The 55,788-nt window shown below is 65.2% G+C and carries 52 protein-coding genes and 3 tRNA genes (1 of these 55 only partly in view); 31 read left to right on the top strand and 24 right to left on the bottom strand.

Annotated features, from left to right (window positions below):
- The 3 genes from LNV23_RS15545 to LNV23_RS15535 all read left to right on the top strand — a co-directional run.
- Positions 1–816, top strand: partial view of an EAL domain-containing protein gene (locus LNV23_RS15545; protein ID WP_263563806.1) — the 3' portion only. It extends 2,271 nt beyond the left edge of the window; only the last 816 of its 3,087 coding nucleotides appear in the window; the start codon falls outside the window, past its left edge; the stop codon is at positions 814–816.
- Between the two features lie 169 nt (positions 817–985).
- Complete coding sequence (locus LNV23_RS15540; protein ID WP_263517722.1) at positions 986–1,153, top strand: hypothetical protein; 168 nt, start codon at positions 986–988, stop codon at positions 1,151–1,153.
- Positions 1,154–1,301: 148 nt separating this feature from the next.
- On the top strand, positions 1,302–2,975 hold the full coding sequence (locus LNV23_RS15535) for an NAD(P)/FAD-dependent oxidoreductase (RefSeq protein WP_263517721.1): 1,674 nt from the start codon (positions 1,302–1,304) through the stop codon (positions 2,973–2,975).
- A 12-nt stretch (positions 2,976–2,987) separates the two neighbouring features.
- Here LNV23_RS15535 and LNV23_RS15530 read toward each other — a convergent pair whose 3' ends face one another.
- The 6 genes from LNV23_RS15530 to gcvA form a co-directional block, all read right to left on the bottom strand.
- Entirely contained in the window at positions 2,988–3,872 is an 885-nt protein-coding gene (locus LNV23_RS15530) for a hypothetical protein (protein WP_263563805.1), read from the bottom strand.
- Positions 3,869–4,282: a hypothetical protein gene (locus LNV23_RS15525; protein ID WP_263563804.1), complete on the bottom strand. Its 414-nt coding sequence runs from the start codon at positions 4,280–4,282 to the stop codon at positions 3,869–3,871. The genes LNV23_RS15530 and LNV23_RS15525 overlap by 4 nt, the downstream gene beginning before the upstream one ends.
- A 123-nt stretch (positions 4,283–4,405) precedes the next feature.
- Positions 4,406–5,281 carry a hypothetical protein gene (locus tag LNV23_RS15520; protein WP_263563803.1) on the bottom strand — a complete coding sequence of 292 codons (876 nt, stop codon included), beginning with the start codon at positions 5,279–5,281 and terminating at the stop codon, positions 4,406–4,408.
- An 80-nt stretch (positions 5,282–5,361) separates the two neighbouring features.
- Positions 5,362–6,228, bottom strand: coding sequence for a hypothetical protein (locus tag LNV23_RS15515; RefSeq protein WP_263563802.1), 867 nt, complete (start codon positions 6,226–6,228; stop codon positions 5,362–5,364).
- 156 nt (positions 6,229–6,384) lie between these two features.
- On the bottom strand, positions 6,385–6,627 hold the full coding sequence (locus tag LNV23_RS15510) for a hypothetical protein (RefSeq protein WP_263563801.1): 243 nt from the start codon (positions 6,625–6,627) through the stop codon (positions 6,385–6,387).
- Positions 6,624–7,577, bottom strand: coding sequence for a transcriptional regulator GcvA (gene gcvA, locus LNV23_RS15505; protein ID WP_263563800.1), 954 nt, complete (start codon positions 7,575–7,577; stop codon positions 6,624–6,626). Before gcvA ends, LNV23_RS15510 begins: the two co-directional genes overlap by 4 nt.
- 224 nt (positions 7,578–7,801) lie before the next feature.
- On the opposite strand from gcvA, the gene LNV23_RS15500 reads away from it, so the two are divergent.
- Positions 7,802–8,578 (top strand): SDR family NAD(P)-dependent oxidoreductase, encoded by a 777-nt coding sequence (locus LNV23_RS15500; protein WP_263563799.1) that lies wholly within the window; start codon positions 7,802–7,804, stop codon positions 8,576–8,578.
- Positions 8,579–8,645: 67 nt separating this feature from the next.
- Positions 8,646–8,924 (top strand): DUF427 domain-containing protein, encoded by a 279-nt coding sequence (locus tag LNV23_RS15495; protein ID WP_263517713.1) that lies wholly within the window; start codon positions 8,646–8,648, stop codon positions 8,922–8,924.
- A 132-nt stretch (positions 8,925–9,056) separates the two neighbouring features.
- Here the strand turns inward: LNV23_RS15495 and mltA are convergent, their stop codons facing one another.
- The 3 genes from mltA to apaG form a co-directional block, all read right to left on the bottom strand.
- Positions 9,057–10,298: a murein transglycosylase A gene (gene mltA / locus LNV23_RS15490; protein ID WP_263563798.1), complete on the bottom strand. Its 1,242-nt coding sequence runs from the start codon at positions 10,296–10,298 to the stop codon at positions 9,057–9,059.
- An 87-nt stretch (positions 10,299–10,385) separates the two neighbouring features.
- Complete coding sequence (tlpB, locus tag LNV23_RS15485; RefSeq protein WP_263563797.1) at positions 10,386–12,410, bottom strand: transporter-like protein TlpB; 2,025 nt, start codon at positions 12,408–12,410, stop codon at positions 10,386–10,388.
- Positions 12,410–12,784 carry a Co2+/Mg2+ efflux facilitator ApaG/CorD gene (apaG, locus tag LNV23_RS15480; RefSeq protein WP_263517710.1) on the bottom strand — a complete coding sequence of 125 codons (375 nt, stop codon included), beginning with the start codon at positions 12,782–12,784 and terminating at the stop codon, positions 12,410–12,412. Before apaG ends, tlpB begins: the two co-directional genes overlap by 1 nt.
- A gap of 96 nt (positions 12,785–12,880) precedes the next feature.
- On the opposite strand from apaG, the gene LNV23_RS15475 reads away from it, so the two are divergent.
- Positions 12,881–13,516, top strand: coding sequence for a DNA-3-methyladenine glycosylase I (locus LNV23_RS15475; protein ID WP_263563796.1), 636 nt, complete (start codon positions 12,881–12,883; stop codon positions 13,514–13,516).
- 228 nt (positions 13,517–13,744) lie between these two features.
- Here the strand turns inward: LNV23_RS15475 and LNV23_RS15470 are convergent, their stop codons facing one another.
- The 3 genes from LNV23_RS15470 to LNV23_RS15460 all read right to left on the bottom strand — a co-directional run bounded on the left by LNV23_RS15470 (position 13,745) and on the right by LNV23_RS15460 (position 16,445).
- A complete protein-coding gene (locus LNV23_RS15470) occupies positions 13,745–14,197 on the bottom strand; it encodes a fasciclin domain-containing protein (RefSeq protein ID WP_263563795.1) in 453 nt (150 codons plus the stop codon).
- A gap of 51 nt (positions 14,198–14,248) precedes the next feature.
- A complete protein-coding gene (locus LNV23_RS15465; RefSeq protein ID WP_263563794.1) occupies positions 14,249–15,202 on the bottom strand; it encodes a fasciclin domain-containing protein in 954 nt (317 codons plus the stop codon).
- Positions 15,203–15,383: 181 nt separating this feature from the next.
- The gene (locus LNV23_RS15460; protein ID WP_263563793.1) at positions 15,384–16,445 is read right to left on the bottom strand and encodes a fasciclin domain-containing protein; all 1,062 of its coding nucleotides are present in this window, start codon (positions 16,443–16,445) and stop codon (positions 15,384–15,386) included.
- A gap of 230 nt (positions 16,446–16,675) precedes the next feature.
- Between LNV23_RS15460 and LNV23_RS15455 the strand changes: the two genes are divergently transcribed.
- The 4 genes from LNV23_RS15455 to LNV23_RS15440 all read left to right on the top strand — a co-directional run bounded on the left by LNV23_RS15455 (position 16,676) and on the right by LNV23_RS15440 (position 19,191).
- Positions 16,676–17,326 (top strand): TetR/AcrR family transcriptional regulator, encoded by a 651-nt coding sequence (locus LNV23_RS15455; protein ID WP_263563792.1) that lies wholly within the window; start codon positions 16,676–16,678, stop codon positions 17,324–17,326.
- Between the two features lie 164 nt (positions 17,327–17,490).
- Positions 17,491–17,904 carry a VOC family protein gene (locus LNV23_RS15450; RefSeq protein WP_263563791.1) on the top strand — a complete coding sequence of 138 codons (414 nt, stop codon included), beginning with the start codon at positions 17,491–17,493 and terminating at the stop codon, positions 17,902–17,904.
- Positions 17,905–18,004: 100 nt separating this feature from the next.
- A complete protein-coding gene (gene rpe / locus LNV23_RS15445; RefSeq protein WP_263563790.1) occupies positions 18,005–18,691 on the top strand; it encodes a ribulose-phosphate 3-epimerase in 687 nt (228 codons plus the stop codon).
- Positions 18,692–18,696: 5 nt separating this feature from the next.
- Positions 18,697–19,191: a low molecular weight protein-tyrosine-phosphatase gene (locus LNV23_RS15440; protein ID WP_263563789.1), complete on the top strand. Its 495-nt coding sequence runs from the start codon at positions 18,697–18,699 to the stop codon at positions 19,189–19,191.
- Between the two features lie 34 nt (positions 19,192–19,225).
- Here the strand turns inward: LNV23_RS15440 and LNV23_RS15435 are convergent, their stop codons facing one another.
- From LNV23_RS15435 to LNV23_RS15400, 8 genes are all read right to left on the bottom strand, one after another.
- On the bottom strand, positions 19,226–19,660 hold the full coding sequence (locus LNV23_RS15435; RefSeq protein WP_263563788.1) for a response regulator: 435 nt from the start codon (positions 19,658–19,660) through the stop codon (positions 19,226–19,228).
- Positions 19,661–19,785: 125 nt separating this feature from the next.
- The gene (locus LNV23_RS15430; protein WP_263563787.1) at positions 19,786–20,841 is read right to left on the bottom strand and encodes an alkene reductase; all 1,056 of its coding nucleotides are present in this window, start codon (positions 20,839–20,841) and stop codon (positions 19,786–19,788) included.
- 111 nt (positions 20,842–20,952) lie between these two features.
- Entirely contained in the window at positions 20,953–24,075 is a 3,123-nt protein-coding gene (locus LNV23_RS15425) for an efflux RND transporter permease subunit (protein ID WP_263563786.1), read from the bottom strand.
- A 2-nt stretch (positions 24,076–24,077) separates the two neighbouring features.
- Positions 24,078–25,403 carry an efflux RND transporter periplasmic adaptor subunit gene (locus LNV23_RS15420; protein WP_263563785.1) on the bottom strand — a complete coding sequence of 442 codons (1,326 nt, stop codon included), beginning with the start codon at positions 25,401–25,403 and terminating at the stop codon, positions 24,078–24,080.
- A gap of 113 nt (positions 25,404–25,516) precedes the next feature.
- Complete coding sequence (locus LNV23_RS15415) at positions 25,517–26,458, bottom strand: pseudouridine-5'-phosphate glycosidase (RefSeq protein WP_263563784.1); 942 nt, start codon at positions 26,456–26,458, stop codon at positions 25,517–25,519.
- On the bottom strand, positions 26,455–27,585 hold the full coding sequence (locus tag LNV23_RS15410; protein WP_263563783.1) for a PfkB family carbohydrate kinase: 1,131 nt from the start codon (positions 27,583–27,585) through the stop codon (positions 26,455–26,457). Before LNV23_RS15410 ends, LNV23_RS15415 begins: the two co-directional genes overlap by 4 nt.
- A 90-nt stretch (positions 27,586–27,675) precedes the next feature.
- On the bottom strand, positions 27,676–27,987 hold the full coding sequence (locus tag LNV23_RS15405) for a hypothetical protein (protein ID WP_263563782.1): 312 nt from the start codon (positions 27,985–27,987) through the stop codon (positions 27,676–27,678).
- Positions 27,988–28,109: 122 nt separating this feature from the next.
- Positions 28,110–29,255: a PEP-CTERM sorting domain-containing protein gene (locus LNV23_RS15400; protein ID WP_263563781.1), complete on the bottom strand. Its 1,146-nt coding sequence runs from the start codon at positions 29,253–29,255 to the stop codon at positions 28,110–28,112.
- Positions 29,256–29,496: 241 nt separating this feature from the next.
- Here LNV23_RS15400 and LNV23_RS15395 point away from each other — a divergent pair, with 241 nt between their 5' ends.
- Entirely contained in the window at positions 29,497–30,519 is a 1,023-nt protein-coding gene (locus LNV23_RS15395; protein WP_263563780.1) for a DnaJ-like protein C-terminal domain-containing protein, read from the top strand.
- Positions 30,520–30,549: 30 nt separating this feature from the next.
- Here the strand turns inward: LNV23_RS15395 and LNV23_RS15390 are convergent, their stop codons facing one another.
- On the bottom strand, positions 30,550–31,209 hold the full coding sequence (locus LNV23_RS15390) for an aspartate/glutamate racemase family protein (protein ID WP_263563779.1): 660 nt from the start codon (positions 31,207–31,209) through the stop codon (positions 30,550–30,552).
- A gap of 96 nt (positions 31,210–31,305) precedes the next feature.
- On the opposite strand from LNV23_RS15390, the gene gph reads away from it, so the two are divergent.
- A complete protein-coding gene (gph, locus tag LNV23_RS15385) occupies positions 31,306–31,974 on the top strand; it encodes a phosphoglycolate phosphatase (RefSeq protein WP_263563778.1) in 669 nt (222 codons plus the stop codon).
- On the opposite strand, the gene LNV23_RS15380 is transcribed toward gph, so the two are convergent.
- Complete coding sequence (locus LNV23_RS15380) at positions 31,946–32,578, bottom strand: chalcone isomerase family protein (protein WP_263563777.1); 633 nt, start codon at positions 32,576–32,578, stop codon at positions 31,946–31,948. The genes gph and LNV23_RS15380 overlap by 29 nt on opposite strands.
- A 463-nt stretch (positions 32,579–33,041) precedes the next feature.
- Between LNV23_RS15380 and trpE the strand changes: the two genes are divergently transcribed.
- From trpE to LNV23_RS15310, 14 genes are all read left to right on the top strand, one after another.
- The gene (gene trpE / locus LNV23_RS15375) at positions 33,042–34,541 is read left to right on the top strand and encodes an anthranilate synthase component I (protein WP_263563776.1); all 1,500 of its coding nucleotides are present in this window, start codon (positions 33,042–33,044) and stop codon (positions 34,539–34,541) included.
- 3 nt (positions 34,542–34,544) lie between these two features.
- Positions 34,545–35,129: an anthranilate synthase component II gene (locus LNV23_RS15370; RefSeq protein ID WP_263563775.1), complete on the top strand. Its 585-nt coding sequence runs from the start codon at positions 34,545–34,547 to the stop codon at positions 35,127–35,129.
- 14 nt (positions 35,130–35,143) lie between these two features.
- The gene (gene ltaE, locus LNV23_RS15365; RefSeq protein WP_263563949.1) at positions 35,144–36,169 is read left to right on the top strand and encodes a low-specificity L-threonine aldolase; all 1,026 of its coding nucleotides are present in this window, start codon (positions 35,144–35,146) and stop codon (positions 36,167–36,169) included.
- Positions 36,170–36,181: 12 nt separating this feature from the next.
- Positions 36,182–37,222 carry an anthranilate phosphoribosyltransferase gene (gene trpD, locus LNV23_RS15360; protein WP_263563774.1) on the top strand — a complete coding sequence of 347 codons (1,041 nt, stop codon included), beginning with the start codon at positions 36,182–36,184 and terminating at the stop codon, positions 37,220–37,222.
- Between the two features lie 34 nt (positions 37,223–37,256).
- Positions 37,257–38,054, top strand: a complete 798-nt coding sequence (gene trpC, locus LNV23_RS15355) for an indole-3-glycerol phosphate synthase TrpC (RefSeq protein WP_263563773.1) — start codon at positions 37,257–37,259, stop codon at positions 38,052–38,054.
- A gap of 4 nt (positions 38,055–38,058) precedes the next feature.
- Positions 38,059–38,778 carry a uracil-DNA glycosylase gene (locus LNV23_RS15350; RefSeq protein WP_263563772.1) on the top strand — a complete coding sequence of 240 codons (720 nt, stop codon included), beginning with the start codon at positions 38,059–38,061 and terminating at the stop codon, positions 38,776–38,778.
- A gap of 315 nt (positions 38,779–39,093) precedes the next feature.
- On the top strand, positions 39,094–40,026 hold the full coding sequence (locus LNV23_RS15345) for a glucosamine kinase nucleotide-binding domain-containing protein (protein WP_263563771.1): 933 nt from the start codon (positions 39,094–39,096) through the stop codon (positions 40,024–40,026).
- 10 nt (positions 40,027–40,036) lie between these two features.
- The gene (locus tag LNV23_RS15340; protein WP_263517681.1) at positions 40,037–40,774 is read left to right on the top strand and encodes a GntR family transcriptional regulator; all 738 of its coding nucleotides are present in this window, start codon (positions 40,037–40,039) and stop codon (positions 40,772–40,774) included.
- Positions 40,775–40,781: 7 nt separating this feature from the next.
- Positions 40,782–41,912, top strand: a complete 1,131-nt coding sequence (nagA, locus tag LNV23_RS15335; RefSeq protein WP_263563770.1) for an N-acetylglucosamine-6-phosphate deacetylase — start codon at positions 40,782–40,784, stop codon at positions 41,910–41,912.
- 19 nt (positions 41,913–41,931) lie between these two features.
- On the top strand, positions 41,932–42,942 hold the full coding sequence (locus LNV23_RS15330; RefSeq protein ID WP_263563948.1) for an SIS domain-containing protein: 1,011 nt from the start codon (positions 41,932–41,934) through the stop codon (positions 42,940–42,942).
- A 220-nt stretch (positions 42,943–43,162) separates the two neighbouring features.
- Positions 43,163–44,641 (top strand): beta-N-acetylhexosaminidase, encoded by a 1,479-nt coding sequence (nagZ, locus tag LNV23_RS15325; RefSeq protein ID WP_263563769.1) that lies wholly within the window; start codon positions 43,163–43,165, stop codon positions 44,639–44,641.
- Positions 44,642–44,689: 48 nt separating this feature from the next.
- Positions 44,690–46,012 (top strand): MFS transporter, encoded by a 1,323-nt coding sequence (locus LNV23_RS15320; protein WP_263563768.1) that lies wholly within the window; start codon positions 44,690–44,692, stop codon positions 46,010–46,012.
- A gap of 4 nt (positions 46,013–46,016) precedes the next feature.
- Positions 46,017–46,937 (top strand): glycoside hydrolase family 16 protein, encoded by a 921-nt coding sequence (locus LNV23_RS15315; protein ID WP_263563767.1) that lies wholly within the window; start codon positions 46,017–46,019, stop codon positions 46,935–46,937.
- Positions 46,938–47,028: 91 nt separating this feature from the next.
- Positions 47,029–48,099 carry an acyltransferase family protein gene (locus LNV23_RS15310; RefSeq protein WP_263563766.1) on the top strand — a complete coding sequence of 357 codons (1,071 nt, stop codon included), beginning with the start codon at positions 47,029–47,031 and terminating at the stop codon, positions 48,097–48,099.
- On the opposite strand, the gene LNV23_RS15305 is transcribed toward LNV23_RS15310, so the two are convergent.
- A complete protein-coding gene (locus LNV23_RS15305; RefSeq protein WP_263563765.1) occupies positions 48,089–49,375 on the bottom strand; it encodes a formylglycine-generating enzyme family protein in 1,287 nt (428 codons plus the stop codon). The two genes, LNV23_RS15310 and LNV23_RS15305, sit on opposite strands and share 11 nt — an antisense overlap.
- A 278-nt stretch (positions 49,376–49,653) precedes the next feature.
- Between LNV23_RS15305 and LNV23_RS15300 the strand changes: the two genes are divergently transcribed.
- Together LNV23_RS15300 and LNV23_RS15295 are read left to right on the top strand one after the other, a co-directional pair.
- Positions 49,654–51,186, top strand: a complete 1,533-nt coding sequence (locus LNV23_RS15300) for a tryptophan halogenase family protein (protein WP_263563764.1) — start codon at positions 49,654–49,656, stop codon at positions 51,184–51,186.
- A 73-nt stretch (positions 51,187–51,259) separates the two neighbouring features.
- Positions 51,260–51,967, top strand: a complete 708-nt coding sequence (locus tag LNV23_RS15295; protein ID WP_263563763.1) for a DUF6445 family protein — start codon at positions 51,260–51,262, stop codon at positions 51,965–51,967.
- A gap of 66 nt (positions 51,968–52,033) precedes the next feature.
- Here the strand turns inward: LNV23_RS15295 and LNV23_RS15290 are convergent, their stop codons facing one another.
- The gene (locus LNV23_RS15290; RefSeq protein ID WP_263563762.1) at positions 52,034–54,685 is read right to left on the bottom strand and encodes a TonB-dependent receptor; all 2,652 of its coding nucleotides are present in this window, start codon (positions 54,683–54,685) and stop codon (positions 52,034–52,036) included.
- A gap of 594 nt (positions 54,686–55,279) precedes the next feature.
- Between LNV23_RS15290 and LNV23_RS15285 the strand changes: the two genes are divergently transcribed.
- The 3 genes from LNV23_RS15285 (at position 55,280) to LNV23_RS15275 (ending at position 55,678) form a co-directional block, all read left to right on the top strand.
- Positions 55,280–55,365: transfer RNA gene (locus tag LNV23_RS15285), tRNA-Tyr, on the top strand.
- Positions 55,366–55,440: 75 nt separating this feature from the next.
- Positions 55,441–55,514 (top strand) — tRNA-Gly (locus LNV23_RS15280).
- Between the two features lie 89 nt (positions 55,515–55,603).
- Positions 55,604–55,678 (top strand) — tRNA-Thr (locus LNV23_RS15275).
- Positions 55,679–55,788: the final 110 nt, after the last annotated feature.

The following is a 55,788-nucleotide window of genomic DNA, read 5'->3' as shown; positions in this document are numbered from 1 at the left end:
GAGCTGCAGTGGAACGAGCGCATCGCCCGGGCGCTCAGCGAAGGCCGCTTTGTCCTGCATGGTCAGCGCATCGAGGATCTGCCCCAGGCGAAGCCGCGTGTGCCCCTGCGGCCGGGGCACTGCCTGGCGCCCGGCCATGTGCGTGCCGAAGTGCTGCTGCGCATGGTCGGAGAGCCGGCGCCGGCGGGCGACCCGCTTTTGCTGCCCGGCGCCTTTTTGCCCGCGGCGGCGCGCTTCCAGCTGGCGGCGCAGATCGACCGCTGGGTGCTCGCAGAAGTGGTGCAGCGCTTGCAGGCCCTCTTGCCGCGCAGCGTTGGTGAGCTGAGCATCAATTTGTCGGAGCAGGCCATCGGCGACCGCGCCTTCCATCGCTGGGCGCTGGAGCTGCTGCAGGCGGCCGGGCCTGAGGTCTGCCGCCAGCTCTGCTTCGAGATCAGCGAGCACACCGCCGTGTCCGGTCTGGCCGACGCCGCCCTGTTTCTGGAGCAGGTGAGGGCCTTGGGGGCGAGCGCGGCGCTCGATGAGTTTGGCGCTGGGGCCTCCAGCTTTGGCTATCTGAAGGGCCTGCCGCTCGACTACCTGAAGATTGCCGGCCAGTTCAGCCGCGACCTGGCCGAAGACCCTCTGGACGAAGCGGCCGTGCGTGCCTTTGTCGACGTGGCCCAGATCATCGGCCTGCGCACCGTGGCCGGCGGTGTCGACAGCGCCGCCGCGCTCAGCCGACTGAGTGCGCTGGGGGTGGACTTCAGCCAGGGCTATTTGCTGCACCGGCCGGTCGCCCTGGAACTGCTGCTGCAGGCTCCTGGCAGGGCCTGAGGGGACAAAAAGCCCGGCGCGCGTGATAACACAGTAAAATCCCAGGTTCGATCCACGACCCACCCTGCCGCAGCCGCTCAAAGTCTGTGCGGGCGGCGGCAGTGGATTGGTGGGCAAGACCCCGGGTTTTGCAGTTTTTTCCGATTTCTTTTTCCGTACCGGAGCCATCATGGGCAACAAAATCATCACCGAAGCCGCAGCACGCGCCACTCCCCGTCCCGCCGCTCCCAAGGGCGTGACCTTCACTGCCCCGCACGGCCAGAAGTCCAGCCTGGAGCGCGGCGCGCACACCCGCAGCAAGAAGAACCCGGGCAAGCGCCCCAGCAGCGGCGGCTGAAGCCCCGTGGCCGAGGGAGCCAGGTCTTGCTTGCAATGACTGACGGCCCCTTCTGCGCTGACAACAGGCCCTTCCTCCCGGTGGGGCCTGTGTTTTTTTGAGCCGACCATTTTTGCCCTGCGCTCACCCTGAACCACCCCAAGACACCATGCTCCGCATCACCGAACTCCGCTTGCCGCTGGACCACGCCGAAGACGCTTTGCGCCCGGCTGTTTTGCAGCGCCTGGGGCTGCAAAGCGATGCGGCGCTGCTGGGCTTCACCGTTTTCAAGCGCAGCTATGACGCGCGCAAGAAGTCGGCCATCCAGCTGATCTACACCGTCGACTGCGAGCTCAGCGACGAAGCGGCTTTGCTGGCCCAGTTCGCCGGCGATCCGCACATCAAGCCCACGCCCGACACCGGCTACAAATTCGTCGGCCATGCGCCGGTGGACTTCTTCAACGGGGGCGAGCGCCCCCGGCCCGTGGTCATCGGCTTCGGCCCCTGCGGCATCTTTGCCGCCCTGATCCTGGCCCAGATGGGCTTGCGCCCCATCGTGCTGGAGCGCGGCAAGCAGGTGCGCGAACGCACCAAGGACACCTGGGGCCTGTGGCGCGAGCAGCGCCTCAACCCCGAGTCCAATGTGCAGTTCGGCGAGGGCGGGGCCGGCACCTTCTCCGACGGCAAGCTCTGGAGCCAGATCTCCGACCCGCGCCACCTGACCCGCAAAGTGCTGACCGAATTCGTCAAGGCCGGCGCGCCCGAAGAGATTTTGTTCGTCAGCAAGCCCCATATCGGCACCTTCCGCCTGGTCAGCATGGTGATCAAGATGCGTGCCGAGATCGAGGCCTTGGGCGGCGAGATCCGCTTCGAGCAAAAGGTCAGCGATGTGCGCATCGAAAAAGGTGCCGATGGCAGCGAGCACATCCGCGGTGTGACGCTGGAGTCGGGCGAACAGATCCGCTCCGACCATGTGGTGCTGGCTCTGGGCCACAGCGCCCGCGACACCTTCACCATGTTGCATCAGCGCGGTGTGTTCATGGAGGCCAAGCCTTTCTCCATCGGCTACCGCATCGAGCATCCGCAAAGCGTGATCGACGCGGCCCGCTTCGGGCCCAATGCCGGCAACCCCATCCTCGGCGCGGCCGATTACAAGCTGGTGCACCACGCCAAGAACGGCCGCTCGGTCTACAGCTTCTGCATGTGCCCCGGCGGCACCGTGGTGGCCGCCACCAGCGAGCCCGAGCGCGTGGTCACCAACGGCATGAGCCAGTACTCGCGCAACGAACGCAATGCCAATGCCGGCATCGTCGTCGGCATCAGCCCGCAGGACTACCGCCAGGACGGCAAGCACGAAGGCCCGGTCAGCCCGCTCGATGGCATGGCCTTCCAGCGCATCTGGGAAAGCCGCGCTTACGAGCTGGGCGAGGGCGGCTATCTGGCTCCCGGCGCCCTGGTCGGTGACTTCATCAAGCGCCAGCGCTCCAAGGTGCTGGGCAATGTCGAGCCCAGCTACAAGCCCGGCGTGACCCTGACCGATTTGCAGCAAAAAGGCCGCGGCAGCCTGCCCGAGTACTGCCTGGACGCGATCCGCGAGGCTTTGCCTGCGTTTGAGCGCCAGATCAAAGGCTTCTCGCGCCCCGACGCTGTGCTCACCGGCGTCGAAACCCGTACCTCCTCGCCCCTGCGCATCACCCGTGGCCGCGACTACCAAAGCCTCAACATCAAGGGGCTCTACCCCGCCGGTGAAGGTGCTGGTTATGCCGGCGGCATCATGTCGGCCGGTGTCGATGGCATCGAGGTGGCGGAGGCCTTGGGGGCGGCGCTGCTGGGTCAGGGCTGAGCCCGCCGGGCCTCAGCCTGGATTCAGCGGCTTGCTGCGGCGCTGAAAGAACTGTTCGAGCTGTGGCGCTAAGCGTTCGCGACCCGCTGCGTCGAGCCAATCCTTGGTGATCTCGCGCAGGCGGGCGGCGCCGGCCGGCGTGCCCAAGGCCTGGTCGATGGCCTGGATGGCGACGCGGCCCCAGGGGTTGCGCGGGCAGGCGATGCCCAGCACCAGGGGCTCGGTGGCGCCGTGAATGGGCAGTGAGACGTAGTCTTCGGCCGCCAGACCCAGTTTTTGCAGTTGGGCCAAGGCGCCCGGCGCATCGATCAGATAGTCGGTGCGGTCTTTGGCCAGCATGTCGCGCATGCGGTCGCCCCAGGCGACAGTGGCGTAGTCGGCCAGCATGGGGTTTTTGTTCTTCTGCTGAGCGGCCAGCAGCGCGTCGATCATGTCGCCGAAGCTGCGGCCGCGCGCGTAGGCGCCGCGCAAGCGCTTCTGCTCCAGCAGGCGGCCAAGGTCGGCAGCACCCTCGGCATCGCGCGGCAACAGATGCAGCTTGTCGCGCCGCAGTACCAGCTCGGGCGGCAAGGCCAGCAGGGTGTCGGCGAAGTAGGCCTCGGCCTCGCGCGCACGGGTGCGCACCGTGCTTGGCCGGCAGGCGGGTTCGCCGCGCTGGATCATCTGCCAGCTGCGCACGGCATTGGTGTCCAGTGGCTCGTGGCGGATGCCGGGCATTTGCTCTTTCAGAAAGGCCACGATGGGGTTGAGGCGAGCTGTACTGCCTTGCAGCCACACGATGTGGTCAAGGCTCGGTGGCGCCTGCTTGGTTTCGGCGCTAGCCTGCCCCCAGCCCAACATCACGCTCACCAGGACGGCCAGTCCGAACAGACGGCGAAATGGCGCGGTCCTGCTCATGGCAAAGCCTCAGCACGCGCACGTTGCCGATAGAACTGATCCAGTTGGCTTGCGTATTGATGCAGACGCTCGGGGCTGTACCAGACTTGATAGGTCTGCTTGTGCATCTTTGTGCCTTCGGCATGCAAAATCTCGTGGCCCTGATCGGCCCAGTGCTGCTGCAGCTCACGGAGTATGAGCTCAGGCGGTGTGGCTGACTCCGGGTGCTCGCTTGTGGCCTTGGGATCCCTCACGGTTTGACCGACGAGCAGCCAGCGCATCTTCCCCTCGCTTGGGCGCGACGCCGACGCAGCTTGTATCGCAGCAGACGCGCGGCCTACATTCAGCAAGAGCGACAGCAGGCCCGTGGTGGCGACCCAACTTGACACATGAGTCCAGCGTGGCGGCGGCTTTTCGTCGTGCTGAGGCATCGTGCGTGCGCGTGGCAGTGCAAACAGGGCGAAGCATAGTCGGCTTGATTTGCTTTTGTCTTCTGGGTTGTGACGCCAGCATCGCACCGGCAAAACAGGATTCAGCCGCGCGCGCCTTGCGGTCTAGTCGTCCGGTCGGCCCAGGGCGCGCCGCTTATAGAAGGCTTCGAGCGCCGGCCCATAACGCGCTTGCAGGGCGGGGCTTAAAGAAGGCATGAAACTCTTGCGCAGCATGGCCGCACCGGCCGGGGTGCTCAAGGCTTTTTCGATGCCGCGCATAGCCGCTTCACCCCAGGCCGTACGCGGGCAGGCGATGCCGCTGGGGCTCAGCGCCATGGCGCCCTGTATGGGCAAGGCGAACAGCTGGCTCGTGCTCTGGCCCGCTTCGTCCATCATGCCCAGAATCCACTCGTACTCGATCGTGAAGTCGATACGCTGCCTTTGCAGCATGAGCAGCACCTTGCCGCCGAAGTCATTGGGCGAGAAGTAGCTCATGGTGCTGGGCAAGGCCGCCGCGGCTCTTTGCAGATGTGGGTCGATGGCGCTGCCGTAGCTGCGGCCGCTGACCAAGGCGCCTTTGAAGGCTGGATTGCGCAGCAGGGCCGGCAGGTCCACCGCGCCTTGGGCGTCGCGGGGCAGGCGGGCGAGGCTGTCGCGGCGAACGATCACGCTGGGCGGCGGCATCAGGACCGTGCTGGTGAACAGCAGTTGACGTTCCCTCTCCAGGGTACGGACCAGGGAGACGTGGCAGGCCGGCTCTCCGTCCATGAGGAGTTGCAGGCTGCGTTTGCCGTTGGCGTAGAGGACCTCGTGGCGGACCTCGGGCCAGGCCTTCTTCATGAACTCGATCAACTCTTGTCCCGGGCTGGAAATGGGGCGGCCTTGAGGGTCCACGGGCTGGCTGCCCATCAACCATTGCATGCGTGGGCCGGCCAGATCTCGGCCCTGCGACGGGGTCGCCATCAGGGCGAACAGCATGAAGGCCCAGGGGAATTTCATCGCTCGCATTTGCTGCTGGAGTGCAACCAGCATAGCGAGATTCGCAGCGCTTGTGAGCTAAGGCGAGCGAGGCGCTGAGCTTATTGGGGCCGGCTGCGCTGCTTGCGGTCTTTGTAGAACTGATCCAGTTTATGGCCGTGCTGCCGCTTGGCTTCCGGGCTGAGTCGGGCGGCCATGCGCTCGCGCAGGAACTGGGTTCCCGCCGGCGCGGCCAGCACCTGGCCGATGCGCAACAGGGTCGCCCAACCCCAGGCGTTGCGTGGGCAGGCCAGGCTGCCGATCACGGGTTCGCTGGCGCCCAGAATGGGCAGGCTCTGCAGCGCAGCGCCGGAGGCAAGGGCTTCTTCCTTGTCGACCAGTTTCAGCGCGAAGTCGTAGTCGATGGTGTAGTCGGCCCGGTCCAGGCGCAGCATCTGCAGCAGCTTGTCGGCCGCGCCTGCTTGCGCATAGTGACTCAGGCGCGGGCTGGCCTCACTCTGCAAGCTCAGCTGAGCGTCGATGGCGCGGCCATAGCTGCGGCCTTCGAACAGGGCGCCACGCAAGCGGGCCTGCCGCATCAGCGCTGGCAGATCGACCTCGCCGCCTGGCGTGCGCGGCAGTGCCGCGAGCCGGTCCTGGCGAACGATCAGCTGGGGCGGGAGCACCCATTGCGCGGGCAGGAAATAGGCTTGCGTGGCCCGCTCGGGCGTGCGCACGGCCGAGCCCACACACACTGGCTCACCATGCGCCAGCATCTGCCAGCTGCGCTTGACATTGGCCACCACCTTGCGGTGGCGGATCTGTGGCAGGGCCTGGGCGAGATAGTCGACCAGCTGGTCCGAGAAGCCCAGGCTGGCCGCGCCGCCGCCGGCGGACTGGCTGTCGGGCATCAGCCAAGTGATGGTGTCGGCCTTCTCTTTGGCTTCGGGCGCCAAAGTCGTCGCCCAGCCTGACGTGCTGTCAAGCAAGGCCAGAAGGCAGAGAAAGCGGGCAGGCTGGCGGAATCTCACGAAGGCGGGGAAGCAGCGGGGGACAAGGGCGGCCGAGCATAGCGGCCGTCCCAATGCGTCGAGCTCAGGGTTTAGCCCTGAGGCCTCTCGCTTGTGCGAGGGCCGGTTCGAAGTTCAGGCGGTGCCGACCATCAGGTCGATCAAGTCGCGGGTGAACTCCAGCGCTTCTTCGGGTGTGGCGAAGTAGTACTCGCCGCCGAGGTCGGCGACATCGCCTTCGGGGCCGATGTGCACCACCGCCCAGCCCTCCGCGCCGCCGCCGATGGCGCAGACGCCAAAGCTGCCTGGCGCCAGCTCCTTGGCCGAGCCGGCCGTGACGAAGATGTCTTTGTTCTGGTGCGAGTAATAGCGTTTCACACCGGCATTGTCGCTGTGGATGCGGCAGGGGCCGCTCCCGCCTCGGCGAACAGCCAGTCGCGGAAGGCCATGAGCTTGGGCGGCAAGCGGCCTTCACCACGGTGCACGAGATGGTAGGCCAAGGGCGTGCGCCAGCTCAGGTCAGGAAAGAGCCGCAGCAAGCGACCTGCAGCCAGGTCATCGTGAGCCATGACGCTGCGGGCCAATGCCACGCCCTGACCCTCGGCGGCTGCCTGCAGGACCGCCGCGGAGTTGTTGATGCTCAGGCCACGCAGGGGCGCGGTCGCGCCGGCGACGCCCATCTGCTGCAGCCAGCGCGCCCAGCTGGGGAAGTCGGCATGGCCGTCCATGGACAGGTCATGGATCAGCACCTGGCCGAGCAGATCAGCCGGCTGGCGCAAGCGCTCCGGGGCCTGCGCCATGAGGCGCGGCGAACACACCGGATAGATCTCCTCGTCCATCAGCTTCTCGGCCTGCAGGCCGGGCCAGCGACCGGCACCGTAGCGGATGCCGAGGTCGATGCGCTGGGCGATGAAGTCGACGGGCTTGTGGCTGGTGTCTAGGCGCAGCTCGATCTCCGGCCAGGCGGCTTGAAAGCGATCGATGCGAGGCAGCAGCCATTTGGCGGCGAAGGCCGGGCTGCAGGTCACCGTCAGCGCGCCGCGACTGGGGCTGGCGTCCTGAAGGCGAGCGAGGCCGCTCGCCAGGCGCTCGAAGCCGGCGCGAATCTCGGGCAAGGCCTGTTCGGCCGCTTCGGTCGGTATCAGCCGGGTGCGCCCGCTGCTGGCGCGCTGGAACACCGGCATGCCCAGCCAGTCCTCCAGCGAACGCACCAGCTGACCGACCGCGGCCGCCGTGACATGGAGCTCGGTGGCGGCAGCTGAAAAGCTCTGGTGGCGAGCGCTGGCCTCGAAGGCGCGCAAGGCATTCAAGTGGACGGGTAGCTTCATGATAAAAAACTTTTTCTATCTCGTCGCTGAGGTTTTTATGGTTTGTGGGCGTGGCCTCGATTGCCAAGAATACGCCCATCTTGCAGGGGAATCGTTTCGATACGGCCAGGCGAGATCTCTCAGAGTCAAGCTGGGCTAACAGATAGTTTTTCTTGTTTTTTGGCCAAGCTCAAGCCGACTCGTACTGTCCTCTTTACTCAAATTCAAGCATCGGAGTTTTTCAAATGAGCAAACCAGAGTTCGAAGGCAAAAAGCTGTGCGTCGTAGGCGGCAGCAGCGGCATGGGCTTGGAAGTCGCCCGCCAGGTGCTGGCCGCTGGCGGCAAGGTGCTGATCGTCGGTCGGCACCCCAAGAAGACGGAGGCGGCGCGCCAGGAGCTGGGCCGCCTGGGCCCGGTCAGCGCTTTGAATGCCGACCTCTCAAGCCCCGCCGGAACCGCGGCGCTGATCGAAGCCCTGAGGGCCGAGCATGGCGATATCGACCTGCTGCTCAACGCCGCCGGCGTGTTTGCGCCCAAGCCCTTTCTCGAGCACCAGCAGGCGGATTACGAGCAATACATGAGCCTGAATCGCGCCACCTTCTTCATCACCCAGGCGGTGGCCGCCCAGTGGGTGGCGCTGCAGCGCCCCGGGGTCATCGTCAATATCGGCTCCATGTGGGCCCAGCAGGCGATTGCGGCGACGCCGTCCTCGGCCTACTCCATGGCCAAGGCCGGCTTGCATGCGCTGACCCAGCATCTGGCCATGGAGTTGGCGCCGCTTCGCATCCGCGTCAACGCGGTGTCGCCGGCGGTGGTGCAGACGCCGATCTACGAAAGCTTCATTCCCAAGGCCGAGGTGGCGAGTACCTTGCAAGGTTTCAACAGCTTTCACCCGATTGGCCGGGTGGGCACGCCGCAGGACGTGGCTGAAGTCATCACCTTCTTGCTGTCAGAGCGCGCGGCCTGGGTCACCGGAGCGGTCTGGGATGTGGACGGCGGTGTGATGGCCGGGCGCAACTGAAACCGCCGTGTGCGGGGGAGGGCCTCCTAGAATGCCGGCCTGATCCAACTCGGGGAGGCCCGCAAGCATGAAAGCAATCTGGAACGGCGTCGTGATCGCCGAAAGCGATGACACCGTGCTGATGGACGGCAACCACTACTTCCCCGCCGACTCGCTCAAGCGCGAGTACACCAGCTTCAGCAACCACCGCAGCAGCAGCGACAAAGGCCAGGCCCACTACCTGAGCCTGTTCGTCAACGGCGAGATGAACGCCGACGCGGTCTGGAGCTACCCCGAGCCCAGCGAATCCGCTGCCGCCATTCGGGGGCGTTATGCGTTTTGGAAGGGTGTGGTGGTGGGGGAGTGAGGGCGTGGTGAATAGGTGAACAGGTGAACAGGTGAACAAGTGAACAAGTGAACAAGTGAATGGTGAGTCGTGAATGGTGAGTCGTGGAGAACACCCGGCGTTCACCTGTTCACCCGTTCACCCATTCACCCTTCAAGTCTTCCCCCTCGGCCACAACGCCCACAGCCGCAGCGGCTGTTTCATGCGGCCGGCTTGGGTTTCGGCTTCGCGGCCCCAGCCCCAGAAGAAATCGGCGCGCACGGCGCCGGTGATGGCGCTGCCGGTGTCCTGGGCCATGACCAGGCGGCGCAGCGGCGAGTTGCCGCTTTGCAGCGGGTCGCCCGCTTCCAGCCAGAGCGCGGTGCCATAGGGAATGCTGGCGCGGTCCACTGCGACGGAGCGGCCGGGCGTCAGCGGCACGCCCTGGGCACCGCGCGGGCCGACATTGGGGTCGACCAGAGGCTCTTCGCGGAAAAAGACATAGCGTGGGTTGCCCCACAGCAGCTCGCGCGCCTGCTGCGGCTTGCGGCGCATCCAGTCGCGGATGCCGGACCAGGAGGCCTCGCCCGGGCGCAGCTCGCCGCGCTCGATCAAGGCCTTGCCGATCGATTGATACGGGTGGTCGTTGTGGCCGGCGAAGGCCAGGCGCACCCAAGTGCCGCTGTCGTCGTTCGCGTTGGCTTTGATGCGGAGCCGGCCCGAGCCCTGGATCTGCAGGATCAAGAGGTCCAGCGGGTCGTCCAAATAGGCCAGCTCCAGGCCGCGCAGGCGCTGGCGCTGCTCGCCTTCCAGTTGCTGGCGGCTGAAGTAGGGCCGGCGCTGCTGCAAATCGACCGGCGCGGCATGTACCGGCACTTGGTAGTCGCCCTGGGGCTTGCGCGTGGCGTCCAGCATGGGCTCGAAGTAGCCGGTCAGCAGGCCTTGGGTCTCGCCCTCGGGTGATTCGACCCGATAGGCTTGCAGATGCTGCATCAGCCACAGCGTGACCGCATGGTCGTCCCCCGGTGCGCTGCGCAGGGCGCGCGCGCACAGTTCGGCCCAGCCGGCGGCCGGCCGGGCGCAGCCCTGCAGCAGGGCCGGCCAGAGCTCGGCCGCCCGGTCCTCGCCCCAGCCCGGCAGCTCGATCCAGTCGACCGCCACCCAGCGCGAGCGTTCGCGCTGCAGCACCTGGCGCGGCCGGCTCGGGCTGGCCGCCTCGCGTTCGGGCGCTATTTCCGCTGCGGGCGGCCGGGCCGGTGGCTCGGGTGGCAGCGGTGTGCTGGAGCAGGCGGCCAGCAGGCCTAGAATCGCGCCGGCTGCGCCCTGCCGCAGCCACTGACTGCTGGGAATCGAGGCTGCGATGGGATTGCTTTTGCTGGAGGCTTTGGGGGCCTTGGCGCTGTTCGTGTTCATCATCTGGTGGACCATGTTTTCCGGTCGCAAGGGTGGCGAGCGTCGCCTGCCGGAACAGGGCGAACAGGAAAAATAAGTCGGCTGGCCGGATCAGTCTTTCGGCGGCAGGAAGAAGCTGCGCGGTTGTTCCCGGAAGCGCTGCCAGATTGAGCGGCGCAGCAAGGCCTGGTCGGCCAGCTGAATGCCACGCGAGCGCAGGGCCACGCGCAAGGCCAGGTAGAAGCTGACGCCGAGGTTCAGCACACCGGTCAAGGCAATGCCGGCCACGCACCACCAGAACGCGGGCTGCTGCAGCACCTCGAAGCCCAGGGTGCCGACGGCGGCCGCCAGCTGGCCGGTGGACAGGGTCACATGGCGCACCTCAATCGGCAGGCCGACAAAGGACAGCAGGGCCGGTGCCAGGCCCAGCATCAGGCCGAGTGAGATATTGGCCGCCAGGCCCGAGACATTGCCACGCCACCAGGCCGCCCAGCGTTGCGCACGCGCCTGGCCCAGGCGGGCGATCAGGCCCGGGTTCCAGCCGATGGCGGCTTCAACCCGGTGCAGCACAAACCAGTTCTCCACCCAGCCGGCAATCAAGCTGCTGGCGAACAGCAGCACGCCGGTGAAGGCCGCAAACAGGGGCGAAGGGCCCAGCAGGCTGAGCGAATGCAACACGTACTCGGCGCTCTCTTTGCCCACCAGGGGCGTGCCCGTCAGGACCTGGCTCAGCCCTTGCACGGCCAGCACCACAGGCGCCACCACGGCGAGATTGCCCAGGATGCCGGCGATCTGCGAGCGCAGCAGATGGGCCACCTCGTCGACAAAACTGTTCAGACCCGCCGGCGTGTTGATGTGTTGCAGCTTGGCGGCCATGGCCGGCGCCGTCATGGCCGGCTGCTTGGTGGCCACGGTCCAGTGCAGCAGGTGGATGATGACGAAGCTGGCGGCGTAGTTCACGCCCGACCAGAAGCCGGCCCAGAAGGCGGTCAGACCCAGGGCCATGACCATGAATTTGGCAAAGGTGGTGCCGGCGATGATGGCGCCGCCGCCGGCCGCGTGGCGCAGCATCTGGCGGTAGTCCTCGCGGCTGCGGGTGATGTAGTGCTCGCCGGTTTCGGCGCTGCGTTCGGCCACTTTGCGGGCCAGCAGCGAGTAATGGTGGGAGAACAGAGTGCGGATGCTGCGCCGCTCATGGCCCACGCGCACCAGGCCGGCCAGCAGGCGGGCCAGCTCGCGCGGATGGTGTTCGGCGCCCAGGCAGTCCAGCAGGGCTTCGATGCGTTCGATGCGAGCCAGCATCTGTTCGACCGCAAAGACGATGTCCACCGACACGCCGAAGGCTTCCAGATGTTCGGGCACGCTGGAGGCGGCGCGCTGGCAGACGTCGAGCAGGGCGCGCAGGAGCTGCAGGGCTTGGGCGCTGCGCGCGGCGTCGCCGCTTTGCAGGGCCAGGATCAGGCCGTCGCAGGCGCCGGCCAGCTGCTCGAAGGGCTGGTCGGCCAGCAAATCAGGGCTCATGCGCCGGCGCAAGGGGCCAGAGAGGCCGGCCGCGCGCACGCTGCTGACCAGCACGGTCAGGCCGCGCAGCATGGCTTCGCGCCATTGCGGGGCGGCGTCGACCGCGGCATGTTCAGCGGCGGCCGGCAGGGCCGGATTCAGCAGGGCTCCCAGGCGCAGCAGCAGCGCTTCATCAAGGGCCAGCAGCCACTGTTCGTCGCTGCGCTCGGGGAAGAGCAGGCCGAACAGCTCGGCCAGATCGCGGGTGTCGGCGGTGCGTGGCAGCAGGCGCTGCTGCAGGCGGTGCTGGAACTCGGCCCAGAGCGCCACGCGCGGCGCGAAGCCGACATCGGCAAACAGGCCGCTGGCGTCGAGATCGCGCCAGATCGAGTTGAGCAGCTGGGTCACGGCCTGGGCATGGGCCGGGTTGCGTTCCAGCACATTGAGCAAGTGCTTGAGGCGCAGCACCGGCAGCAAGGTGGCGCCGCTGCGCAGTTCCTCCTGGCTGGCCGGGTGACGCAGCCATTCCAGCAGGCGGGCCAACCAGAGGTTGCGTGCGGCCAGTTCGGCGCGCGCGTCGGCGGCATTCAGCAGCGCCGTCAGGTCCCAGCTCGGGGCGGGGCGCAGCGCCAGCATCAATGCAGGGCGCCGCTGTCGGCCAGCATGAACTCGGGCACCTCGGCGTAGAACACCGTGGCGTCTTCGGTGGCGCACAGGAAGCGGCCGCGCATGCTGCCTTGCGGCGTGGCGATCTGCGCCCAGGAGCTGTATTGGAAGCTCTGGCCCGGCGCCAGCAGCGGTTGGTGGCCGACGACGGCCAGGCCATGGACTTCCTGCTCATGGCCGCGCGCATCGGCAATATGCCAGTGCCGGCCGATCAGCTGCGCGCTGACATCACCGATGTTCTCAATCGTGATCGTGTAGCTGAAGGCGTGCACGCCCTGGGCGACGTCGGTCTGCTCGGGCAGGACTTGCACAAGCACCGTGCATTTGAATTGAGGGTTTGGCATGAGGCCGATTCTAGGTTCTTCGTTGCCGGGCGGCGCTATGCTGCGGGCCATTCCCCTGCGCGGCTGCCGGCTTGGCCGCTTTTTCCGGATCGCGTCATGACCCCGCAACAAACCCTCTATTTGCCCGCTGATGGCTGGCCGCGCTGTCGCTGGTGCGCGGCCGCCGCCGGCGATGCGGCCTATTTGCACTATCACGACACCGAGTGGGGGTTTCCGGTCGCGGACGACCGGCGCCTGTTCGAGAAGCTGTGTCTGGAGGGCTTTCAGTCGGGCCTGTCCTGGCGCACCATCCTCAACAAACGCGAGGCGTTTCGCGCGGCCTTTGCCAACTTCGAGATCGAGCGCATGTCGCGATTTGGCCCGGCCGACATTGAGCGCCTGCTGCAGGACGCCGGCATCGTGCGCCACCGCGGCAAGATCGAGGCCGTCATCCATAACGCCAGCCGCGCGCGGGATCTTGTCGCGGAGCAGGGTTCGCTCTCGCGCTACATCTGGGGCTTCGAGCCCAGCCACCACGCCGAACCTTTGCCCGGCGAGATCGTCACCGAATCCGATGCTTCGCGCGCCTTGTCCAAGGACCTGAAGAAGCGCGGCTGGAAGTTTGTCGGGCCCACCACCATGTACGCCTTCTTGCAATCCATGGGCTTGATCAATGACCACGCGCCGGGATGCATCACGCGCGAGAAGGTGGCAACAGCGCGAGCTGCGTTTCGCTCGCCGGCGACGGGCTGAAGTCGGCACAAAGCAGCCGAATACAAAAGGCAACCACGGAGGCACAGAGGCACAGAGAAATACAAGGCCGAATTGGTTTTTGCTCTGTGCCTCCGTGCCTCTGTGGTTGCAATTGAATTTCCGCTACGTGCCGTTTGCAGTCATCCCCGTGCTGAGGATTGGCCAGAAAAGCGAAAAACCGCCAAGGTGATCCCTCACCCCTGGCGGTTTGCGCAGCGAGGCGCTGTTTTACTTGGGCATGATCACGCTGTCGATGACGTGGATCACGCCGTTGTCGGCGGCGATGTCGGTGGCGGTGACCTTGGCCTGGTCGACTGTGACGCCGCCCATGGTGCCGATGGTCAGCTCACTGCCTTGCACGGTCTTGACCTTGCCGGCCTTGACGTCCTTGGCCATGACCTTGCCCGGCACGACGTGGTAGGTCAGCACGGCGGTCAGCTTGGCCTTGTCCTTCAGCAGAGCGTCCAGATCGGCCTTGGGCACCTTGGCGAAAGCCTCGTCGGTCGGGGCGAAGACGGTGAAGGGCCCCTTGCCTTTGAGGGTGTCGACCAGACCGGCCGCTTGCAAGGCGGTGGCCAGGGTCTTGAAGTTGCCGGCAGCAACGGCCGTGTCGACGATGTCCTTGGCTTGGGCAGACAGGGCGCTCAGGCTCAGGGCGGTGATGGCGATGAAGTGCTTCATTGTGTTGCCTTTGGTGGTGGTGCTTGGGTGGGTGAACAGGTGAATGGGGGCTCACTGCTTGGGCAGGATGACCTTGTCGATCAGGTGAACGACGCCGTTGCTGGTCATCACGTCGGTGGCGGTGATGCGGGCTTTTCGGCCGTTGCGGTCGGTGATGTCGAGGTTGGCGTCGACCGTCAGGCTCTCGCCTTGCACGGTGTTGACGGCGGTGCCGATGGGCACATCGGCCTTGAGCACGCGGCCCGAGAGCACGTGATAGGTCAGCACCTTGGTGAGCAGCGGCTTGTTGGCCAACAGCTGGGCTTTGGTGACGCCCAGCTCGGTCAGCAGCGCGGCGAAGGCGGCGTTGGTGGGCGCGAAGACGGTGAAGGGGCCGGTGCCGCTGAGGGTGGCGCCCAGGTCTGCGGCCACCACGGCTTCGACCAGGATGCTCAGATCGGGCGTGGCGATTGCCGTTTCCACCAGGTTCTTGTTGGCGGGCAGGATCACTTTGTCGATCACGTGGATCAGGCCGTTGCTGCCGGCCACATCGGTGGCGGTGATATTGGCCTTGCGGTTGCGGCCGTCGGTGATCACCAGGTCATTGCCCACGGCATCGACCTTGAAGATGCCGCCCTGCACGGTGGTGATCGCCTTGCCGGCCGGCACGGTGGCCTTGGCGACGCGGGCGGGCAGCACGTGGTAGGTCAGCACCGTCTTGAGCAAGTCCTTGTTGGCCAGCAGCTGTTCCTTGCTCACGCCCAGCTCGGTCAGCAGGGCGGCGAAGGCGTCGTTGGTCGGCGCAAAGACGGTGAAGGGGCCGGCGCCCGACAAGGTGGTGGCCAGGTCGGCGGCGACCACCGCTTCGACCAGGATGCTGAAGCGCGCATCGGCCTTGGCCACGTCGACCAGGGTCGGTTCCGGCTTGGGTGGCGGTGCAGGGTCATCGCCGCCGCCGCAGGCGCTCAGCAGCAGGGCGGCAGAGCCCAGCAGGATCCAAGGTTTCAGCCAATTGATGAGGGACATCGTCATGCTCCTTGCTTGAGTTGAATGAAAGCGAGAGAAGGGTTGAAAGACGAGGGCAAGGCCCGTGCGAGAGACAAACAACGAGACAGGCAGGCTCGCGCCCACCCGGCCGCGCCTGCAGGGCGTGGCTGGAGAGAAAAGGACAAGTGAGAGGAGATGAACCGCGGCTGCGGTGCCGGCCTCAGTGCGCGTGGCCGCGCGGCGCGCAGGGCGGCGCTCGCCAGAGCGGCAACGGGATCGCCGTCAGCTCGTCGGCGGCAGCGTTCGCTTCGTGTTCGTCCTGCAGCGAGGGCGGGATCAGCAGCTGCTCCACCTGATGCAAGCGGCCGTTGCGGGCCAGCTGGTCACTTCCTGGCAGCAGGGGCTGGAGCTGTTCGCCTTCGCCCAGCAGACCCAGAGCGCTGAAACCCAAGGCCTCGCCGGCTGCAGTGCGCAATTGAGCACCCCAAGGCAGATCGCTCACGGCGCAGTCGCCCGGCAGCAGGTGCTGCAGCAAGACCTGGCGCAGCAGGGCCGGCTGGCGCGCCAGCTCACGCTCGCGCAGGCCCAGCCGCGGGGCCAGGCGGGCCATGCCGGCGTTGCTGGGCGCGAGCACCGTGAAGGGGCCGCTGCCGGCCAGCAGCGCATCCAGGCCTGTGCTGCGCAGGGCTGCTAGGAAGTCCCGGTGCTCGGGGTTCTGGGCGAGCAGATCCAGCAGACCCTGCGTCGCTGGCTGCAGCACCCGGTCGATCACATGCAGATGGCGCTGCGGCCCGATTTGGCGGCTGCTCAGCAGCTGGGCGCGGCGGCCGCTGGCGTCGAGCAGGGCGGGCGCGGCCAGGCTGTCGGAGGCAGGGGCCAGGCGCAGGGCGTGAGCGCCCAGGGTGTCCAGCGCCGCGCCGCGGTGGCTGCGCAGTGCTTGCGCCGTGCAGGGCTGGGGCAGCACATGACCGAGCAGCCAGCGGCGCAGGGCGGCGCGGTCTTCGCAGAACACTGCCCAGCTGCTGCCGCTTTGCTCCAGCTCGGCCTCGAAGGCGGCAAAGGCGGCGTCCTCGGGCACCAGCAGGCTGAGCTGGCCCTGCGTGGCGGCCGGGTCCAGCGCGCGCTCCATGCCGGCCAGATGCACCGCGGCGCGCCAGCGCTCGAGGCGTGTTGCTTCGACCTGGGCCGGCGCGCGCGGCGACATGCAGGCGCTGTCATGGGGCAGAAGCTCGCTGCGTGCCAGGCGCGCCAGGCGGGAGGGATCGATGAGCCAGTTCAACATGGGTGGGTCTCCGCGGGCTGTGCTGGGTCCGCTTGCTCGATGGAATGGGCGAAGGTCTTGCCGAATGCGCTCGGTGAGAGCCCCTTGTTGCCGGGAAGTTCTGCACCGCTCGGGATGAAATGTGAACTGAGTAGTTCACAAAGTCAACCGTTGCGTTTAAAAAGTTACGAATTCGGGTGTTTGGAAACGGCGCTGTCGTTTCCGCGGCCGATGGCGCCTAGAATCGCGCCATGGCAAAAGTCTCTTTTCGCGAACAAGTGTTGCAAGTGCGTGAGGACGCCATCGTGGCCTCCGTCAATCGCTTGCTGGCCGAAAAAGGCTTTGACCTGATGACGGTGGACGAGGTGGTGGCCGATGTCGGCATCGCCAAAGCCAGCCTCTACAAGCACTTCTCGTCCAAGGAAGAACTGGCCGCCGCCGCCATGGTGCGCGTGCTGGACTTGGCCCTGGGCGAGGTGGAGCGCCTGCGCCAGCAGCCTGCGGCGCCGTTGGAACAGCTGCGCGCCGTGGCTCGCTGGACCATGCAGGTGCAGCTGGCGGGTGAGATGCCTTCGCTGCCTTCGCAGAACTCGACGCTGCGCGCCGCCCTGGTGGCGCACAAGGGCTATATGGACCGGCTGCTGCGTCTGTCCGACCTGCTGGGCGAGTGGATCGAAGCCGGCCAGGCCGAGGGCAGCCTGCGCGCCGAGCTGCCGCCCGAGGTTTTGCTTTACACCTTGTTCGCCCGCGCCTGCGACCCGGTGCTGGGCCTGCTCAAGGCCGCCGGCCAGTACAGCGATGCGCAAATCATCGACATCCTTCTGCTCAGCTGCTTCGGTGGCCTGGGCTCGGGGCAAGAGGCCCCTGCCGCCGCCAGCCCCAAGCGGATGCGCAAGGGCTGAGGCGCGCCGCCAGCCGCCGGTGCCGCGCCCGCGGCGGCAATCGCACAAGAGTCTGTGTAAACGGGAGTTAGGCCTATTGCCTTGCGTTGCTGTATGAACATACAGTGCTGAGCGCCTCGCTGGCTTTCAGCTTGGCCTTGAAACCCAACGCCAGGAGCCCAACCATGCTGGACCACATGACCTTTCGCGTGCGCGATATCGCCCAAGCCAAAGCCTTTTACGCCGCCGCGCTGGCGCCACTGGGCTACACCCTGGCCCTGGAGGGCAATTTCGGCGCCAATATCGTCGGCTTCGGCCACCCGGACGCCAGCGAACCCGAAGGCAAGCGCAGCGACGTCTGGTTCATCGACGGCCCCTCGCCCTACGGCGGCCCGGAGGTGACAACAGGCTGCCATCTCTGCTGGCGCGCCGCCAGCCGAGCCGAGGTCGATGCCTTCTACGCCGCCGCCGTCGCCGCCGGCGGCCGCGACAACGGCGCGCCGGGTCTGCGCCCGCACTACCACCCCAATTATTACGGTGCCTTTGTCATCGACCCCGAAGGCAACAATATCGAGGCGGTCTGCCACTTGCCGGGCTGAGCTTCGGGCCAGTTTTGTCTGCCCGCGGCGAGGCGGCCGGCCGTGGGCTTCTAAAATCCCCCATCCGCCCCACCGAGCGCCCGCGCGCCAGCAGCCAGCCATGAGCACCCCTCAATACCGCATCGCCCCGAGCATCCTGTCCGCCGATTTCGCCCGCCTGGGCGAGGAGGTCCGAAATGTGCTGGCCGCCGGCGCCGACTGGATTCACTTCGACGTGATGGACAACCATTACGTGCCCAATCTGACTTTCGGGCCCATGGTCTGCGAGGCCCTGCGCAAGCATTCGGTCAAGCCGGACGGCACGCCCGCCGCCATCGATGTGCACCTGATGGTCGAGCCGGTCGATGCTCTGGCCGTGGCCTTTGCCAAGGCCGGCGCCGACCTGGTGAGCTTCCACCCCGATGCCTCCAAGCATGTCGATCGCACCCTGCAGCTGATCAAGGCCGAGGGCAAACAGGCCGGCCTGGTGTTCAACCCGGCCGAGCCGCTGGACGTGCTGGAGTGGGTGATCGACAAGGTCGACCTGATCCTGATCATGAGCGTCAACCCCGGCTTCGGCGGCCAGAGCTTCATCCCCAGCGCGCTCAAGAAGCTGGAGGCTGCGCGCAAGATCATCGACAAGAGCGGCCGTGACATCCGTCTGGAGATCGACGGCGGCGTCAAGGTCGACAACATCCGCCAGATCGCCGATGCCGGCGCCGACACCTTTGTCGCCGGCTCCGCCATCTTCGGCAAGCCCGACTACAAGGCCGTGATCGACGCCATGCGCGCCGAACTCGCGCGCTGATCGCCGTGCCCGCCGTTCTCTTCGTCTGCACGGCCAATATTTGCCGCTCGCCCATGGCCGAGGCGCTGTTGAAGGCGCGTCGGGCCGGCTTCGGCCCGGGTGCTGATGCGGCCTTTGTCGATGTGGCTTCGGCCGGCGTCCATGCCGGTCCGCGCGGTGAACCGGCCGACAAACGGGCGGCGGCGGCGCTCGAGCGTGTGCGTCTGGGCATCGACAAAAAGTGGCGCTCGCGTCGGGTGCGCGCCGAAGATTTCCAGCGTTACGAGCTGATCCTGGCCATGGAGACCGACAACCTGGTCGCCCTGCGCAAGATCTGCCCCCCCGAGCTGCAGCATCGCCTGCACCTGTTCATGGACCTGGTGCCCGGCATGGCCGGCCAGGATGTACCCGATCCATACTTTGGCCCGGCCAGCGGTTTTGATCAGGTGTTGATGCTGCTGGAGCGCGGCCTGGTAACACTGGGTCAGGCCTGGCGCAAAGGGGCGCTGCCGCGGGCTTGAGTGAGCAAAGACAGCCAAGCCGGGTCGCTTGCGCTCAAGCGACCATGACGTGGCGGTTTTTCAGCACCAGGTGAATCTTGTCGCCAATGGTGTCCTTGTTGAAGGGCTTCACCACATAGCCGCTGGCGCCCAGCTGGGCAGCGCGCACGATGTCTTCCTTGCGGCCCTCGGCCGTGACCAGCAGCACCGGCACTTGGCGTAGCAGTGTGCCTTCGGGCTTTTGGCGCAGCGCTTCCAGAAGCTGGAAGCCGTTCATCACCGGCATATTGATGTCGCTGAGCACAAAGTGCACCGGCTCGCCCGATTCGGCCGCCAGTTCCAGGGTGCGCAGTGCGACCTGGCCGTCTTCCGCCTCCAGGATCTTGCGGAAACCCAGCTCGCGCAGCAGGCCCGAAATGATGCGGCGCATGGTCGAGAAATCGTCCACCACCAGAAAACAGAAATCTTCGCGTTTGATCGTCGTGACCATGCCCGGCCATCCTCCATGGAGTTTCGTCATCCTACCCAGCGGCGCGGGCGCTGGCCCCAAAACACGGCGGGCAGCCCTGAGGCTGCCCGCAAATGTGTGGAGCTTTGCTCAGCTCAGAGGCTCGGTCAGAGCGTAGGGTAGTCCGTGTAGCCCTTGGCGCCCGGCGTGTAGAAGGTACTGGCGTCCGGTGCATTGAGTGCGGCGCCGGCCTTGAGGCGGGCCGGCAGGTCCGGGTTGGCCAAGAAGCTGGTGCCGAAAGCCACCGCGTCGAGCTGGCCGGATTGGATGGCCTGCTCAGCCTCTTCACCGCTGTAACCCATATTGCCGATCAGCACGCCCTGGTACTTAGCACGCGCCACCGGCATGACATCGGCTTTCTGAACCTGGAAGAAGTCGGCGCGCATGACGTGCAGATACGCCAGCTTGTAGGCGCTGACCTTCTCGGCCAGGAAGCCGATCCAGCCTACGGGATCGCTGTCGACCATGCTGTTGTAGCTGTTCAGCGGAGACAGGCGCAGGCCCACACGGTCGGCGCCGATGGCGGCCGTGACGGCATCCAGCACCTCGAACAGGAAGCGGGCGCGGTTTTCCAGCGAACCGCCATAGGCGTCACTGCGCTTGTTGACGCCATCACGCAGGAACTGGTCGATCAGGTAGCCGTTGGCACCGTGCACCTCGACGCCGTCAAAACCGGCGGCGATGGCATTGCGCGCGCCCTGGGCATAGGCCTCGACCAGGGCCGGGATCTCGTCGGCGCGCAGCTCGCGCGGCTGGGCATTGGCTTCCTTGCCATTGGGCGTGTGCACCTCGCCGTCGATGGCGACCGAGCCTGAGGACACTGGGATCGTGCCTTCGTTCATGGCCGGGTGGGCGGCGCGGCCAGCGTGCCAGATCTGCATGAAGATGCGGCCGCCCTTGGCGTGCACGGCGGCGGTCACTTGCTTCCAGGCTTCGATCTGCTCGGAGTTGTAGATGCCGGGCTCATTGATGAAGGCCGAGGTGTGGGGCGCCACCATGGTGCATTCGGTGATCAAGAGGCCACCGCTGGCGCGCTGGGCGTAGTACTCGGCCATCAGCGCATTGGGCATGTGGCCGGCGTCGGCGCGGGTGCGCGTCAGCGGGGCCAGCAGGATGCGGTTGGGCAGGGTCAAGGCGCCGACTTGGAGGGCAGAAAAAAGCATGGAGGTGTTCATTTCGTTGGCGCTGCGCAAGGCAGCAGGTGCGACAAGGTAGCACCGCAGCAAAGAACTTGCCGCAGCGCGCGTGGTGGATTTGCGCTAACCCCTTTGGTTTCAGGCGGTTTGTGCATGGGTGGACGCCGTGGCCGGCGCTTCATCGACCACCCGGGTGTCCGGGCCCTTGCCGCTGAAGCGGTCCAGGGCCAGGTAGATCACCGGCGTGATGTAGAGCGTCACCGCCTGCGACAGGATCAGGCCGCCGACCACGGCCAGGCCCAGGGGCTGGCGCAGCTCGGCGCCGGCGCCCAGGCCCAGGGCGATGGGCAAGGCCCCCATCAAAGCGGCCAGAGTGGTCATCATGATGGGGCGGAAACGCAGGATGCAGGCTTCGCGGATGGCCTGGGCCGGCGTCATGCCGCCGTGGCGCTGCGCCTCCAGCGCGAAGTCGATCATCATGATGGCGTTCTTCTTGACGATGCCGATCAGCATCAGGATGCCGATGGTGGCGATCAGCGTCAGGTCCATGCCGAAGAGCTCCAGAGTGATCAGCGCACCCACGGCCGCCGAGGGCAGGCCGGCCAGGATGGTGATGGGGTGGATGTAGCTCTCGTAGAGCACGCCCAGCAGCACATAGATCACCGCAATCGCCAGTCCGATCAGCAGCAGCTGGCCGCCTTGCGAATCCTGGAACACCGCGGCATCACCGCCGTAGCTGGTGATGATGCTGGCCGGCAGCTGGATCTCCTTGACATAGCCATCCAGCTTGGCCGTGGCATTGCCCAGGGGCACGTCGGGCGCCAGATTGAAGGACAGGGTGATGGCCTGCAACTGCCCCTGGTGGTTGACCGAGGTGGGCCCGAGGCCGCGCTGCACGCTGGCGAAGGCCGTCAGCGGCACCAAGGCGCCGCCCTTGCCGCGCAGATAGATCTTGCCGAAGGCCTCTTCATTCAGGCGTTCGCTGTCGGCCGCTTCCATGATGACCTGGAAGGTGTTGCTCTCGGCATAGATGCTGCTGACCTGGCGCTCGCCAAAGGCAGCGTAGAGCGCGCTGCGCAGGTCCTGCATCTGCACGCCCAGCACGGCGGCGCGCTCGCGGTCGATGATGAGGTTGGCCTGCAGGCCGCGCAGCTGGGAATCGCTGGTCACATCGCGGAACATGGGGTCGCCGCGCAGCTTTTCCTGCAGCTTGCTGGCCCAGCTGTTCAGCTCGCCGGCCGCCACCGATTGCAAGGTGTACTGGTAGCGGCTCTTGCTTTGTCGCCCGCCTAGTTGCAGGTTTTGCACCGGCCGCAGGTAGACGGCCAGGCCGGGCACGGCGCGCAGCTTTTTGCGCAGGCCTTCGACCACCTCCTTCATCGGCGGCCGCTCGCCGCGTGCTTTCAAGTTGATGAACATGCGGCCGGTGTTGACCGCATTGCCGCCGCCACCGCCGGCCCCCAGTGCGGCCGAGACGCTGGCCACGGCCGGGTCCTTGCGCACGATCTCGGCGGCCTGCTCCTGCAGCACCTGCATGGCGTTGAAGGAGATGTCTTCGGAGGCCTCGGTGCTGGCCTGGATCTGGCCGATGTCTTCCTCGGGGAAAAAGCCTTTGGGAATGCGGTCGTAGAGCCAGGCGCTGGCGGCAAAGCTCAGCAGGGCCACGCACAGCACCCAGCGGCGGTGGCGCAGGGCGGCGTCCAGGCTGCGGGTGTAGGCGGCCAGCACGGCATTGAAGCCGCGCTCGAACAGGCGGCCGAAGCGGCCTTCCTCCTGCGGCTCGTGGTGGCGCAGAAAGCGGCTGCAGAGCATGGGCACCAGGCTCAGCGAGACCACGGCCGAGACCAGGATGGACAGGCTGACCACCACCGCGAACTCGTGGAACAGCAGGCCGATCACACCCGGCATGAAGAAGATGGGGATCAGCACCGCCACCAGCGAGATCGAGATCGAGACGATGGTGAAGGCCATCTCGCGCGCGCCGCGCACGGCGGCCGCAAACGGCTCCATGCCGTCCTCGACATGGCGGACGATGTTCTCCAGCATGACGATGGCGTCGTCCACCACCAGGCCCACGGCCAGGGTGATGCCGAGCAGGGAGATGTTGTCCAGGCTGTAGCCCAGGGCGTAGAGCAGGGTCAGGGCGCCGATCAGCGAGATCGGCAGCGACAGCGTCGGGATCAGCGTCGCCACCGCCTTGCGCAGGAAGATGAAGATCACCATCACCACCAGGGCCACGGTCAGGGCCAGGGTGAAATAAACGTCGTGCAGCGACTCGCGCACCGAGAGCGAGCGGTCGTTCAGCGTGCTCATCTGCACCGAGGCCGGCAGCTGGGCCTGGAAGCGCGGCAGCATGGCCTTCACCGCATCGACCACCTTGACCGTGTTGGCATCGGGCTGGCGCTGCACGGCCAGGGTGATGGAGCGCTCGCCGTTGAAGCTGGCGAAGGACTTGACCGTCTCGAAGCTGTCCTGCACCTCGGCCACATCACGCAGAAAGATGGGCGCGCCGTTGCGGCTGCCCACCACGATGGCACCGAACTCGCGCGCATTCTTGAGCTGCTTGTTGGCCTGGATGGTCAGGGTCTGGCGCGTGCCGTCGAGCACGCCGACCGGGGTGTTGGCATTGGCGCCACGAATCGCGGTCTGCAGCTCTTCCAGCGTCAGGTTGCGCTGCTGCAGCAGCTCAGGATTGACCTTGATGCGCACCGCATAGCGCTTCTGGCCAAAGATGGAGACTTGCGCCACGCCGTCCAGGGTGGACAGGGCCGGGGTGATCAGGTTCTCGGCGAAATCGTTCAGTTCGGACAGATTGATCGAGGGCGAGGTCAGCGCCACCAGCAGTACCGGCGCATCGGCCGGGTTGACCTTGCGGTAGCTGGGCGGCGAGGTCATCTCGGTGGGCAGGGCGCGCAGCGAGCGGAACAGCGCCGCCTGCACGTCCACCGCGGCCGCATCGATATTGCGCGAGGGGTCGAACTCCAGGGTCAGCGAGGTCGAGCCCAGGATGCTGCTGGAGGAGATTGCGCTCAGGCCCGCGATGGTGGAGAACTGCTTCTCCAGTGGCAGGGCCACCGAGGAGGCCATGGTCTCGGGCGAGGCACCGGGCAGGCTGGCCTGCACATTGATGACCGGCGTGTTGTAGGAGGGCAGGGCGGCCACCGGGATCTTGCTCCAGGCCGCCAGGCCGGCGATCACCAGGGCGAGATTGAGCAGCACGGTCATGACCGGCCGGCGGATGAAGGCTTCCGTCAGGCGCATGCTCAGGCTCCGGCGGCGGATGCTGCGGATGCGGAAGCAGATGCGCCAGAGGCTGCAGCTGCCGCCGCAGCCCCGCGTTTGCCGCCACCCTGGGCCGGGTTCAGCTGGGCCGGCTGGGGCTTGAGCGGTGTGCCGGGGCGCAGGTTCTGCTTGCCTTCCACCACCACGCTGTCGCCGGCCTTCAGCCCGTCGACCACGATCCAGTCCCCGAAGGGGTAGCGGGTCTGTACCGGGCGCATCTCGGCACTCTTGTCGGCGCCCACCACATAGACGGATCGCTCATTGCCGCGCTGGATGATGGCCGCCTGTGGCACGACCACCGCGTCCTTGATCGTGCGCAGCGTCATGCGGATGCGCACGTACTGGCCGGGCCAGAGCGTCTGCTGGCTGTTGTCGAACTCGGCCCGCACCTTGATCGTGCCGGTGCTGCTGTCGACGAGGTTGTCGACAAAGCCGAGCTTGCCCTTCAGGGGCTGTTCCTTGGCCGCTTGATCGCTGCCCCCGCGCGCGCCGGGCATCAGCAGTTGGGCATCGAGCGCGGGCGGGTTCTTCTCGCCCGGTGCGGCGCGCGTGGCCGCCAGCAGCGATGCCAGCTGGTTTTCCGGCAGGTTGAAGCTCACGCCGATGGGGTTCATCTGCACGATGCTGAGCAGGGGCGTGGCTGCCGCACTGCCGCCTTGCACCAGGCTGCCCGGGTTGACGCTGATCAGGCCGACACGGCCGTCCATGGGCGCGCGCAGCTCGTTGTAGCCCAGGCTCAATTCAGCCGTTCTCAGCGCGGCCTCGTCGGCCTGCACGGCGGCGCGTTGCGCTTCCACCGCGGCCTGGCTGCTGTCCAGGGCGCTGGGGGCGATGAAATTCTGGGCGCGCAGCTCCTGGGCGCGCTTGTACTGGCGCTCGGCATCGGCCAAGCTGGCGCGGTCGCGGGCCAGCTGGGCGCGGGCGCGCTCGACATTGGCCCGATCCGGCCGGTCGTCGAAGCGGAACAAGACCTGACCCCGGCGCACGGTGTCGCCGTCCTTGATCAGCACCTCGCGCACCACGCTGCTGGTCTGGGCACGCAGGTCCACGGTCTTGAGCGAGGCCACGGTGCCGCTGGCTTCCACCGTCACCGGCACGTCCTGCAGTCGGGCGGCCATGACGCCCACGGTTTGTGGCGGGCTCTTGCTGCTGGAGCTGCCGGCTGCGCCGCTGGCCGCGGAAGCGGGGCTGGCAGGCGCCGCGCTGTCAGCGCCCGGCTTTGGTTTTTTGTGCTGCTGGAGGTACCAGCCGCCGCCGGCCAGGCTCAGCAGGACGATGGTGCTCAGGGCGATGGGCTTGAGGCGCATTTCTTGTTCGCTTTCGGCGCAGGCACCTGGAAACGGTGCACTGTGGGAGGGGTGCCGAAGCTTACGCGATCAAGAAATGGCGCGTATTGCTGCTCCGTGAACGGGGATGGGCTTCAGGCCAGGGCCTGCATGGCGCGGGCGAGCTGCGCACCGACACGGGCGTTGTGCTTCACCAGGGCGATGTTGGTGGCCAGGCTGCGGCCTTCGGTCAGGGCTTTGATGCGCGCCAGCAGGAAGGGCGTGACGGCCTTGCCCGTGATGCCTTGCGCCTCGGCCTCTTGCAGGGCTTGGGCGGTGATGGCGTCGATTTCCTCGCGCGGCATGGCTTCGGCCGCCGGCACCGGGTTGCTCACGACCACGCCGCCGCGCAGGCCCAGGTCCCATTTGCAGCGCAGAAAGCGGGCCTGCTCGGCAGCCGTGTCGAGGCGGAAGTCGGCCTTGAAGCCACTGTCCGGCGTGTAAAAGGCGGCGAAGTGGTCCTGGCCCACGCTGAGCACGGGCACGCCGTGGGTTTCCAGGTATTCGAGGGTCAGGCCGATGTCCAGAATGCTCTTGGCGCCGGCGCAGACCACGGCCACCGAGGTCTGGGCCAGCTCCTGCAGATCGGCCGAAATGTCGAAGCTGGTCTCAGCCCCGCGGTGCACGCCGCCGATGCCGCCGGTCACGAAGACCTCGATGCCGGCCAGCTCGGCGCAGATCATGGTGGCCGCCACGGTGGTGGCGCCGATGCGGCCGCTGGCTAACACAAAGGGCAGGTCACGGCGGCTGACCTTCATGGCTTCGGGCGAGCGGCCCAGCAGCTCCAGCTCGGCGTCCGAGAGGCCGATGCGGATCTTGCCGTCCAGGATGGCGATGGTGGCCGGCACGGCACCCTCGGCGCGGATGAGGGCCTCCACCTCGCGGGCGGTCTGCACGTTCTGCGGGTAAGGCATGCCGTGCGAAATGATGGTGGACTCCAGGGCCACCACGGGCTGGCCGGCAGCGCGCGCGGCAGCCACTTCGGCGGAGAAGACCAGGAAATCGGCGGAGGAGGTGGTGCGGGAGATGGAGTTCATGCGTGTGGCTTCGTGAAATCTTCTTGCTCTTGCAGCAGCGCGGGGCTGAGCTCGGGGTGAACGGTGTGGGGGCTTTGCACGGTCAGGGCGGCCAGGCGCAGGCCCAGGCGGCAGGCACTGGCCAGACTGGCCTCGGCTTGCAGCAGGCCGGCACAGACGCCGGCGGCCAGGGCATCACCGGCGCCGGTGACATCGCAGACCGGCACGGCCGGGGCGCGCAGATGCAGCGGGGCCTGGCCGGCCTCGCTGCAGATCAAGCCGGCCTCGCCCAGGCTCAGCACCAGCTGGGGCAGGCCGCGGGCATGGAGCTCGGCCAGGGCCGGGGCCAGGGCGGGCAGGGGCTGCTGAGGGTCATGGGCGGGCAGGGCGTGTCCGAGCACGGCCGCCAGCTCGCCGCGGTTCAGCAGCAAGGTCGTCAAGCCTTGCAGCTGGGCCGGCAGATGGCGCATCTTGGCCTCGGAGACCGCAACGGCCAGCAGGCGCCGGCCCGGGTTCTCTTGCGCCTCACGCAGCAGCAGGGCGATGCTCTCGGCCGGCAGATTGAGGTCCAGCACGATCAGGCGCGCCTGCTGGCGCTGGGCGCAGCTGCGGCGCAGAAACTCCGGGTCCAGGCGCTCGGCCAAGGGCATGGCGGCCAGGGCCAGTTGCATCTCGCCGGCCGCATCGAGCACGGCGGTGTAGCTGCCCGTCGGTGCGTCCGCCGCGCGCAGCGTGCCCTGGGTGGACAGGCCCACGGCCGCCGCTTGCGCCAGCAGGGCCTGGCCAGCGGCGTCCTCGCCCACGGCGGTGATCAGCTGGGTGGGCAGGCCCAGGCGGGCCAGGTTCTCGGCCACATTGCGCGCCACGCCGCCCAGGCTTTCGCTCATCACGGCCGGGTTGGAGCTGCCCATCTGCAGCGCGCCCAGGGTGCGCAGCTTGCGGTCGATGTTGGCGCCGCCGATGCACAGCACCGGCGCCTGCTGCGGCAGCACATAGGCCCGGCCGAGGATGCGGCCCTCGCGCGTCAGCGCCGCGATATGCCCGGCCACGGCCGAGCGCGACAGGCTCAGGCGCTCGGCCAGTGCCTGCTGGCTGATGAAGGGGTCTTGCTGCAGCAATGCCAGCAGCAGCTCTTTTTTGCTGTCCATGCCGGCATTCTAGACAAATGTCTTATTAAAAGACAAATGTCCTAGCTGCCGCAGCGCCTTCACCGGTTCACTTGTTCAGTTCTTCACCGCCTAGTTGGGGCAAACGCGTTCGCCCGTGCTGCGGGTGAAGCACAGATCACCACGGTCGGCGGGGCGCTTGTCCTTGCCGTCTTCGTGTTGCTTGCGCACTTGCTCCGCCTGGCGCTCGGTGCTGCGCACCCGTTCCAGGCAGCTGTTGCGTTCGCTGTTGGCCACCAAGGCCTGGCAGCGATCGCGCTCATGCTCCAGTCGCAGGTCGTAGGCCACCTCGCCCACGGCGGTGCAGGCGGCCAGAGGCAAGGCGATCAGGCTCAGCAGGGCTCGGCGCAGCTGCGGCGAAGAGAGCAAGGCAGGGGAGGGCATGGTGGGCAAGAAGAGATGCAGCGAAGCTGCGCAGTCTGCCGGCTTCTTCAGCAGGCAGCCAGCCCTCTGGCGTGGGTGCCGCGCGGCAGGCCCGCTCGGGTGCTTGCCCTGCTACGCTGACTTCAGCTCGCCTTCCGACGGCGTAGCAAGGCCAAGCCTGCCAAGCCGCAGAACATCAGCAGCCAAGTCTGCGGCTCGGGCACCGGGGTCAGCAGGAAAGCATGGGTCTGGCCGTTCAGCGTGATGCCATTGCCGACGATCTGGCCGGAATCGTTCAGCGCGGTCGCCACTTCCAGGTAGGCAAAGCCCGCGCCCGCCGCATTGACCAAGGCGTTGAGGTCCAACAAGGTGCTGCCGTTCCAGAGCATGGCGTGCTGGACGGTGTCGCCCGCCAAGTACGAGCCGCCCACCACGAGACCGCCGCTGTTGATGGCGCGTGCGTCGCTGTACTGGCCGCCCAAGGTGCCCAGGTCCAAGACTTGGCCGTTGCGCCACAGCGTGGCGTGCGAGATGTTGGGGTTGCCGTTCAGATCGCTGGCGCCGACCACATGGCCGGCACTGTTGATGCCGGTGGCCCAGCTGTAGCTGCCGCCTGCCAGCGTGCCCAGATCGCTGGCCTGGCCAGTGGCCTTCCACAGGGTGGCGCGGCTGGTGACGTCTGCGGTGGTGAGGCTTTCGCCCACCGCGAGGCCGGCGTCATTGAGGCCATAGACAAAACCCTGGCTGCCACCCAAAGAGGGCAGCAGCTGCTTGGTGTTGCTGGCCGACCAGAGGGCCGCCTGGTTGTTCTCATGGCCGCCGATCACGCCGCTGTTGTTGATGGCATTGCCGAAGCTGAAAGCCAGTCCCGTACCCAGGTCGGTGCTGGCCGAGTTGCCCAGCTGCCAGCGGACGGTGTGCACGGCCGCCTGGCCGGCGGTGTAGCTGGTGCCGGCGATCTGGCCGGCGTTGTTGATGCCGCCGGTGTAGCTCGTGAAGCCGGTGTTGCCCAGGGGGAGTAGCGGACTCATGCTGCCGGCGTTCCAGACAAAGCCGTACTGGCGCGAGGCGCCGTTGTCGAAGGCGCTGCTGATGCCCACGACCTGCCCTTGGGCGTTGATGCCGGTGGCCTGCGAGAAGAAGCCGCCGGGGCCGCCGCCCAGATAGCCCAGGTCGAGCAACTGATAACTCTGTGCCTGCGCGGCGCTGCTGGCTGTGCCGGCCAATGTGGCCACCAGGGTCCATGCGGCCAGGCCAAAGAAAACTGAGCGGTTCTTCGTTTTCATCATGATGCGAGACTCCCGGTGCGGCCCTGTTTGCGCAACGGACGTGACGCAGGGCAAAGCCAGAGGCATGGTCGCGGCGCGGCAGGCCAGGGTCAAGCCTTGCCGGTCTTATTCACGCGGTCAGGCCCGATTTGAAACACTTTTCTGGGACCCCGCCCCGGTCCCTGGCTTGGGTGGATACTGCCGTGCATCGCGCCTGAAGCGGCATGACGCCGCAACTGCGCAGAACATCAAGGAGTGTGTCGTGAGTGTGTTTCGGAGTCTGTTTTTCCTCTCGCGCAGTCTCTGGCTGGTTCTTGCGCTGATGCTGGCACTGCCCGGGCCGGCTGCCGCCGAGCGCGGCGAAGATGACGGCGACTATCAGATCCTGCAAGCCAGCTACGGCACGGCCCTGCGTCATGTTGACGTCACCCAGCGCCTCAAGGAACTGGCCCGGCAGGATCGCCGTTTCAGGCTGGTCAACGAATTGTTTGGCGTCGACCCTGCGCCTGGCGAAACCAAGACCTTGCGCATTTACACACGGGGCCGCGACGGCGATCAGCATGTCTTCGAATACCGTGAGCACGGGGAAGTAGACGGCAGTCAGTTCACCGGCTGGGGCGGCGGCAATTGGGGACAGGGCGGCTGGCAAGGCGGTTGGGGCGAAGGGCCCGTGCGTCCGGGGGCGTCGGCGTGGGGGCACGGCAACGGCCAGAACAGCGATGACGGCGAGTACCAAATCCTGCAGGCCAGCTATGGCACCGAGCGGCACCATGTCGATGTGACGCCGCGCCTCAAGCAATTGGCCCGCCAGGACCGGCGATTCAAGCTGGAGAACAATGTCTTCGGTGTCGACCCGGATCCCGGTCGCAACAAGATCTTGCGCATCTACGCCCGCGGCCGCGACGGCCAAACGCGCATCTTCGACTACCCCGAATACAGCCATGTGGACGGCAACCAGTTCACCGGCTGGGGCGGCGGCAACTGGGGCCATGGCGGTTGGCAGGGCGGCTGGGGTCAGGGCGCCGGCAATGACAGTGCTTACAACCGCGGCGATTTGCGCATCAACAGCGCCCGCTACGGCGTCGGCCGTCAGACCCGCGATGTGACCGACAGCCTGCAGTCTCAGATGCGCCGCGACCGTCTTGATGTCGAGGTCAGCAATCGCCTCTTCGGCTTTGACCCCGCGCCGGGTGAGCGCAAGAGCTTGTGGATCAGCTACTCGGTCGGTGGCGGCCGGGCGCAAGAAGTTCGGGTCGAAGAGCGCGATCGCGTGCGCTTGCCCTGACTCCGACCTTCAGCGCTTGAGCCCTGGGACTCAGCGCCGCAGCAGGGCCAGCACCCGTTCCACGCCCAGGCTCGGGCTCGACAGGATGGGCACCCGATAAGGCATCAGCGCTTCCGCAGCGGCAGCCATAGAGGCCTGGGCCAGCACCACCACATCCACCGGTCGAGCGTCCGCGCGCAGGGCTGCGACGATGGATTCGAGGTAGGCGGCATGCTCACCTCGCTGGAACAGTGCCCAGGCCGGTGGCACGGCCAGGAAGTCAAGTGTCACCCTGCGCTGTAGATGGGCTGCCGAATCCTCGATGAGGGCGGCCGTCGGATGCAGCGTGCTCTCGAGCGCAGCGACCACCAGCACGCGTGGTCCTTGCAGAACCGCGCTGTCGGCCATGGCGCGGTCGATGCGTGCGGCATGGCGCCCGGCTCCCAGTGGGGTGCGCTCTGCCGCGCCACCCAGGGTTGAGCAGGTGCAGACCACGACCCTTGCTCCTGCAGCCGCCGCCTGCCGCATGGCCGCCTCGACGCGTTCGACAATGCGGGGCGAATCAGCGCCCAGTGTTTGTGCATCGCTCAACAGCGCTGGGTCGACATGGTGCGCCACGGACAAGCCCGGCGCGCGTGCCCGAACCAGTCGATCAAAGGTGGCGATGTGGACGGGAGACGTGTGTAGAAAAGCAAGTGGAGCGGGTGTCATGGGTGGAAGTGTGCCCTGGTCGGCACGGGCTGGTTCTGCCTGGCGATATGCTTGGCGCTCTTCTGATCGCCTGATTGCTGATCCGTGCCTCAAGCCATGACCCTTCCTGCCGCCTTCATCCTCGACCTCGACGGCACCCTGGTCGATACCCTCGGCGATTTTGTCGCGGTCTTGAACCGTGTGTTGACAGAGTTAGGCCTGCCCGAGGTGCGGCGCGCTTTTGTCGAGCGCACGGTGGGGCAAGGCAGCGAGCATTTGATCCGAAGTACTCTCGACCATGTAGGTGCCGACGCGGCCCTGCTCTACCAGCAGGCGTGGGCGCTGTACCAGACACATTACCGCGAGCTCAATGGGCGGTTCTCCGAGGTGTACCCCGGCGTGCGCGAAGGCCTGACGCGGCTGCGAGCGACCGGGCTGCCCATGGCCTGTTTGACCAACAAGCCGGCGGCATTCGCGCGCGAGCTGCTGGCGCGCAAGGAGCTCTCTGGCTTCTTCGATTTCGTCTTTGGCGGCGACGATTTCGAGCGCAAAAAGCCCGACCCTTTGCCTCTGCTCAAGACCTGCGAAGCCTTGGGTACGGCGCCTGCCGAGACCTGGATGATTGGCGATAGCAGCAACGATGCGCGCGCCGCGGTGGCGGCCGGTTGCCCGGTGTTGCTGCTCAGCTATGGCTACAACCATGGCGAGCCGATCACAATGCTGCCCGCAATGCAGCACCTGGACCGGCTCGATCAGATCAGCCTCGCTCCCGCAGCGAACGCTTGACGCCCAGGAGGGCGTCTTTCAGCTGATCGTCGGCCGGCGACTTGCCCAGCCAGATGCGCAGCAGGGCGCTGAAGAATTCGGGCTCCTTGATGGCCGCGCCCATGGGCTTTCCGTTCAGGAAGACGGTGGAGCCGGTGCCGGGCACGTAATCGATCCAGAAGTACTCGCCCGTGGTCAGGCTTTTGCGGGTGGAAAAGATCTCGGCCACGCGCAGCACGCCGTTGATGGCTTTGCCGAATTCTTCGCGCGAAGCGTTCTGTTCCATGCCCTTGGTGAAGAGCTTGCCGAGCTCATTGCCGTCCACCTCGCGCAGCATGACCAGATGGATGCGCTTGGCTCCGGGGGCGGCCAGCACCGCGTCGGCATTGCTGGTCTTCTCGGCCATGTAGAGGCCGGCGGTGTAAACCTTGAAAACGGCCTTGTAGCGGATACCGGCGCCGTTGAGCTGCAGCTTCTGGCCGCCGATGTCAGCTTGAGCTTCGTACTTGACCCCCGCCAGATCCACTGTTTGGGCCAGAGCGCTGCTGCCCGCGGCTGAAAGAAAAAGGCCGGTCAGTGCGAACAGGCCCGCGGCCAGGCGGGCCTGAAGAGAAATTCCACGCATTCGTCTTGTCTCCGTTGTCTTTGCTTTGTTGTGTTCCGCTTTGCTGTCCCTGAGGTAAGCAAAGGTAAGCGGCAGTATGGCCGCAAGCTCAAGACTCTGCCAGCGCCTGTTTGAATGGGGCTGCTACACTCATTCGCACTATGTTCATCACGCGCAAGCACATCAAGGGGTCGCACGACCGGGGAGCCTGGCCCTGGCGTTGCCCGCTTGCCTTCCTCCGCTGAAGAAGACGCCGCTTGGCCTGCTGCTTGCCGCAGGCGTGATGTCCGGGCCGCCATGCGCGCCGCTCGCCACACCATCCCTGACCATGGCCTCCGAATCAACGCCGCTCCACGTGCGCCCAAACCTGGGTGTCGCCTGTCGTTGATCCGGTCCCAGCGTTCGTCGTCTCCTGTTTGATGCGCCGCGCCACCGCCACCACCTGTTTCCCGGGGCGCGTCGCCTGCCTGCAAGGTTTGACGTGATGATCACTGAACTTGAATTTCAAAGCCTGGCCAGCCTGGGCTACAACCGCATCCCGCTGATCAGCGAGGCCTTCGCGGATCTGGAGACCCCGCTGTCTCTGTACCTGAAACTCTGCTCCGGCGCTGGCGCCTACGGCGGCAACTCGGGCAAGCACAGCTTTCTGCTCGAATCCGTGGTTGGCGGCGAGCGCTTCGGGCGCTACTCCTTCATCGGTCTGCCGGCCCGCACCGTGCTCAAGAGTCATGGGCGCAGGACCGAGGTGATCCGCGACGGCGCCGTGGTCGAAACGCATGAAGGCGACCCACTGGCCTTTATCGAGGCCTACCAACAACGCTTCAAAGTGGCCCTGCGCCCCGGCATGCCGCGCTTCTGCGGCGGCCTGGCCGGCTACTTCGGCTATGACGCGGTCCGCTACATCGAGCCCAAGCTGGCCAAGACTGAAAAGACCGGCGGCCTGGACACGCCCGATGTGATGCTCCTGCAATGCGAGGAGCTGGCCGTCATCGACAACCTCTCGGGCCGGCTCTACCTGATCGTCTATGCCGACCCGGCCCAGCCCGAAGCCTTCCACAAGGCCAAGAAGCGCGTGACCGAGCTGCGTGACAAACTCAGCTACAGCGTCAGCGCGCCCCAGGTCAAGCGCGGCCAGGCGCATCCGGTGCAGCGCGAGTTTGCGCGCGCCGATTTCGAAGCGGCCGTGCTCAAGGCCAAGGACTACATCGCCGCCGGCGACTGCATGCAGATCGTCTTCGGCCAGCGCCTGTCCAAGCGCTACACCGAGTCACCGCTGAGCCTGTACCGCGCCCTGCGCTCGCTCAACCCCAGCCCCTACATGTATTTCTATGACATGGGCGACTTCCAAATCGTCGGCGCTTCGCCCGAGATCCTGGTGCGGCATGAGCGCACGGCCGAGGGCCAGCAGGTCACCATCCGCCCCCTGGCCGGCACGCGGCCGCGCGGCGGCACGCCCGAGCAAGACCTGGCCCTGGAAGCCGAGCTCAAGGCCGACCCCAAGGAGCGCGCCGAGCACCTGATGCTGATCGACCTGGCCCGCAACGACCTCGGCCGCATCGCCGAGATCGGCTCGGTCAAGGTAACCGATGCCTATGCGGTGGAGCGCTACTCGCATGTGATGCACATCGTCAGCAATGTCGAGGGCCGGCTGCGCGAGGGCTTGTCGAATATGGATGTGTTCCGCGCCGCCTTTCCGGCCGGCACGCTCTCGGGCGCACCCAAGATCCGCGCCATGCAGATCATCGATGAGCTGGAGCCGGTCAAGCGCGGCATTTACGGCGGCGCCTGCGGCTACCTGAGTTTTGCCGGCGATATGGACTTGGCCATCGCCATCCGCACCGGCATCGTGCAGGATCAGACTTTGTACGTCTCGGCCGCGGCCGGCATCGTGGCCGACTCGGTGCCCGAGCTCGAGTGGAAAGAAACGGAAGCGAAAGCCCGCGCCCTGCTGCGCGCCGCTGAACTGGTGGAAGAGGGGTTCTGAGCCATGCTGCTGATGATCGACAACTACGACAGCTTCACCTTCAACCTGGTGCAGTACTTCGGCGAACTCGGCGCGGAGGTCAAGGTCGTTCGCAATGACGAGATCACCCTGAACGAGATCGAGGCCTTGCGGCCCAATCACCTGGTGTTCTCGCCCGGGCCTTGCTCGCCCGCGGAAGCCGGCATCTGCGTGCCGGCCATCCAACATTTCGCCGGCAAGCTGCCCATCTTGGGAGTCTGCCTGGGCCACCAGAGCATGGGGGCGGCCATGGGCGGCAAGATCATTCGCGCCAAGACCCAGATGCACGGCAAGGCCAGCACCATCAGCACCGACCAGAAGGGCGTGTTCCACGGCCTGCCGCGTGATTTCAGCGTCATCCGTTATCACTCGCTGGTGATCGAGGAGGCCACGCTGCCCGCGGTCTTCGACATCACCGCGCGCAGCGAGGACGGCGAGATCATGGGTGTGCGCCACCGCGAACTGGCGGGTACGGCCACGCCGATGGAAGGCGTGCAGTTCCACCCCGAGTCCATCCTCAGCGAGCATGGCCATGCGATGCTGAAGAATTTTCTTCAACTGACCCTGTGAGCAGCGCCATGACCATGCTTGTTGATTTGCGCAGCGACACGGTCACCCAGCCGACGGCTGCGATGCGCGAGGCCATGCAGGCTGCGCCGCTGGGCGACGATGTGTTCGGCGACGACCCCAGCGTCAATGCGCTGCAAAGCGCCCTGGCCGAGCGCCTCGGCTTTGAGGCGGCACTCTTCATGCCCACCGGCACGCAGAGCAATCTGGCGGCGCTGATGGCGCATTGCCAGCGCGGTGAGGAGTACATCGTCGGCCAGTTCGCCCACACCTACCGCTGGGAAGGTGGCGGTGCGGCCGTGCTCGGCTCCATCCAGCCCCAGCCACTGCCCCACCAGGCCGATGGTTCGCTGTCGCTGACCGACATCGAGGCCAATATCAAGCCCGATGACGCCCATTTCGCCCGCACCCGCTTGCTGACGCTGGAGAACACCATCGGCGGCAAGGTGCTACCCCTGGACTATCTGGCTGCCGCCTCGGCTCTGGCGCAGAAGCACGGCCTGACGCGCCATCTGGACGGTGCACGCCTGTTCAATGCGGCGGTGGCGCTGGATGCTGCGGACCCGTACGCCGCGGCCCGGCGCATCTGCAGCCATTTCGACAGCGTTTCGGTCTGCTTTTCCAAAGGTCTGGGTGCGCCGGTCGGTTCGGTGCTCTGCGGCTCGGCGGCGCTGATCCAGCGCGCCCACCGCTGGCGCAAGATGCTGGGCGGCGGCATGCGGCAAGCCGGCGTGTTGGCGGCAGCGGCCCACCATGCGCTGGACCATCACGTCCATCGCCTGGCCGAGGACCATGCCCTGGCTCAGCGCCTGGCCCAAGGCCTGCAAGGCATTGCGGGCTTGAGCGTGGAAGCGCCGCAGACCAATATCGTGTTTGTGGATGTGGAGGAGCAGGGCGAGCGGGCTGCCGGCTTGTTGCCTTATCTGAAGTCGCGCGGCGTGCTGGCCACGGGCCTCTATCGCCTGCGTTTTGTGACCCATCTGGATGTGGATGCGGCCGGTGTGGACCACGCTGTGGCGGCCGTGCGCGAGTACTTCGCTTGAGAGGAAATTGAGATGCCGATCACCGATACCGAAGCCCTGACCCGCGTCATCGAACACCGGGAAATCTTCCACGACGAAATGCTGACCCTGATGCGCCGCATCATGGCCGGCGAGATGTCGCCCGTCATGGCCGCCGCCCTGCTGGCCGGCCTGCGGGTGAAAAAGGAAACCATCGGCGAGATCACCGCCGCCGCGCAGGTGATGCGCGAGCTGTCCAACAAGGTGCCGCTGGAGCCGGCCCTGCACCCGCATCTGGTCGATGTGGTGGGCACGGGCGGCGATGGCGCCCACACCTTCAACATCTCCACCTGCTCGATGTTCGTGGCTGCCGCTGCCGGCGCGCAGGTGGCCAAGCATGGCAACCGCAGTGTCTCCAGCAAGACCGGCAGCGCCGATGTGCTGGAGCAGCTGGGCGCCAACATCATGCTCAGCCCGGCCCAGGTGGCCGAGAGCGTGGCGCAGACCGGCATCGGGTTCATGTTCGCGCCCAACCACCATCCGGCGATGAAGAACATCGCCCCGGTGCGCAAGGAGATGGGCGTGCGCACCATCTTCAATATCCTGGGCCCGCTGACCAACCCGGCCGGCGCGCCCAACATCCTGATGGGCGTGTTCCACCCCGATCTGGTCGGCATCCAGGTGCGTGTGATGCAGCGCCTGGGCGCCGAGCATGCGCTGGTGGTCTACGGCAAGGACGGCATGGACGAGATCTCGCTGGGCGCCGCCACCCTGGTCGGCGAGCTGAAAAACGGCGAGGTGCGCGAGTACGAGATCCACCCCGAGGACTTCGGCCTGGCCATGGTGTCCAACCGCAGCCTGCGCGTGGCCGGCCCTGAGGAGTCACGCGTGATGCTGCTCGGCGCCCTGGCCAATGAGGACGGCGCGGCGCGCGACATCGTGCTGCTCAATGCCGGCGCCACCCTGTATGCCGCCAATGTGGCCAGCTCGATCGCCGACGGCATCGCCCGCGCTCGCGCGGCCATTGCCAGCGGCGCGGCCCGCGCCAAGCTCGATCAGTTCGTGGCCGCCACACAGGCATTAGCCCGCAGCTGAGCGCCCTCGCATCTTCCATCTGCCGATTCACACCATGTCCGACATTCTCCGCCGCATCGTTGCGGTCAAACATGAAGAGCTGGCCGTGCTGCGCCGCCAGCGCTCGCTGGCCAGCCTGCGCGAGGAGGCCGAGAGCGCCGAGCGCCGCGCCGACCTGCGCGACTTCGAAGCGGCGCTGCGCGCCCAGATCGCTGCGGGCCGCAGTGCCGTGATTGCCGAGATCAAGAAGGCCAGCCCCAGCAAGGGCGTGCTGCGTGCGAACTTCGAGCCTGCCGCCATTGCGCAGAGTTATGCCCGGCACGGCGCGGCCTGCCTGAGCGTGCTGACCGATGCGCAGTTCTTCCAGGGCTCGGTCGCCTACCTGCAGCAGGCCCGCGCGGCCTGCGCGCTGCCGGTGCTGCGCAAGGACTTCATGGTCGACGAGTACCAGGTCTTTGAAGCGCGGGCCATGGGGGCCGACTGCATCCTGCTGATCGCCGCCTGCCTCGATGATGCGCAGATGGCCGATCTGGAGGCCGTGGCGCAGAGCCTGGGCCTGGCGGTGTTGGTCGAGGTGCACGACGGTGCCGAGTTGGACCGCGCCCTGCGCCTCAGAACCCCGCTGGTCGGCATCAACAATCGCAATCTGCGCACGTTCGAGGTGACGCTGGACACCACCCTGGGCCTGCTGGACCGCGTGCCGGCCGAGCGCCTGCTGGTGACCGAGTCCGGCATCCTGGCTGCGGCCGATGTGCAGACCATGCGCGCCGCGAACGTGCATGCCTTCCTGGTCGGCGAGGCCTTCATGCGTGCGCCCGATCCGGGTGAGGCACTGGCCGACTTGTTCGCCTGAGGCCTTGCCGGGCGAGCCTGTGAATCTGGACCTGCTGGCTCCCGTGGACCCTGGCTGGCAGCCGGTGCTCGATGCCTGGGCGGTCAGCGCCGAGGGCCAGCGCCTGCTGGCTTTCTTGCCGCGCCGCCGCGAGGCCGGCGCACGGATCTACCCGCCCGAGCCGCTGCGTGCCCTGCGGCTGACGCCCCTGGCCGAGACCCGTGTGCTCATCCTGGGCCAGGACCCCTACCATGGGCCGGGCCAAGCCGAGGGCCTGGCCTTCTCAGTGCCCGAGGGTGTGACGCCGCCGCCCAGCCTGCGCAATCTCTTCAAGGAGCTGCAGCGCGATCTGGGCCAGCAGCCGCCCATGTCGCCGCATCTGGGCGCCTGGGCACAGCGCGGCGTGCTGCTGCTCAACAGCTGTTTCACCGTGGAAGAAGGCGCGCCCGCCAGCCACGCCAAGCAGGGCTGGGAAGCCCTGAGCGACGCCCTGATCGCCGCGGCTGCGCGCGACCCCGCGCCCAAGGTCTTCATGCTCTGGGGTGCGTACGCGCAGGCCAAGGCGCCGCTGATCGCGGCAGCCCAAAGCCCGGGCGCCGTTCCGCACTGCGTACTACAGGCCAACCATCCCTCGCCGCTTTCGGCCCTGCGGCCGCCTGTGCCTTTCATCGGCTGCGGCCATTTCAGCGCTGCGGCGGCCTTTCTGGCGCAGCACGGCCGCGCTCTGGACTGGGCGCTGGACTGAGTTTCCAGGGCCTCGGGGCAGGGCTATCCCCGAGGCCAAGCGCCCGGAATCGAAAGCAGCGTCAACGACAATCTGTCGTTTTGCCGGTCAATAGGGCCTTGCTCTAAAGACCTCTTCAAGACCTGCTCAAGCTTGACTCAAGATTTGCATGCACTCCGGGCTGCTACCAGTCGCCAGCTTGGTTCTAAATTGGTATGGTGTTGTCGCTCAACACTGCCTCAGTTTGTACCTCTGACGCCGCGTTTGCGCAAAGCTGCAACAAGGGTTCTCCAGCAATTGACGGGTCTTCATTTTTGGTACTAAACTGGTATTAATATGAAAACGGTCATCCTTCGTTCACCCGCCCTTCAGGGCGCCACAGCTTCCGATCTTTCGGCGGCGGTGCTATACCTGATTGGGGTGGACGGTGGCGGTACCGGCACCCGCGTGCGCTTGAGCGACCGGGCCGGTGTGCTTCTGGGGCAGGGCGAGTCCGGCCCCTCGGCCCTGGGGCAAGGCGCCGAGCAAGCCTGGCGTCACATTCAGCAGGCCGTGCAGGCCGCAGCTGCGCAAGCGGGCCTGGGTGAGCTGGATCTGTCGCGTTGCGCCATCGGTCTGGGCCTGTCAGGCACGGGCGTGGAGGCGCAGGTCGAGGCCTTCTCGGCCCTGCAGCCCGGCTATGCCCTGGTGGCACTGGACAACGACGGTTTCACGACCTTGCTGGGCGCCCATGGCGGCGAGCCCGGCGCGGTGGTCGCGGCCGGCACCGGCACCATCGGTGAAGGCCTGCGCCGCAATGGCGAGCGCGCCTACATCAGCGGCTGGGGCTGGGTTTGCGGTGACGAGGGCAGCGGCGCCTGGTTGGGCCTGAAGGCCATGCGCCACGCCCAGCAGGCGCTGGACGGACGCGCCGAGCCCGGTGCGCTGGCCCGTGCCGTCTGGGCTGTGGCCGGTCAGGATCGCGCCACCATCCTGGCCTGGTGCGCTGCCGCGGGCCAGCATGGTTATGCCAGCCTGGCCCCCTTGGTCTTTGATCACGCCCCGAACGATCCGGTGGCGGCGGGCTTTGTGGCCGACGCCGTGAGCGAGCTGGAACGCCTCGCCCACGCCCTGGATCCTCAATCTGAACTGCCTCTGGCGCTGTGCGGCAGCATCGCTGTGCGTTTGAGTTCCGAATTCTCAGGCACCATTCGTGCCCGCTGCGTGTCACCTCGAGGTGACTCGGCCGAGGGTGCGCTGCACCTGGTGCGCAGCGCACTGCAACGCTGAGGATTTCGTGATGAGCATCGCATTTCAATTCAAGCCCGATCCGGACGCCGCTTCGCCGCTGTACATGCAGCTGGCCCACAAGCTGGCGCAGGCCATCCGCGAAGGGGTTTACCACGCCGACGAGGCGCTGCCCTCGGAGCGGGTGCTGTCGGAATCGCTGGACCTGTCGCGCGTGACCGCGCGCAAGGCCATCGACCGCCTGGTGGAACAAGGCCTGATCATCCGCAAGCGCGGCTCGGGCAACTACATCGCGCCCAAGCTGGAGCAGCCGCTCTCGCGCCTGACCAGCTTCTCGGAAGAGCTGCAGCAAAGAGGCTTCAAGCCCAGCTCGCGCTGGCTGACCCGCAGCTTCACGCCGGCCGCGCCGGACGAGCAGCTGAGCCTGGGCCTGTCCACCGGCGAGCGCGTGGCGCGCCTGGAGCGCTTGCGCCTGGCCGACACCGTGGTCATGGCCTATGAGGTCAGCGTGCTGCCCGAGACGGTCCTGCCGGACCCAGCCGCGGTGCAAGCCTCTTTGTACGAACACCTGGCCAAGCTCGGCGGTGCCCCGGTGCGCGCGCTGCAGCACATCCGCGCCATCAACGCCGACACCAAACTCGCCAGCCTGCTGGAAGTGCCGGTCGGCCAGGCCGTCTTGTTCATCACCCGTGTGGGCTATCTGGAATCGGGTCATGCCGTCGAGCTGACGCATTCCTACTGCCGCAGCGATTACTACGACTTTGTCGCCGAGATGCGGCGCGAGGGATAGGCGAAGGATGACCCCAGTACAGCACATCGACGCAGACATCCTCACGCCGCAAGGCTTTGTACGGGGTCGACTGGACTATGTTGAAGGGCGCGTGAGCGCCATCCACGGCAGCCCGGTCACGGAAAGCCAGGTCCGGCACGATGCCGGCGAGCGCCAGATCGTGCTGCCTGGTTTCATCGATGTGCATGTGCACGGCGGCGGTGGCCGCGACACCATGGAAGGCGGCGACGCCGCGGGCCAGATCGCGCGCTTGCATGTGCGCCACGGCACCACCTCCATGCTGGCCACCACCATGACGGCGCCGCTGGACGAGATCCGCTCGGCGCTCAGCGCCCTCGGCCCGTTTTGCGCCCAGCGCGCGCCGGGCTCGGCCCGCCTGCTCGGCGTGCACCTGGAAGGCCCCTACATCAACCCCGGCAAGCTGGGCGCCCAGCCCGACTTCGCCAAGCCCGCGACCCTGGCCGAGATCCATGCCCTGCATGCCTTGGCGCCGATCCGCCTGATCACCCTGGCGCCGGAACTGCCCGGCACGCTGGAGCTGATCGCCGAGCTGCGCGCCGAAGGCTTCCAGGTACAGATCGGCCACACGGCCGGCACCTACGAGGATGGCGTGCAGGCCCTGCAGCATGGCGCCGGCGGCTTCACCCATTTGTTCAATGCCATGTCCGGCCTGCACCACCGCGAGCCCGGCATGGTGGGCGCCGCCTTGGCCCACGCCAAGTACGCCGAGATCATTCCCGACCTGCTGCATGTGCACCCCGGAGCCATCCGCGTGGCCATGCGTTCGATCCCGTGCATGTTCTGCGTTACCGATTCCACGGCCGCGGCCGGCATGCCCGATGGCGAATACAGCTTGGGCCGCCACCGCGTGACCAAGTGCATGGGCGGCGTGCGCCTGCCCGACGGCACCCTGGCCGGCAGCACCCTGACGATGGATCAGGCCTTGCGCAATCTGGTCGGCTTGGGCCTGGAGATTGAAGACGCCTCGCGGCGCGTGTCGACCTTTGCTGCCGACTACATGGGTTTGGAAGATCGCGGTCGCCTGCAGCCTGGTGCTTGGGCGGATTTTGTTGTACTGGACCGTGATTTGCAGTTGCAAGGCGTGGTCGTTGAAGGAGAAGAAATTGACCTCGCCTGAGTTGGTGCATGCCTCGCGCATGTTGCAAGAAGCCCTGAGTGCCCCCGCCGCTGTCGCGAACCAGCTGGCCCATGACCAGAACGCCTACGCCGAGCTCGGCGAGGTCCTGCGCGAGCAGCCGCCCACGGCGCTGCTGACCGTGGCTCGCGGAAGCTCGGACCATGCCGCCCACTACATGGCCTATCTGATGATGGCGCGCATGGGCCGCCTGGTGACCTCGCTGCCGATGTCGCTGGTGACGCTGTATCAAAGCAAGATCGTTTGCGACGGCCTGGTGTCCCTGGCCTTTTCGCAATCGGGTCAGAGCCCCGATCTGGTCGCGCCGACGAAATTCTTCCGCGAAGGCGGTGCCCGCACCGTGGCCTTCGTCAACGCCGAGAGCTCGCCCCTTGCAGATGCTGCGCAGTTCGTGTTCCCGCTGCGTTCGGGCCCCGAGCTGAGCGTGGCCGCCACCAAGAGCTATATCGCCCAGCTGGTGGCCGGCGCCCGCGTGGTGGCCGCCTGGAGCGGTGATGAAGACCTGCAGGCTGCCCTGCAACAGCTGCCCTCGGCCCTCGAAGAGGCCGCCAAGCAGCGCTGGGATGTGGCCGTCGACGTGCTCAAGGACGCGGACAAGCTCTTCGTCATCGGCCGCGGCACGGGCCTGCCCATCGCCATGGAAGCGGCGCTGAAGTTCAAGGAGACCTGCGGCATCCAGGCCGAGGCCTTCTCGGGTGCCGAGGTCAAGCATGGCCCGATGGCCCTGGTGGACGAGGGCTATCCCATGCTGGTGTTCGCGCCGCGTGGCCCGGCCCAGGCTGGCTTGATCGCCCTGGCTGAGGAAATGCGCGGCCGTGGTGCCCGCGTGCTGCTGGCCGCGCCGGTGGGTACGCCCGGCGCCGAGCTGCCCCTGGCCTGCACCGGCAATGAAGACCTGGACCCGATCGCCGTGGTGCAGAGCTTCTACCCCATGGTGGAAGCCCTGGCCCGCGCCCGCGGCCGCAACCCGGATGCGCCGCCGCATCTGGCCAAGGTCACCAAGACGAACTAAAGCTGGCGCTTCCTGCCAAGAAGTTTCAAGCACAGAGCATCCCAGATCCCGAACGACACCCGGCGTTCGCGGAGAAACAGCGAATTCAAATGCGACCACAGAGACACAGAGACACAGAGGGTTTCGTTTGGAATTTCACCGTTTTGGCTCCGTGTCTCTGTGACTCTGTGGTCTATCCCGGGTTTGTTTTTCATGAGCCCTGTTTTCTGAGATGTCGTCAATGAGTGAATTTCATCCCGGCCAGCTGGTGATGGTCGACATCCAGGGCAAGTCCCTGGACGCGGCCACCGCCGAGTTCCTGCGCGCCAACCAGGTGCGCGCCGTCTGCCTGTTCCGCAAGAACCTGGGCACCGAAGCCGAAGTGCGCCAGCTGACCCGCGATCTGCGCGAGGTGATGGGCCCCGGCGCCCTGATCGGCCTCGACCAGGAAGGAGGCTCGGTGGTGCGCGCCACCTTCCTGCCGCAAGCGCCTTCCGCCATGGCCCTGGGCGCGGCCGATGATGCGGCCCTGGCCGAGAAGGTCGGCGCCGCGGTCGCACGCGGCCTGGCCTCGATCGGTGTGAACTGGAACTTCGCGCCGGTGCTGGACATCAACAACAACCCGGCCAACCCGGTGATCGCCGAGCGCAGCTTCTCCGAAGATGCCGATGATGTGACCCGTTTGGCCGGCGCCTGGATGGCCGGCTCGCTGCGCGAAGGCGTGGCCTGCTGCGTCAAGCATTTCCCCGGCCACGGCGACACCCATGTGGACTCGCACCTGGCCCTGCCGACGGTGGACAAGAGCCGTGCCGAGCTGGACGCGCTGGAGCTGCGACCCTTCAAGGCCTTGCGCGATGCCGCCCCGGCCGTGATGACGGCCCACATCGTCTACCCGCAGATCGACCCCGATCACCCGGCCACTTTGTCGACCAAGATCCTGGGCGACATCCTGCGCCGCGAATGGGGCTACGACGGCGTGGTCATCACCGACGCGCTGATGATGAAGGCCATCTTCGAGCGCTACGGCTACGCCCGCGCCGCCGTGATGGCCATCCAGGCCGGCGCCGACATGATCCTGGCCCAGGGCTCGCTGGACGAGCAGGGCCAGTCCATCCAGGCCTTGAAAGACGCCTTCGAGCGCGGCGAGCTGACGCTGGAGCAGGGCCGCATCGCCGCCGCCCGTCTGGACAAGCTCGCCGCCGCCTACCCGGTGCGTCACGACGACTACCAGGGCGAGCCGCGCGCCGCTGATGACCGCCTGATGCGCCAGGCTTGGGCCGCCGGCCTGACCGCCTTGCGCGGCGCCACGCCGCCGGCCCGCGATGCGGCCCTGCGCGTGTTCGTGCAGCCCGAGGTGCCGACCGATGGGGTCTCGGAAGCCGGCCCCTCGGGCGCGCAGATCGTCGAGCTGTTCCGCGCCTTCCCGAATGCCCAGATCGAGTTCGTCGAGGACATCCTGGCCCTGGATTGGGACACGGTGCCGCAGGACGGGCGCCTGAACATCGTTGCCTCGACCCACCGCATGCGCTACGGCCAGAACGCCCGTGACTGGATGCCCGATCTGCACCTGGTGCTGTGGAATCCTTTCCAGGCCATCGATGTGCCGGGTCCGACCGTGGTGAGCTGGGGTTACGCCGATGGCGCTCTGGCCGGCCTGCAGGCATGGTTGCAGGGCGAGCAAGTGGCTGCGGCCGTCTCGCCTGTGCGGCTGGATGCTTGAGTCCGGCGCGCCTTGTCAGCCTGAGAACAACACACGAGGAGACCGGCCATGAGCCAAGAATCATCAGCCGCGGCAGGGCGTTCCCCGATCCGATGGATTCCCAGCCTGTACTTTGTGCAGGGCATGCAGTTCTTTGTCGTCATGCTGATTGCCGGCCTGATGTTCAAGAACATGGGCGTGGCCAATGACCAGATTGCCCGCTGGACCGGCTTGCTGGGGTTGGCCTGGGCGATCAAGCCCTTGTGGAGCCCGTTCCTGGAATTGGCGCGCAGCAAGAAGCTGATCGTCGTGGCCATGCAGTTCACCGGTGCTGCGGGCCTCGGCCTGATGGCGCTGGCCTTGCAGTTGCCGATGTGGTTTGCGGCCTCCATCGGCGTGCTCTTCGTGCTGGCTTACGCCTCGGCCACTCATGACATCGCCTGCGACGGGCTCTATATGGCCGCGCTTGATTCCAAGTCGCAGGCCGCCTATGCAGGATGGCAGGGGGCCTTCTTCAATGCCTCCAAGTTCCTGACCTTGGGCGGCTTGTTGGTGCTGGCCGGGCATCTGGAGACCCGCTATGGTGTGTTCAACGCCTGGTCCATCATCTTTGTCTTGCTGGCGATTCTGCTGGCGCTGCTGGCCGCTTACAACGCCTATGCCTTGCCTGGCACCTTGAACACCGAGACGGCCGACATCAGCGCTGCAGGTGTGGCGCGCACCTTGCGCGAGGTGATCGGCGACTTTCTGCGCAAGCCGGGCATCTGGCTGGCAATTCTGTTCATCGTACTGTTCCGCTTTGCCGAGGGGCAGGTGCAGACCATCGGGCCGCTGTTCCTGATCGAGGCGCGCGACAAGGGTGGCTTGGGGCTGAGCACCGAACAAGTGGGCGGCGTCTATGGCACGGTGGGGACGGCGGCTTTTCTGGTCGGGTCCATCCTGGGTGGCTACTTCACGTCCTGGCTCAGTCTCAAGCGCGCCATGCCGGTGCTGATCTTGATGATGGCCGTGCCCAATGTGACCTTCTACTACCTCAGCGTGAGCCTGCCGCAGGACATGCTCCACATCAGCGCGGCCGTGGCCGTGGAGATGTTCGGTTACGGCTTCGGCTTTGTCGGCATGATTCTCTACATTATGCAGGCGGTCGCGCCGGGCAAGTTCCAGACCGCGCATTACGCGCTCGGCTCTGGCGTCATGCAACTGGGTTTCATTTTTTCCAAGACCATCAGCGGCGATATCCAGGTGGCCATGGGCTACCAGAGCTTTTTCCTCTGGACGATTGCTTGCGGCGTACCGGCCCTGGTTCTGATGTTCTTCGTCAAGATCCCGGGCGCGCAAACGGCAGAGGCTGCCCCAGCGGCGGGTGACGCCGCTCCCGCTGCGAGCCGCTGAGGCCATGCGCGGCTTTTTCTTGGGCCTGGCCACTGCTGCGGCGGGTTTGCTCGCGGTTCAGGCGCATGCCGCCAGTCCTGCGCCTGGCGGCGTGTTCTTCGACGACTTCAGCTACCGCGAACTGAGTGGCCTCTGGGCCCAGGGTTGGACGCCGCGCAGCAAAGCGGGCCACCCAGGCGTGACGGGCGCGCGCTGGAGCACCGAGCAGCTGAGCCTGGTCGATGATCCGCAGCAAGCCGGTAACCGCCTGTTGCGTCTGGCCGCACACACCGACGGCAATGGCGCCGGCACGGCGCAGGCCCAGATCTGCCACCAACGCAAGTATCTGGAAGGCACGTATGCGGCCCGCTTGCGCTTCAGCGATGCGCCCGTGCGCGGCGTCGACGGCGACCCGGTGATCCAGACCTTTTATGTGGTGGCGCCCTTGCGCCATGACTTCGACCCCGAGTTCAGCGAGATCGACTGGGAGTACCTGCCCAACGGCGGCTGGGGCAGCGAGAAGACGCGGCTCTATGGCATTGCCTGGCAGACCGTGCAGCTCGAGCCTTGGAAGAGCTACAACCAGTCGCACGAAGAGTTCACCAACCTGAATGGCTGGCATCAGCTCTTGATGCAGGTCGCGGGCGGCCAAGTGAAGCTCTTTCTCGATGGCCGCCAGCTGGCCACCCATGGTGGCCGCAACTATCCGGTCTCGCTGATGTCCATCAACTTCAACCTCTGGTTCTCGCCCGGCGGCTTGTTGCCGGCCAGCAGCCAGGCCCGGGCCTATGAGCAAGATGTGGACTGGATTTTTCACGCCCGCAACAAGGTGCTGAGCCCGGCCGAGGTCGATGCCGAGGTCAAGCGCCTGCGCGCCGGTGGCGTGGCCCAGTTGGACACGGTTCCAGCGGCCGAGCCGGCCCTGAGCAGCCTGTGTGATTTCTGATTCCGGTCGACGTGGTTGTTCGCCCGCGCTCGTTTGTGGAGTCGAGTGAGTCTGTGTTCTTGTTTGCATGCGATGGAAAGGGCGGGCCGCGATGAGCGCTAGCCAACGGTTTGCGTCGGTGGACGCTTTGCGAGGACTGGCCGTGGCCGCCATGCTGCTGGTCAACAACCCCGGCGATTGGGGTCATGTCTACGCGCCGCTCGAGCATTCGGCTTGGCATGGCTGCACGCCCACGGACCTGATCTTTCCTTTCTTCCTCTTCATCGTCGGCGTCTCGCTGGCCTTGGCTCTTGGCCCGCGTGTCGATGCGCAAGCGCCGCTGGCGCCGCTGCGCCGCACGGTGCTGATCCGTGCCCTGCGCATCCTGGCCCTGGGTCTGGTGCTGCACCTGCTGGCTTGGTGGCTGATGGGCAAGCCTGAGCTGCGTATTCCTGGCGTGCTGCAGCGCATTGCCATCTGCTTTGCCGTGACGGGCCTGGTCGTTCTCCATCTGCGCCGCCAGGCTCAGCTGTGGTGGCTCTTGGCCGCGCTGCTGCTGGGTTATGGCGCGTTGCTGGCCTGGGGCGGCAGCCTCGACAAGGTGGGCAATATCGCCTCGCGCTGGGACGCCGCCTTGTTCGGTCGCTTTGGTTATGAGTGGAATGCGGCTACCGGCCTGGGCCACGATCCGGAAGGCCTGGTCAGCACCCTAGGCGCGCTGGCCACCAGCTTGCTGGGCCTGCAAGCCGGCCAGTACCTGCGCCGTGCTCAGCGGCAAAGCCTATGGCTGCTGGGCCTGGGCAGCGCCTGTTTGGGCCTGCTTGTTGCTGAGTTTCAGCCGCTCAACAAGCAACTCTGGACCCCGAGTTTCGTGCTCTGGACTGGCGGCCTTGGCGCCCTGGCCCTGGCCCTGGCCCACCGCCTGATCGACCAAGCCGGCTGGCCGGCGTTGGGCCGCAGCTTCGGCGTCAACGCCATCGCTGCGTACGCCGGCGCCTGGATGTGCACCGTCATCCTCGAAGGCTTCGGTCTGATGGCGCCGCTCTATGCCGGTGCCTTTGGCTGGATCGATCGCCTGGCCGGGCCGTTCAACGCCTCATTGGCGTTTGCGCTGGCATTCGTGGCGGTGTGGGCGCTGATCGTGAAATTGATGGATCGGCGGGGGATTTACCTCAAGGTTTGAGGCCTGATGCATTGACCTTGCCCGATGCGGTTGCGGGTTCGGCATCAGCCTGGGCTTCCTTCAAAGGTGGCGAGGAAGGCGTCACATCTCTCGCCAGCCTGAGGCCGAAGAAAACAAAGCTGGCTTCGGGCAGGTCCGAGTTGCGGTGATGTGGGCGCAACAGCTTGTGCTCGTTGAACCATGAACCGCCGCGCAGCACGCGTTTGGCCGATTCGCTGTGACTCAGACGGGCTTGGCCGTTGGAGTGCGCACCTAGGTAGTTCTCGTGGAACACATCCTCCACCCATTCCCAGACATTGCCTTGCATATCGTGCAGGCCAAATCGATTGGGCGCTTTCTGACCGACCGGATGGACATGCCCCTTGCTGTTCTTGCTGTACCAGGCGTTTTGCTGCAGCTGCTCCACCTCTTCTTCAGGATCTGTGGTCAGCGTGGTGCGGGCACGAGCTGCGTATTCCCATTCCGCTTCGCTGGGCAAGCGGTAGTTCAAGCCCGTGAGTTGCTTGAGGCGATGGATGAAAGTTTGAGCTTCGTTCCAGCTGATCCTTTCGACCGGGCAGCGTTCTCCACAAGCTGTATTGGCGCTGGGGTTGCTGCCCATGATGGCAGTCCACTCCGCCTGGGTCACTTCATACTTGCCCAGCAAGAAACTCGCGATTGCGACTGGGTGCACCGGCTGTTCAGAGAGGTGGCTGGTGCTTCCCATGCTGAAGCTTCCAGCTGGAATCAAAACCATCTCCGGGCAAACCGCGCAATCTTTGCGCCCTTGGATGTGCTTGCCGCTCAAGGTGTCAGCAGCGCGGGCCATAGCAGAAGCGGGGGCTCCGAGCAGTTGCCTCGCTTTGGCTTCCACCTGGGCGCTGAGTTCTGGAGCTACTGCCCATGCTGGAGCCGAGCTCGCCTTGTTTTCGCCCCCTTGCGCTGCAGTCAAAGTGGTTCGTGCCTGCAATTTCGCGAGCAAGCACTCGCTCAGGACATTGACGCGGGCATCGGAATTGAGGTCTTCTTCAATGGCAGGGTATTTGATGCCGGGAATGGTCGAGCAACTGCTTGAACCCGGCATGCTGCCTGAGGTGCAATTGAGGCGGTCCGGCAATGAAATCGCGGGCACGATCACTCTGATATTCGGCTTCACCTTCGCAAGGCTGAGCTTTTTACAGTAGTCAATATCTTGCTGATTGAAATCTGGCAGAGCCTCTGTGGTGCTCGGCAGGCTCATGCAGCCAGCCATCAAACTGGCGAGTGCGAGGATGAACGCCTGTCTATTCAACTTCATGGATCGCCTTGAGAGTCAGACATTTGGGTTGAGAAAAACTATTCCATGACAGCTGGAGCTCGGGCATGATGATAGATGTATCTGCTCTGTAGAGCTCAGCGTATTTTGAGGGGAATAGTTACAAGTGCTTTGTATTCCCGCGCCTCAGCTCTGGGTTCAAAACGTCATCGGAATGGATGCACGGATTCTCAAGATTGAAATCTCACGGCGATGATCGCCTGTTTTTTGAAGACACGTTCAGTCTGATGGCGAACATCATTTGATAGGTTGATTTGATAATGCGCGTCAAAAAAATTGCAATCATTGGTGGCGGCACGGCCGGATGGCTTGCCGCCAATCATTTGGCCGTTGAGTTGCGAGCCGAACAGGACATCTCGATCACCGTGATCGAATCAGCCGAAATAGGAATTATTGGGGTAGGCGAGGGCACAGTGCCGCATATCCGCAAGTCCTTGCAGAAATTCGGCATCTCAGAGGCGGAGCTTTTGGCTGAATGTGATGCGACTTTCAAGGTGGGCATCAAGTTCATTGATTGGCTGGCCCCGGGGCAAAATCAGGCCGCCAACTCTTACTACCATCCGTTTTCCTCGCCGTACCCCGGTGGGCTTGACGTGACAGCCATGTATTTGCAGAACGCGGCTGATATGAAGTTTTCCTCGCTGACTGAAGTGGCCGCTTTGGCGGATGCCATGAAAGCACCGAAGAAAGTTTCTTCGGGTCCGTTTGAGGCGCCGATCAATTACGCGTATCACTTCAATGCCTTGAAATTCGGTCAGTTGCTCGCAAGAAATGCCACGGAGCGACTCGGCGTGCATCGCAAACAGGCGACCGTGGTCGATGCCGTTGTGAGTTCAAGCGGCGATGTTGACTATTTGTTGACCAAGGAGGGTGAGCAACTGCAGTTTGATTTCTTCGTTGACTGCACGGGGTTCAATTCTTTGCTGCTCGGTGGTTTGTACAAAGTGCCATTTGTCGACAAGTCCTCGCAGATACTGACGGATACGGCCCTGACTGTTCAGATCCCAACTGATCCGAATGGCGAAATTCCGCCTTACACCCTGGCCAAAGCGCATGCTGCAGGTTGGCTTTGGGATATTCCTTTGACCAACCGTCGCGGCGTAGGCTTCGTTTATGCGAGCTCGCTCATGCCCGAAGAGCGGGCGCTGGAAGGTTTGGCCGCGCATCTCGGACAGCGACCCGACCGGTTGTCGCCCCGAAAGATCGGCATGCGGATCGGCTATCGGGAGAAGTTTTGGCACCAAAATGTGGTTGCGTTGGGTTTGGCTCAGGGCTTTGTTGAGCCGTTGGAAGCGACGTCGATTTTTGTCACAGACCTTGCTGCAGAGTTGTTCGCGAGGAACTTCTCCCCCGAAAGAGGCACCATGGCGGCCGCCGCAGCGTATTGCAATCAGGTAGTTGCGTACACCTGGGAGCGGGTCATGGACTTTGTGCAACTGCATTACTGCATTTCTGACCGCCGCGATTCTGAGTTTTGGCGTTTGAATACCGAAGCAGCTCAAATCTCGGAGGTTCTCGCGCAGCGATTGGCCATGTGGCGTGTGAATCCGCCGAAGAAGTCGGATTTCTTCAGTCGATTCGATCTCTTTGATGTCGAGAACTTTCTTTTCGTTTTGTATGGTATGAAGTACCCGACAAAGGCTCGTGCGATGACTTCTAACGAGGTTCAGGTCTACGTTCGAGAGCTCAATCAGGTCAAGGGTTTGGAAAAGGCCTTGGCCGGTGAATTGATTGGCCATCGCGAATGGTTGAGCGGCTTTTTGGCCGCATACCGAGAAATGCAGCGGAAATAGACTGGCTGAAGCCATCCGCGACAGGCGCTTGGATTGTGGATGGCCAGAATCTGTGGCCATTGATGCAGAAAGAATGGAAATGACTATTGCGATTCGAATGCCACCCGATGTCCAGTCGGTCCAGATTGGCGAACAGTCGGTGGTGTTTGTCGATGACTTCTTGATCGATCCCGCGGAGATGGTGGCAGCGGCGTGTCAAAGCCAGTTCTCGCCGTGCCCGGGTTTTGAGCAAGGCAAGGGCTACCCTGGTTTGCGTGCCACGGCTCCCGCTGCGTATTCGCAGCGTTTGGTGGAATTGTTGGAGCCCTTGATCAGGATTAATTTCCATATCCCTGGCCACTTGGGACTGAACAAAAGTGCTTGTGAGTTCTCGTTGACGACGGTGCCGCCTGATCGCTTGGGCGTGATGCAACGCACGCCGCATTTCGATTCGAGCTCACCCCACCATATGGCTGTATTGTTGTATCTCTGCGGTCCCGAGCATGGTGGAACCGGGTTCTATCGGCACAAGGCAACTGGTTTTCAGAGGATAGCGCCAGAGAATGTGCAGTCCTATTCAGACATCTATCTCGATGAACTGCGGCGAGCGCCGCCCCAGCCGCGCTATTTTGATGATTCCGATGCTCACTTTCAATTCTTGGGAATGATGCCGGCCCGTTTCAATCGATTGGTGGTCTATCCCGGTAGCTTATTACACAGCGCATGTATCAATCCGGGTATCGGTGTGTGCGCCGATCCGCGGCGCGGTCGTCTGACGGTCAATACATTCTTCGATTTCTGACCTTTGTTTCGCCCATGAAAAAAGCCCGGCATTTGCCGGGCTTTTGCTTGGTGGGCGCTGGTTCGATCAGAACTTGGCGCTGACGCCGAAGCGGTAGGTGGTTTCACCCATGAACGACCAGGCCGGGTAGCCTTCCTTCAACGAGGCGCGCAGCGAGGTCTTCGCGCCGGCGGCACCGTACTGGATGTCGTCATTCTTCAGCAGGTTGGTGGCGTCGAAGCTCACGCGGATCTTGTCGGTCACATTCCAGCCCAGGCTCAGGTCCAGCGAACCGAAGGCGTCATGCATGCGGTTGCTGTAATAGCCGGTCTCACGCACCATGTACTTCGAGCGCCAGTTGTAGGCCAGGCGAGCCGAGTAGGTGGGCGATTCCCAGTAACCGACCAAGTTGGCGTTGTGCTTGGACGAAAGCGTGAACAGATTCAGCTCGTCTTGGTAGCTCTTGCCAGGCGCGGTTGCGTCGGTGTATGTGTAGTTGATCGACGTGCCGAAGCCGTTGCCGAAGCCGTGATTGATCTGGGCCTCGAAGCCCGTGATCTTGCCGCCGCCAGCATTCTTGTAGGTGTTGATCGTCCAGTTGTCCTTGCCGGTGTCCGGGCTGATCAAACCGATCTGCTGATTCAGCAGGGTGTCGGTGGTGATGAAGTTGTTGACCTTCTTGTAGAAGAAGGTCACAGCAGCCAGATTGCCGCGGCCATAGTAGTACTCGAGGCCAAAGTCCAGCTGGTTCGACTTCATCGGCTTGAGGCCCACTTTGCCGAAGGTCACGGTTTCGTTGCCTGGCAAGGTGTCTTGCCAGCCAGCGGTGGAGCCGCCAATGAACATATTGTCGTAGTTCGGGCGGGTGATCGCCGACGAGGCAGCGAAGCGCAGCTTCGTTTCCTTGTTCAGGTCATACACCACATTCAAGCTGGGCAGCCAGTCGCTGTATGACGCGTCAGCATTCTTCTTGGTGGTGCTCCAGCCGCGGTTCGCTTCGACGACGTTGGTCATGTCCGACTTGCCGTCAAAGAAGTAGGACGAAGCGGTGGCCTTGGTGCGGATGTAACGCAGACCAAAGTTGCCATGCCATTGATCCTGTTCGAAGTCGAACATGCCGTACAAAGCAGTGTTCTTCTCTTCCAGTTCGCCGAAGCCGCCGCGGGATTCCACCCAGCTCTTGACGTTGGAGTTGGCCAGGTCAAACATGGCAGACAGATTGGGCTTGGGCACGTTCCAGCCTGCGGTGCCGACCGGCATCGAGCCGTCGAACAGGCTTGCTGTCGAGGCGGTCAGACCAGGCGTGACAAAGGTCGGGCGGAACTCGGTCTTGCTGAAGGTGTGCTTGGTGGCCCGCGCACCGGTCTTGAACGAAGTCAGCGCACCCCATTCGAGGTCGATGGTCGCGTCAACTTGAGCGAAGGTTTCCTTGTCCTTGTTGGGACCGCGGGCGGTCGCCCAAGATTCAGGGCCCGAGGTTGCCGGCAGCTTGTTGAGGCCGACATTCATGTCCTTGCTCGGCGTCATCACAATCTGCTTGCCGGTGGCGTCGGTCGTGCCTTCCCACTTCGGCAGCAGGGGAGCATTGCCCCAGCCCACATAGCTGTAGTTGCTGGTCAGCGAGGTGCCGCCGTCGGCCTTGGTGGTGCCTGCAACAGCTTCCAGCTTGAACTTGTCAGCCTTCATGGAGCCATTCAGCACCAAGCTGTCCGAGCTCATGGTGGCGTCACGCGCCCAGGTTTGCATGAAAGTGCTCGATGCGTTCGACGCATCCAGCTTGGTCTTCAAGCAGAGCAGGCCGGCGGTAGGATTGGCCAGCGTACAAGCCTTGGTGTCGGCGTAGTCCTTGCCCGGATCTTGCAGAGTGAAGGCGTAGTGCGTGGTGTTGCCTGCCGGAGCTTGGTACTCCAGGCGGGTGTAGTTCAGGCCCAGCTCCATGCCAGCAGCCGGCCGCGCCTGCAAGGTGACGTTCACGGCGGAGCGCTGCTTTTCCTGGAAGAAGGTGCCCGGCACCACATCACCGGACCAGCGGCCATCGGCTTCGATGCCGCGGCGCATGTAGTCGCCCTTTTCCATGGCGCCAGCGACCAGCACGCCGAACTTCTTCTGCTCATCGCGCCAGCTGAACAAAGCCGATGCTTCTTTGTTGAGGTCGGTGCTGACCGTACCCTTGCCCAGCTTGACGCTGGCGAAACCGGTGTTGGCCGCCATGTCCAGGGGCTTGCGGGTCTTGACGATCACGGTGCCGCCAATGCCGCCTTCAGTCAAGTCAGCCTGTGAGGTCTTGTATACCTCCATGCCGCCGATCAGTTCGGACGGAAGCAAGGAATAGTTGAACGAGCGATCGATGGCTTTCTGGTCATACCAACCTGTCGAGGCCATGGTTTGGCCGTTCAGGGTTGTGTACGTCATTTGCGGGTCGGTGCCACGAATCGACACCGAGGCGCCAACACCGAAGTCACGACCGACAGACACGCCTGGAATGCGGCCCAGAGCTTGACCCACATCAGCGTCAGGCAGCTTGCCCACGTCTTCAGCGGAGACCGCGTCGACGACGGCATTTGAATTCTTCTTGATGTTCACTGCGGTCTGCAGCGACGCGCGGATGCCAGTGACGACAACTTGCTCCAATTGAGCGGTGTCCTGCTTCGTTTCAGCTTGCTGTGCCTGCGCGGCAAGCGAAGCGCCTAGCAGCGTCAGCGTGACTGCCGCGGCGATGGGATTCTTCTTGACCTTCATAACTGCTCCTCGATATTGGCCGGAATGGATGAGTCGGCCTGTTACGACGCGGAACCAGTGCAATGCCAATCTGCAAATTGGCATGTGTCTGGTGCCTCCTATGACGTACGAATGCAACCAATGCCATGCCACTATACGGCTCGGTAGTGCCACTTTGCTACCACTTTTCGGTTCGTGTTTTCCCTGCTGTGGCGATGTTGCCACCATGTTTTTGCAGACAAGTGTTGCGCCAGCAGTAGGGCCCAAGCGTGACCGTCGGGTGTCGTAAAGCAGCGACGCTGGCGACTTCTCTTGGTAGCACATTGGTATTGATCTCGGAGGGTTGCTGGGAGCTGTTGCCAATGCCACTGTGCGAGAGCGCCGGGGCCGGCCGCGGTGTTGCCTACGGCGGGTCATGGCAAGCAAGGATGATGTTCATGCCGACCCGCTGGCGCCACCCGTCCGTTTGGCTTAATTCCATAGGTGTATCAAAGCCCGGTCCCTGCGTGTAAGGGGCGGGGTGGCTTTGCTTGGCAGCGAAGGGCTGCAAGCATCAAAAGCCAGAAAATTTCTTGGCGAGTGAAAAATGCTGTGCTACAGTAGCAGGCTTGCCTCGGAGGGGTGGCCGAGTGGTTAAAGGCAGCAGACTGTAAATCTGCCCGCTTACGCGTACGCTGGTTCGAATCCAGCCTCCTCCACCAAGGCAAAACTTTTCTTGATTCGAGCTGTCGGCTGGTCCGGCAGCTCGATCTCAAGCAAGGTCGCAAGGCTCCCGGGCGGGAGTAGTTCAATGGTAGAACCTTAGCCTTCCAAGCTAATGACACGGGTTCGATTCCCGTTTCCCGCTCCAGTGTTGGGTGCGAAGCGGCGTAAGGCGCAGTGTTGTTGGTAGTGTCGTTACCGGTTTGTTGGTTGTTTTGCCTGCAAACCTGTGCCGATGCCCATGTGGCTCAGTGGTAGAGCACTCCCTTGGTAAGGGAGAGGTCACGCGTTCGATCCGCGTCATGGGCACCACCTCTTTTCTTCTTCTAGTCTGATCGAGTCCTTCTCAGGAGCGCAGAAATGGCAAAAAGCAAGTTTGAACGCACCAAGCCGCACGTCAACGTCGGCACCATCGGTCACGT

Origin of the sequence: Kinneretia sp. DJ1R-11, from assembly GCF_025717595.1 — a bacterium.
In the GTDB taxonomy this organism is placed as follows: domain Bacteria; phylum Pseudomonadota; class Gammaproteobacteria; order Burkholderiales; family Burkholderiaceae_C; genus Paucibacter_A.
The sequence above is the reverse complement of the archived record's forward strand: the minus strand, read 5'-3'. Positions and strand labels throughout refer to the sequence as shown.

Bases quoted from the DNA above. Each gene is read 5' to 3' on its own strand.
- tlpB (WP_263563797.1), bottom strand. From the start codon at position 12,410: ATGCTGGCGCTGCGCCCCGCCCCGAGCTGGGACCTGACGGCGCTGCTG.
- LNV23_RS15465 (WP_263563794.1), bottom strand. From the start codon at position 15,202: ATGTCCCTCATCAATTGGCTGAAACCTTGGATCCTGCTGGGCTCTGCC.
- LNV23_RS15520 (WP_263563803.1), bottom strand. From the start codon at position 5,281: ATGAAATTCCCCTGGGCCTTCATGCTGTTCGCCCTGATGGCGACCCCG.
- LNV23_RS15405 (WP_263563782.1), bottom strand. From the start codon at position 27,987: ATGCCCTCCCCTGCCTTGCTCTCTTCGCCGCAGCTGCGCCGAGCCCTG.
- LNV23_RS15495 (WP_263517713.1), top strand. From the start codon at position 8,646: ATGAAAGCAATCTGGAACGGCGTCGTGATCGCCGAAAGCGATGACACC.
- LNV23_RS15310 (WP_263563766.1), top strand. From the start codon at position 47,029: ATGAGCGCTAGCCAACGGTTTGCGTCGGTGGACGCTTTGCGAGGACTG.
- LNV23_RS15535 (WP_263517721.1), top strand. From the start codon at position 1,302: ATGCTCCGCATCACCGAACTCCGCTTGCCGCTGGACCACGCCGAAGAC.
- gcvA (WP_263563800.1), bottom strand. From the start codon at position 7,577: ATGAAGCTACCCGTCCACTTGAATGCCTTGCGCGCCTTCGAGGCCAGC.
- LNV23_RS15420 (WP_263563785.1), bottom strand. From the start codon at position 25,403: ATGCGCCTCAAGCCCATCGCCCTGAGCACCATCGTCCTGCTGAGCCTG.
- LNV23_RS15435 (WP_263563788.1), bottom strand. From the start codon at position 19,660: ATGGTCACGACGATCAAACGCGAAGATTTCTGTTTTCTGGTGGTGGAC.
- LNV23_RS15530 (WP_263563805.1), bottom strand. From the start codon at position 3,872: ATGAGCAGGACCGCGCCATTTCGCCGTCTGTTCGGACTGGCCGTCCTG.
- LNV23_RS15425 (WP_263563786.1), bottom strand. From the start codon at position 24,075: ATGCGCCTGACGGAAGCCTTCATCCGCCGGCCGGTCATGACCGTGCTG.
- gph (WP_263563778.1), top strand. From the start codon at position 31,306: ATGACCCTTCCTGCCGCCTTCATCCTCGACCTCGACGGCACCCTGGTC.
- rpe (WP_263563790.1), top strand. From the start codon at position 18,005: ATGAGCACCCCTCAATACCGCATCGCCCCGAGCATCCTGTCCGCCGAT.
- apaG (WP_263517710.1), bottom strand. From the start codon at position 12,784: ATGCCAAACCCTCAATTCAAATGCACGGTGCTTGTGCAAGTCCTGCCC.
- LNV23_RS15295 (WP_263563763.1), top strand. From the start codon at position 51,260: ATGGAAATGACTATTGCGATTCGAATGCCACCCGATGTCCAGTCGGTC.
- LNV23_RS15415 (WP_263563784.1), bottom strand. From the start codon at position 26,458: ATGAACTCCATCTCCCGCACCACCTCCTCCGCCGATTTCCTGGTCTTC.
- LNV23_RS15380 (WP_263563777.1), bottom strand. From the start codon at position 32,578: ATGCGTGGAATTTCTCTTCAGGCCCGCCTGGCCGCGGGCCTGTTCGCA.
- LNV23_RS15410 (WP_263563783.1), bottom strand. From the start codon at position 27,585: ATGGACAGCAAAAAAGAGCTGCTGCTGGCATTGCTGCAGCAAGACCCC.
- trpD (WP_263563774.1), top strand. From the start codon at position 36,182: ATGCCGATCACCGATACCGAAGCCCTGACCCGCGTCATCGAACACCGG.
- LNV23_RS15340 (WP_263517681.1), top strand. From the start codon at position 40,037: ATGAGCATCGCATTTCAATTCAAGCCCGATCCGGACGCCGCTTCGCCG.
- LNV23_RS15525 (WP_263563804.1), bottom strand. From the start codon at position 4,282: ATGCCTCAGCACGACGAAAAGCCGCCGCCACGCTGGACTCATGTGTCA.
- LNV23_RS15500 (WP_263563799.1), top strand. From the start codon at position 7,802: ATGAGCAAACCAGAGTTCGAAGGCAAAAAGCTGTGCGTCGTAGGCGGC.
- LNV23_RS15390 (WP_263563779.1), bottom strand. From the start codon at position 31,209: ATGACACCCGCTCCACTTGCTTTTCTACACACGTCTCCCGTCCACATC.
- LNV23_RS15470 (WP_263563795.1), bottom strand. From the start codon at position 14,197: ATGAAGCACTTCATCGCCATCACCGCCCTGAGCCTGAGCGCCCTGTCT.
- LNV23_RS15315 (WP_263563767.1), top strand. From the start codon at position 46,017: ATGCGCGGCTTTTTCTTGGGCCTGGCCACTGCTGCGGCGGGTTTGCTC.
- LNV23_RS15300 (WP_263563764.1), top strand. From the start codon at position 49,654: ATGCGCGTCAAAAAAATTGCAATCATTGGTGGCGGCACGGCCGGATGG.
- LNV23_RS15370 (WP_263563775.1), top strand. From the start codon at position 34,545: ATGCTGCTGATGATCGACAACTACGACAGCTTCACCTTCAACCTGGTG.
- LNV23_RS15400 (WP_263563781.1), bottom strand. From the start codon at position 29,255: ATGATGAAAACGAAGAACCGCTCAGTTTTCTTTGGCCTGGCCGCATGG.
- LNV23_RS15305 (WP_263563765.1), bottom strand. From the start codon at position 49,375: ATGAAGTTGAATAGACAGGCGTTCATCCTCGCACTCGCCAGTTTGATG.
- LNV23_RS15345 (WP_263563771.1), top strand. From the start codon at position 39,094: ATGAAAACGGTCATCCTTCGTTCACCCGCCCTTCAGGGCGCCACAGCT.
- LNV23_RS15455 (WP_263563792.1), top strand. From the start codon at position 16,676: ATGGCAAAAGTCTCTTTTCGCGAACAAGTGTTGCAAGTGCGTGAGGAC.
- LNV23_RS15320 (WP_263563768.1), top strand. From the start codon at position 44,690: ATGAGCCAAGAATCATCAGCCGCGGCAGGGCGTTCCCCGATCCGATGG.
- trpC (WP_263563773.1), top strand. From the start codon at position 37,257: ATGTCCGACATTCTCCGCCGCATCGTTGCGGTCAAACATGAAGAGCTG.
- LNV23_RS15290 (WP_263563762.1), bottom strand. From the start codon at position 54,685: ATGAAGGTCAAGAAGAATCCCATCGCCGCGGCAGTCACGCTGACGCTG.
- trpE (WP_263563776.1), top strand. From the start codon at position 33,042: ATGATCACTGAACTTGAATTTCAAAGCCTGGCCAGCCTGGGCTACAAC.
- mltA (WP_263563798.1), bottom strand. From the start codon at position 10,298: ATGATGAACACGAACAGCGCCAAGGCCCCCAAAGCCTCCAGCAAAAGC.
- LNV23_RS15330 (WP_263563948.1), top strand. From the start codon at position 41,932: ATGTTGCAAGAAGCCCTGAGTGCCCCCGCCGCTGTCGCGAACCAGCTG.
- ltaE (WP_263563949.1), top strand. From the start codon at position 35,144: ATGCTTGTTGATTTGCGCAGCGACACGGTCACCCAGCCGACGGCTGCG.
- LNV23_RS15460 (WP_263563793.1), bottom strand. From the start codon at position 16,445: ATGTTGAACTGGCTCATCGATCCCTCCCGCCTGGCGCGCCTGGCACGC.
- LNV23_RS15430 (WP_263563787.1), bottom strand. From the start codon at position 20,841: ATGCTTTTTTCTGCCCTCCAAGTCGGCGCCTTGACCCTGCCCAACCGC.
- LNV23_RS15450 (WP_263563791.1), top strand. From the start codon at position 17,491: ATGCTGGACCACATGACCTTTCGCGTGCGCGATATCGCCCAAGCCAAA.
- nagZ (WP_263563769.1), top strand. From the start codon at position 43,163: ATGAGTGAATTTCATCCCGGCCAGCTGGTGATGGTCGACATCCAGGGC.
- nagA (WP_263563770.1), top strand. From the start codon at position 40,782: ATGACCCCAGTACAGCACATCGACGCAGACATCCTCACGCCGCAAGGC.
- LNV23_RS15475 (WP_263563796.1), top strand. From the start codon at position 12,881: ATGACCCCGCAACAAACCCTCTATTTGCCCGCTGATGGCTGGCCGCGC.
- LNV23_RS15540 (WP_263517722.1), top strand. From the start codon at position 986: ATGGGCAACAAAATCATCACCGAAGCCGCAGCACGCGCCACTCCCCGT.